The 57671-nt window shown below is 71.7% G+C and carries 42 protein-coding genes and 1 pseudogene (1 of these 43 running past the window's edge); 19 read left to right on the top strand and 24 right to left on the bottom strand.

What is annotated here, in order from left to right; all coding sequences use genetic code 11:
• A protein-coding gene (locus ACFVUY_RS03995) for an aminotransferase class IV (RefSeq protein ID WP_387727142.1) crosses the window boundary here: on the bottom strand, window positions 1-794 show its 5' portion. Its footprint begins 1 nt before the window's first position; 794 of the gene's 795 nt are visible here — the first part of the coding sequence; it begins with the start codon at window positions 792-794; its stop codon straddles the left edge of the window (only 2 of its three bases are visible, at window positions 1-2).
• Window positions 787-1833, bottom strand: a complete 1047-nt coding sequence (locus ACFVUY_RS03990; protein WP_387727140.1) for a GNAT family N-acetyltransferase — start codon at window positions 1831-1833, stop codon at window positions 787-789. Before ACFVUY_RS03990 ends, ACFVUY_RS03995 begins: the two co-directional genes overlap by 8 nt.
• 299 nt (window positions 1834-2132) lie before the next feature.
• Here ACFVUY_RS03990 and ACFVUY_RS03985 point away from each other — a divergent pair, with 299 nt between their 5' ends.
• On the top strand, window positions 2133-3389 hold the full coding sequence (locus tag ACFVUY_RS03985; protein WP_387727138.1) for a glycosyltransferase 87 family protein: 1257 nt from the start codon (window positions 2133-2135) through the stop codon (window positions 3387-3389).
• Window positions 3296-4333, top strand: a pseudogene (locus ACFVUY_RS03980) (glycosyltransferase family 4 protein); the annotation flags it as partial. The gene ACFVUY_RS03985 and the pseudogene ACFVUY_RS03980, both read left to right, overlap by 94 nt.
• Window positions 4334-4490: 157 nt before the next feature.
• On the opposite strand, the gene ACFVUY_RS03975 reads toward ACFVUY_RS03980, so the two are convergent.
• From ACFVUY_RS03975 to ACFVUY_RS03960, 4 genes are all read right to left on the bottom strand, one after another.
• Entirely contained in the window at window positions 4491-4853 is a 363-nt protein-coding gene (locus ACFVUY_RS03975) for a hypothetical protein (RefSeq protein WP_387689857.1), read from the bottom strand.
• 68 nt (window positions 4854-4921) lie between these two features.
• Window positions 4922-5578, bottom strand: coding sequence for a response regulator transcription factor (locus ACFVUY_RS03970; RefSeq protein WP_359897632.1), 657 nt, complete (start codon window positions 5576-5578; stop codon window positions 4922-4924).
• Window positions 5563-6831: a sensor histidine kinase gene (locus ACFVUY_RS03965; RefSeq protein WP_387727775.1), complete on the bottom strand. Its 1269-nt coding sequence runs from the start codon at window positions 6829-6831 to the stop codon at window positions 5563-5565. The genes ACFVUY_RS03970 and ACFVUY_RS03965 overlap by 16 nt, the downstream gene beginning before the upstream one ends.
• Before the next feature lie 82 nt (window positions 6832-6913).
• A complete protein-coding gene (locus ACFVUY_RS03960; protein WP_387727136.1) occupies window positions 6914-7849 on the bottom strand; it encodes a DMT family transporter in 936 nt (311 codons plus the stop codon).
• Window positions 7850-7980: 131 nt separating this feature from the next.
• Here ACFVUY_RS03960 and ACFVUY_RS03955 point away from each other — a divergent pair, with 131 nt between their 5' ends.
• On the top strand, window positions 7981-8865 hold the full coding sequence (locus ACFVUY_RS03955) for a LysR family transcriptional regulator (RefSeq protein ID WP_387689863.1): 885 nt from the start codon (window positions 7981-7983) through the stop codon (window positions 8863-8865).
• A gap of 18 nt (window positions 8866-8883) precedes the next feature.
• Here ACFVUY_RS03955 and ACFVUY_RS03950 read toward each other — a convergent pair whose 3' ends face one another.
• Window positions 8884-9084, bottom strand: a complete 201-nt coding sequence (locus ACFVUY_RS03950) for a hypothetical protein (protein ID WP_387727134.1) — start codon at window positions 9082-9084, stop codon at window positions 8884-8886.
• Between the two features lie 208 nt (window positions 9085-9292).
• Here ACFVUY_RS03950 and ACFVUY_RS03945 point away from each other — a divergent pair, with 208 nt between their 5' ends.
• The gene (locus tag ACFVUY_RS03945; protein ID WP_387727132.1) at window positions 9293-10606 is read left to right on the top strand and encodes a carbohydrate-binding protein; all 1314 of its coding nucleotides are present in this window, start codon (window positions 9293-9295) and stop codon (window positions 10604-10606) included.
• 168 nt (window positions 10607-10774) lie between these two features.
• On the opposite strand, the gene ACFVUY_RS03940 is transcribed toward ACFVUY_RS03945, so the two are convergent.
• The 5 genes from ACFVUY_RS03940 to ACFVUY_RS03920 all read right to left on the bottom strand — a co-directional run bounded on the left by ACFVUY_RS03940 (window position 10775) and on the right by ACFVUY_RS03920 (window position 19273).
• The gene (locus ACFVUY_RS03940; protein WP_387727130.1) at window positions 10775-13735 is read right to left on the bottom strand and encodes a hypothetical protein; all 2961 of its coding nucleotides are present in this window, start codon (window positions 13733-13735) and stop codon (window positions 10775-10777) included.
• Window positions 13735-15603 carry an HSP90 family protein gene (locus ACFVUY_RS03935; protein ID WP_387727128.1) on the bottom strand — a complete coding sequence of 623 codons (1869 nt, stop codon included), beginning with the start codon at window positions 15601-15603 and terminating at the stop codon, window positions 13735-13737. The genes ACFVUY_RS03940 and ACFVUY_RS03935 overlap by 1 nt, the downstream gene beginning before the upstream one ends.
• Before the next feature lie 107 nt (window positions 15604-15710).
• Entirely contained in the window at window positions 15711-16757 is a 1047-nt protein-coding gene (locus ACFVUY_RS03930; RefSeq protein ID WP_387689873.1) for a hypothetical protein, read from the bottom strand.
• Between the two features lie 128 nt (window positions 16758-16885).
• Window positions 16886-17419 (bottom strand): hypothetical protein, encoded by a 534-nt coding sequence (locus ACFVUY_RS03925; RefSeq protein WP_387727126.1) that lies wholly within the window; start codon window positions 17417-17419, stop codon window positions 16886-16888.
• Window positions 17420-17830: 411 nt separating this feature from the next.
• A complete protein-coding gene (locus ACFVUY_RS03920) occupies window positions 17831-19273 on the bottom strand; it encodes a glyceraldehyde-3-phosphate dehydrogenase (protein WP_387689892.1) in 1443 nt (480 codons plus the stop codon).
• A gap of 246 nt (window positions 19274-19519) precedes the next feature.
• On the opposite strand from ACFVUY_RS03920, the gene ACFVUY_RS03915 reads away from it, so the two are divergent.
• Window positions 19520-20371, top strand: coding sequence for a methionyl-tRNA formyltransferase (locus tag ACFVUY_RS03915; RefSeq protein WP_387727124.1), 852 nt, complete (start codon window positions 19520-19522; stop codon window positions 20369-20371).
• 1 nt (window position 20372) lies between these two features.
• Here the strand turns inward: ACFVUY_RS03915 and ACFVUY_RS03910 are convergent, their stop codons facing one another.
• The 3 genes from ACFVUY_RS03910 to ACFVUY_RS03900 are packed head-to-tail and all read right to left on the bottom strand — an operon-like array spanning window position 20373 to window position 23640.
• Window positions 20373-22781: an ATP-binding protein gene (locus ACFVUY_RS03910; RefSeq protein WP_387727122.1), complete on the bottom strand. Its 2409-nt coding sequence runs from the start codon at window positions 22779-22781 to the stop codon at window positions 20373-20375.
• 3 nt (window positions 22782-22784) lie between these two features.
• The gene (locus ACFVUY_RS03905; protein WP_387727120.1) at window positions 22785-23378 is read right to left on the bottom strand and encodes a DUF6879 family protein; all 594 of its coding nucleotides are present in this window, start codon (window positions 23376-23378) and stop codon (window positions 22785-22787) included.
• The gene (locus ACFVUY_RS03900) at window positions 23371-23640 is read right to left on the bottom strand and encodes a hypothetical protein (RefSeq protein WP_387727118.1); all 270 of its coding nucleotides are present in this window, start codon (window positions 23638-23640) and stop codon (window positions 23371-23373) included. The genes ACFVUY_RS03905 and ACFVUY_RS03900 overlap by 8 nt, the downstream gene beginning before the upstream one ends.
• A gap of 163 nt (window positions 23641-23803) precedes the next feature.
• On the opposite strand from ACFVUY_RS03900, the gene ACFVUY_RS03895 reads away from it, so the two are divergent.
• The gene (locus tag ACFVUY_RS03895) at window positions 23804-26353 is read left to right on the top strand and encodes a DUF262 domain-containing protein (RefSeq protein ID WP_387727116.1); all 2550 of its coding nucleotides are present in this window, start codon (window positions 23804-23806) and stop codon (window positions 26351-26353) included.
• Between the two features lie 62 nt (window positions 26354-26415).
• On the opposite strand, the gene ACFVUY_RS03890 is transcribed toward ACFVUY_RS03895, so the two are convergent.
• Window positions 26416-26739: a hypothetical protein gene (locus ACFVUY_RS03890; protein WP_387727114.1), complete on the bottom strand. Its 324-nt coding sequence runs from the start codon at window positions 26737-26739 to the stop codon at window positions 26416-26418.
• Window positions 26736-27098, bottom strand: coding sequence for an ATP-binding protein (locus ACFVUY_RS03885; protein ID WP_387727112.1), 363 nt, complete (start codon window positions 27096-27098; stop codon window positions 26736-26738). Before ACFVUY_RS03885 ends, ACFVUY_RS03890 begins: the two co-directional genes overlap by 4 nt.
• Window positions 27099-27415: 317 nt before the next feature.
• On the opposite strand from ACFVUY_RS03885, the gene ACFVUY_RS03880 reads away from it, so the two are divergent.
• Window positions 27416-28279, top strand: coding sequence for a helix-turn-helix domain-containing protein (locus ACFVUY_RS03880; protein WP_387727110.1), 864 nt, complete (start codon window positions 27416-27418; stop codon window positions 28277-28279).
• Window positions 28272-28466 carry a DUF397 domain-containing protein gene (locus ACFVUY_RS03875; protein WP_387727108.1) on the top strand — a complete coding sequence of 65 codons (195 nt, stop codon included), beginning with the start codon at window positions 28272-28274 and terminating at the stop codon, window positions 28464-28466. The genes ACFVUY_RS03880 and ACFVUY_RS03875 overlap by 8 nt, the downstream gene beginning before the upstream one ends.
• Window positions 28467-28509: 43 nt before the next feature.
• Here ACFVUY_RS03875 and ACFVUY_RS03870 read toward each other — a convergent pair whose 3' ends face one another.
• From ACFVUY_RS03870 to ACFVUY_RS03850, 5 genes are all read right to left on the bottom strand, one after another.
• A complete protein-coding gene (locus tag ACFVUY_RS03870; RefSeq protein ID WP_387727773.1) occupies window positions 28510-30048 on the bottom strand; it encodes a protein kinase in 1539 nt (512 codons plus the stop codon).
• Window positions 30049-30178: 130 nt separating this feature from the next.
• A complete protein-coding gene (locus ACFVUY_RS03865) occupies window positions 30179-33319 on the bottom strand; it encodes a type I restriction endonuclease subunit R (protein ID WP_387727106.1) in 3141 nt (1046 codons plus the stop codon).
• The gene (locus ACFVUY_RS03860; protein ID WP_387727104.1) at window positions 33316-34584 is read right to left on the bottom strand and encodes a hypothetical protein; all 1269 of its coding nucleotides are present in this window, start codon (window positions 34582-34584) and stop codon (window positions 33316-33318) included. Before ACFVUY_RS03860 ends, ACFVUY_RS03865 begins: the two co-directional genes overlap by 4 nt.
• A complete protein-coding gene (locus ACFVUY_RS03855) occupies window positions 34581-36527 on the bottom strand; it encodes an N-6 DNA methylase (RefSeq protein WP_387727102.1) in 1947 nt (648 codons plus the stop codon). The genes ACFVUY_RS03860 and ACFVUY_RS03855 overlap by 4 nt, the downstream gene beginning before the upstream one ends.
• 73 nt (window positions 36528-36600) lie before the next feature.
• A complete protein-coding gene (locus ACFVUY_RS03850) occupies window positions 36601-38322 on the bottom strand; it encodes an N-6 DNA methylase (RefSeq protein WP_387727100.1) in 1722 nt (573 codons plus the stop codon).
• A 385-nt stretch (window positions 38323-38707) separates the two neighbouring features.
• Between ACFVUY_RS03850 and ACFVUY_RS03845 the strand changes: the two genes are divergently transcribed.
• The 7 genes from ACFVUY_RS03845 to ACFVUY_RS03815 all read left to right on the top strand — a co-directional run bounded on the left by ACFVUY_RS03845 (window position 38708) and on the right by ACFVUY_RS03815 (window position 49232).
• Window positions 38708-40396: a DUF6119 family protein gene (locus ACFVUY_RS03845; protein WP_387727098.1), complete on the top strand. Its 1689-nt coding sequence runs from the start codon at window positions 38708-38710 to the stop codon at window positions 40394-40396.
• A 164-nt stretch (window positions 40397-40560) separates the two neighbouring features.
• Window positions 40561-42711, top strand: coding sequence for a UvrD-helicase domain-containing protein (locus ACFVUY_RS03840; protein ID WP_387727096.1), 2151 nt, complete (start codon window positions 40561-40563; stop codon window positions 42709-42711).
• 142 nt (window positions 42712-42853) lie between these two features.
• A complete protein-coding gene (locus ACFVUY_RS03835; RefSeq protein ID WP_387689896.1) occupies window positions 42854-43321 on the top strand; it encodes a GreA/GreB family elongation factor in 468 nt (155 codons plus the stop codon).
• Window positions 43322-43596: 275 nt separating this feature from the next.
• On the top strand, window positions 43597-44856 hold the full coding sequence (locus ACFVUY_RS03830) for an MFS transporter (RefSeq protein ID WP_387727094.1): 1260 nt from the start codon (window positions 43597-43599) through the stop codon (window positions 44854-44856).
• 26 nt (window positions 44857-44882) lie between these two features.
• The gene (fdhD, locus tag ACFVUY_RS03825) at window positions 44883-45758 is read left to right on the top strand and encodes a formate dehydrogenase accessory sulfurtransferase FdhD (RefSeq protein ID WP_387727092.1); all 876 of its coding nucleotides are present in this window, start codon (window positions 44883-44885) and stop codon (window positions 45756-45758) included.
• Window positions 45759-45761: 3 nt separating this feature from the next.
• Complete coding sequence (locus ACFVUY_RS03820) at window positions 45762-46679, top strand: LysR family transcriptional regulator (protein WP_387727090.1); 918 nt, start codon at window positions 45762-45764, stop codon at window positions 46677-46679.
• 222 nt (window positions 46680-46901) lie between these two features.
• A complete protein-coding gene (locus ACFVUY_RS03815; RefSeq protein ID WP_387727088.1) occupies window positions 46902-49232 on the top strand; it encodes an FdhF/YdeP family oxidoreductase in 2331 nt (776 codons plus the stop codon).
• Window positions 49233-49275: 43 nt separating this feature from the next.
• Here ACFVUY_RS03815 and ACFVUY_RS03810 read toward each other — a convergent pair whose 3' ends face one another.
• Complete coding sequence (locus tag ACFVUY_RS03810) at window positions 49276-50586, bottom strand: YhgE/Pip domain-containing protein (protein ID WP_387689904.1); 1311 nt, start codon at window positions 50584-50586, stop codon at window positions 49276-49278.
• Window positions 50587-51225: 639 nt separating this feature from the next.
• On the opposite strand from ACFVUY_RS03810, the gene ACFVUY_RS03805 reads away from it, so the two are divergent.
• From ACFVUY_RS03805 to ACFVUY_RS03790, 4 genes are all read left to right on the top strand, one after another.
• Window positions 51226-52875, top strand: a complete 1650-nt coding sequence (locus ACFVUY_RS03805; RefSeq protein ID WP_387727087.1) for an NRAMP family divalent metal transporter — start codon at window positions 51226-51228, stop codon at window positions 52873-52875.
• Between the two features lie 25 nt (window positions 52876-52900).
• Window positions 52901-53284 carry a winged helix-turn-helix domain-containing protein gene (locus ACFVUY_RS03800; RefSeq protein ID WP_359897612.1) on the top strand — a complete coding sequence of 128 codons (384 nt, stop codon included), beginning with the start codon at window positions 52901-52903 and terminating at the stop codon, window positions 53282-53284.
• 149 nt (window positions 53285-53433) lie between these two features.
• Window positions 53434-55215 carry an ABC transporter permease gene (locus ACFVUY_RS03795; RefSeq protein WP_387727085.1) on the top strand — a complete coding sequence of 594 codons (1782 nt, stop codon included), beginning with the start codon at window positions 53434-53436 and terminating at the stop codon, window positions 55213-55215.
• A 14-nt stretch (window positions 55216-55229) separates the two neighbouring features.
• Complete coding sequence (locus tag ACFVUY_RS03790) at window positions 55230-56597, top strand: nitrate/sulfonate/bicarbonate ABC transporter ATP-binding protein (protein ID WP_387727083.1); 1368 nt, start codon at window positions 55230-55232, stop codon at window positions 56595-56597.
• Between the two features lie 49 nt (window positions 56598-56646).
• Here ACFVUY_RS03790 and ACFVUY_RS03785 read toward each other — a convergent pair whose 3' ends face one another.
• On the bottom strand, window positions 56647-57057 hold the full coding sequence (locus ACFVUY_RS03785) for a metalloregulator ArsR/SmtB family transcription factor (RefSeq protein ID WP_359897608.1): 411 nt from the start codon (window positions 57055-57057) through the stop codon (window positions 56647-56649).
• Between the last annotated feature and the right edge of the window lie 614 nt (window positions 57058-57671).

Raw genomic sequence — 57671 nt, 5'->3', positions numbered from 1 at the left:
TATCCCCCCACCGGTTCGGCGGGAACCCCCAGGTAGACGGCGCGCAGCTCGGCGAGCACCGGGTGGGCGGGGTCGAAGGCGGTGCCGTCCACGGCCGCCAGCGGGCACACCCCGACACCCGCGTTCACCGCGAAGGCGGCGGTGAAGCGGTCCAGCCCGTCGGCGGCCAGCGGCTCGCGGGACTGCGGACCCCGGTACGCCCCGGACAGCAGGGCCTCGGTCACGCCCGGCAGGCTCGGCCCCTGCGGCCAGACCAGCTTCTCCTCGGCGAGGAAACCCACGTTCCAGGTCGCGCCCTCGACCACCAGGCCGTCCTCGTCGACCAGCAACACGTCGTCGAAGCCCGCCAGTTGGGCCAACCGGCGGTGGTGCACCAAGCCGAACAGGCCGACGTGCTTCACCTCCGGCAGCTCCCGCCGGTACGCAGCGGTGCGGACCCGCAGCGGGGCGGGCGCGGCCGCGGTGGCCGGGCGGGTGGTCACCAGCAGGGCGGGTGCGGCCGGGGCCGCGGGGCGCTCCAGGCCGAGTTCCGGGTCGTACACGGTGACCCGGACGGTCACCGGCGCGCCGTCGGCGGGCAGCACCGCGCCGATCCGCTCCCGCACCGCCGCCCGGTCCAGCTCGGCGCCGAACAGCACCCGGCAGTCCCGGACCAACCGGTCCAGGTGCAGTGCCAGACCGCGCACCCGGCCCTCCTCCGCCCGCAGGGTGGTGAAGTGCCCGTAGTTGAGCAGCCCCAGCGCGGCCAGCCGCGCCGGGTCGGCAGGGGCGCCGCCGATCTCGATCTCAGCCATCCCCCGAGTCTGCCAGCTGCGGGAATGCCGGCGGAGCCTGCTCCGGCAGCCCCGGCCGAGGCGGCCCCGACCGAGGCGGCTCGGAGCGCGACGGCCCGGACCGAAGCGGCTCGGAGCGCGGCAGCCCGGACTGCGGCGGCGACGCCGGGCGGTACGGGCTCACCATCGGCCGGCCCGCTTTCCGGGCCGCCCGCTCGAACTCCTCGATCCGGTACGCCAGCCCCTCCGGCTCCCCCGCGTCCGACCAGCGCCACGCCTCCGCCCACCACTGCGGGCCGCGCACCAGCGGGCGGCCGGCCAGCGCCAGGCACAGGGCCAGCGTGGAGCGGGCGTACTCGTGCACCCAGCCGTCGCAGCCCCGGTAGTCCGCCGTCTCGTCCAGCCGCAGCCAGCGGCCCTCCTGCCCGGCGGCCAGTATCGGCACCCAGCCGCGCAGCCGGTCGGCGACCAGCAGGAGCAGCCGGCCGTCCTCCTCCCGCACCCGGTGCACGGGGAGCTGGGGCATCCGGGCGAAGGACAGCGAATGCTTCCAGCCCACCACCCACAGCCCCCGGCGCAGGTAGTAGCGGACCGCCGGCTGCCAGGTCCAGTGCGCCTCCAGCCGGAACCCCGGCAGGCCCTCGGCGGTGGCCGCCGCGTACACCTCGTCCAGCGCGGCGGCGGCCAGGCCCCGGCCGCGCGCGGCCGGCGTCACGTAGAGGGAGGAGACGGCGAGCTGGCTCGGACCCTTGGTCCAGTTGTCCACCGCGACGGTACCCACCACCACGCCCGCGTCGTCCCGGATCCAGTAGCGCCGCCGGTACAGCTCCCCGCCCGGCCACTCCCGCCCGCTCTCCCCCAGCCGCTCCCGCCACCCGCGCTCCGCCGGCGGCGCGAGCCCGTCCGGGTCCACCAGCTCGCCCAGTTCGCCCTCCACCAGGGACGCCAAGTCCCAGAGGGCGAACCGCCGTTCCTCCCCCGGACCGGCCGCTCGCAGCCGCGGCCCCACCGCCAGCCGGTCCTGTGCCCGCTCCACCGCCGCATCCCACGACCTCACCACAGGGCGAGGATAGCGGTGGGCCGGGGACGATCAGTAATCCACCGGCCACCGAACGTCAGCGCAGGGAGCGGGCCCGTCCCCGCCGCACCCCGAGGCCCCTCCGCGGCCCTCCCCGGCCCTCGCCACCGTGGCCGCAGCCGTCGCCGTCCTGGCGGAGGTGGGGAAAACCCGACCACAGGACTCGACTTGGCCGTGATGACCCCGCCGAGCTGCGGCGATGCAATGAAGAGGTGACGAAACGGGCGTGGTGGTGGTGCGGCGGATGGCTGGTGGCGGCCGGGTGGGCGGGGGCGTTTCCGGTGCTGTCCGGGCTCGGGCCGCACCGGAGTTGGGGGACCTTCGCGGCCTGCGGGTACCTGTCGGCGGCGCTCGCCGTGGCGCTGGTGCGGCGGTACGGGCGTGAGGTGTCGGTGGCGGTCGCCGCCGTCGGGGCGGTGCTGGTGCCGCTGCTCGTGCTGGTGCCGGCCGGGCGGGGGCAGAGCGAGGTCGGGGTGATCGAGCGCTCCGGGTCGCTGCTGCTGCACACCGGCACGCCGTACCTGGCCGAGCCGGCGTCCGTCGCGCAGTACACCCCGTACCTTCCCGGCATGGCCCTGCTGGGCCTGCCCCGGGCGGTGCTGGACGACTCGCCGCTGGGCGGGTCACCGCTGGGCGACGCCCGGCTCTGGTGTGCGGCGGTGTTCCTGGTCTGCGTGCTGCGGACGGTGCCCGCCGGGCGCCGGCTCGGCGCCGCCGCGCTCACCGCCTCACCGGTGGTCGCGCTGCCGCTCTGCGTCAGCGGGGTCGACCTGCCGCTCATCGGCCTCTGCTGGCTCGCCCTGGTCCGCGCCGCCGAACGGCGGCCGGTGGCGGCCGGGTTGGCGCTGGCCGCGACCTGCTCGCTGAAGTGGACGGCCTGGCCCGCGCTCGCCGTGGTGACGGCCCTGCTGGCGGCCACGGCCGGACGGCGGGCGGCGGTGCGCGGGGCGGCCGTCGCGGTGGGCGTGGCGGCGGTGGCCGTGCTGCCGGTGGCGCTGCGCGCGCCCGGGCCGCTGGTGGAGCAGGTGTTCGCCTTCCCCACCGGGCGCGGCCGGCTGCCCACCCCGGCCGCCAGCCCGCTGCCCGGACGGCTGCTCGCCGATCTCGGCCCACCCGGCTGGTACGCCGCCGTCGGCCTGCTGCTGCTCGCCGGGCTCGCCGTCGGGGCGTCCTTGCTCCTCCGACCGCCCCGCACCGCACCCGCGGCGGCGCACCGGCTGGCCCTCGGGCTGACCGCGGCCTTCCTGCTGGCACCCGCCGGGCGGTTCGGCTACCTCGCGCTGCCGCTCGTCCTCGTTCTGCTCTCCCGCTCGTCCTCCGTTCCAGTCGCCGTTCCGGTCTCCGTTCCGCTCTCCGTTCCGAAAGGCCTGCCATGGGCACCACCCTCGTCGTCACCAATGACTTCCCACCGCGCCAGGGCGGCATCGAAACCTTCGTCCGGGCCATGGCCGACCGCGTCCCCGACCACGACGTCGTGGTCTACACCTCGGCCGAACCCGGCGCGGAGCGCCACGACGCCGCTCTCCCCTACCCGGTGATCCGCGACCGCGCCCGCACCCTGCTGCCGACCCCGCGGGCCACCCGCCGGGCCGCCGCGATAGCCCGCGCCCACGGCTGCGACCGGGTCTGGTTCGGCGCCGCCGCCCCGCTCGCCGCGATGACGCCCGGCCTGCGGCTGCTGGCGCCCGGCATCCGCCGCACGGTCGCCACCACGCACGGACACGAGATCTGGTGGGCCCGCACCCCGGGCGCCCGCGGCCTGCTGCGCCGGATCGGCCGCAGCACGGACGCGGTGACCTTCCTCGGGGCCTACACCCGCACCCGGATCGCTCCCGCGCTCGGACCGGACGCCCGGCTGGTGCGCCTGGTGCCGGGGGTCGACCCGTCGGTCTTCCGGCCGGCCGGCACCGCCGCGGTGCCGGCCGCCGCCCCGGTGGTCCTCTGCGTGGCGCGGCTGGTCCCGCGCAAGGGGCAGGACACGCTGATCCGCGCGCTGCCCGCGATCCGCCGGGCCGTGCCCGGGACCACGCTGGTGCTGGTCGGCCGGGGCCCGGACGAGGACCGGCTGCGGGGCCTGGCCGGCCGGCTGACCGAGCCGGGCAGCGTGGTGTTCACCGGCGGCCTGGACCACGCCGGGACGGCCGTCCACTACGCCGGCGCGGACGTCTTCGCGATGCCGTGCCGCACCCGGCGGCTGGGCCTGGAGGCCGAGGGCCTGGGGATCGTCTTCCTGGAGGCGGCCGCGGCCGGCCTCCCGGTGGTGGCCGGCCGCTCCGGCGGCGCCCCGGACACCGTCCTGGACGGCGTCACCGGCACGGTCGTCGACGGCCGCGATCCCGCCGAGGTGGCCGCCGCCCTGACCCGCCTCCTGCTGGCCCCGCCCGCCGAGCGGGCCCGGATGGGGGCGGCGGGGCGGCGCTGGGTCGAGGAGCACTGGACCTGGGAGGCCTCGGCGCGGCGGCTCACGGAGTTGCTGGACCCCGTTTCGCCGCTGCCGGGCCCGGGCGCCCCGGCCGCTCCGGCTGTTCAGGCCGTTCCGGCCGTTCCCCGTCCCCCGGCCGCCTCGGCCGCTCTGGTCCCTCCAGTCGCTCCGGCCGTTCCCGGGCCTCCGTCCGCCCAGGAGGCTCCGGCCGGACCGGTCACTCCGCCTGCCCCCGCAGGTGCCTGACCAGTCGGGCGATGGCGGGCGCCCCGCCGTTGGCGCGGACCGCCGTCACCCAGTTCCTCGCCTGGCCCGGCAGGTCGTCGCGGCTCGGGCAGGAGAAGCTGAACAGCCAGACGTGGGCGGACAGATCACGCTCCGGCATGGCCTGCCACTCCTCACCCCCGGCCGCCGTCAGCGTGTCCTGGCAGGCCGCCAGCGCCCGGTCGCCGTCCCCGGCCCACTCCTGCCGCAGCCACAGCAGGAAGTTGGTCTGCGCCGTCGTGGTGTCCTCCCTGGTCGCCTCGCCCTTGAGCAGCCGGTTGACGATTGCGCTCTGCGGTTCCCGTGTCCTCTCCATGACGCCATCGTTCCGGCCGCACAACCCCTGTGACAAGTGGGTGAATTGCCGTCCGGCGCGCGCTCCGGTCACTCGCCGCGCAGGTGCGCCAGCACCGCGAGCACCCGCCGGTTGCCCTCGGTCGGGTCCAGGTCCAGCTTCATGAAGATGTTCCCGCAGTGCTTCACCACCGAGGCCTCGGTGATGCTCAACCGGGCGGCCACGGCCTGGTTGTTGAGGCCCTCGGCCAGCAGCGCGAGCACCTCGCGCTCGCGCGGGGTGAGGCGGGCCAGCGGGCGGTCGCCCGACCGGCCGCGCAGCAGCACCCGGACCACGTCGGGGTCGATCACCGTCTCCCCGTCCGCGACCCGCCGCAGCGCGTCCAGGAAGTCCGCGACGTCACCGACCCGGTCCTTCAACAGGTAGCCCAGACCGGCCGGTTGAGCACCGGCGGCGGCCAGCAGCCGGGTCGCGTACGGGGTGGCCACGTACTGGGACAGGACCAGGACGGGCAGGCCGGGGTGGCGCTCGCGCAGGGCGAGGGCGGCGCGCAGGCCCTCGTCGGTGTGGTCGGGGGGCATCCGGACGTCGGTGACCACAATGTCCGGCCGTTCGGCGTCGACGGCCGCGGCCAGCGCCTCGGCGTCGCCGACGGCGGCGGTCACCCGGTGGCCGCCCAGGGCGAGGAGTTCGACCAGTCCGGCGCGCAGCAGCACCGCGTCCTCGGCGATCACGACCCGGAGCACGGGACCTCCAGCCGCAGCGTCGTCGGGCCGCCCGTCGGGCTCGTCACCATCAGCCGTCCTCTCAGCAGTGCCACCCGGTCGGCGAGTCCCGCCAGTCCGGCCCCGGCGGCCGGGTCCGCCCCGCCGCGGCCGTCGTCGGTCACCTGGACGACCAGCCGGCCGCCCGCGACCCGCCCGCGGACGGTGATCGCGGTGGCGCCGCTGTGCTTGGCGGCGTTGGTGAGCGCCTCGGTGACGGTGAAGTAGGCGGTGGTCTCCACGGCCGGGTGCAGCCGCTCCGGGAGCTCGATGTCGGCGGCCACCGGGATCGGGTGACGCAGCGCGACCTCGGCGACGGCGGCGGCGAGCCCGTGGTCGGTGAGCACCTGCGGGTGGATGCCGCGCACCAGTCCGCGCAGCTGCTCCAACGCCTGCCGGGCCTCGCCGCGCGCCCGGGTGACGAGGTCCGCCGCCCGGCCCTGCCGGTCGCGCAGCTCGTACTCGGCGAGCCCGAGGGTCATGCTGAGCGCGACCAGCTGCTGCTGCGCCCCGTCGTGCAGGTCGCGCTCGATCCGGCGCCGCTCGGCCTCGAAGGCATCGGCCAACCTGGCCCGGGAACGGGTGAGTTCGAGCACCTGGCGACCGAGGTCGTCCTCCCGGGGGGCGAGCAGGAAGCGGGCCAGCGCGACCTCGGCGGCGGTCAGCAGCGCCCCGGCGTACGCGCAGAGCAGCAGGCCGGCCAGTCCGGCGGCGGTGAACGGCAGGGCGGCGAGCGGCCCGGGGACGGCGTGCCCGGGGATCAGCATCACGGTCTCCGGCGCGAGCGCCCAGACCACCAGCGGGGAGAGCACGTACAGGCCGGAGAGCACCAGCAGCGCGGTGAAGCCGAGCGCGGCGGCGGCCAGCACCGTCGAGGCGAGTGCGGCATGGGCGAGTTCGCGCCAGGTGGCCCGCTCGCGCAGCCGGGTACGGATGCGGGCCCGGCGGCCCGCCCCGGGCAGGCTGCGGTGCGGGTCGGGCAGCGGGACCGGCTCCACCAGCCGCAGCCGCCACCGGGCCGCGGTGGCGGTCGGAATGCCGGCGAGCACCAGGGCGACCAGCAGCGGGATCCCGACGCCGATCGCCCCCAGGCCCAGGCCGAGCACCAGCAGCACCACGAGGACCACCAGCAGCACCGGCCCGAGCAGCGCACTGCCCAGCAGGTACGCCCAGCAGCGCGGCACCCAGCGGGTGAACGGGAAGCGCAGCGGGTGCGCCCGCAGCGCCTCGCCCACGGCCGTCGGCTGCGGATCCGCCTCGCGGCCCCCTTCGCCGCCTCCGCCCCCGCCTTCGCTGACCTCGCTCACCCGGTCCACCCTAACCGACCGGCTGACGGCCCTTCGGGTCCTCCGCCGGGGCCTCGCCCTCGGCCGCCACCGGGGCCGGGCGCGGCCGGGCCAGCGCGACGGCAGCGATCACCAGCGCGCCGCCGACCAGCGCGTTCCAGCCCACCGGCTCGTGCAGGAAGGCCGCGCCCAGCGCCGTCGACCAGAGCGGCATCACGTACGTGACGGCGGAGGCCACCGTCGCCCCCGCGCCGCGGACCAGGGCCAGGTTGAGCAGGTACGCCAGGCCGGTGCCGGCCACGCCGAGCACCAGCAGGGCGAGCGCCGGGCCCGCCCCGGGCCAGTGCGGAGCGCCTGCGGCGAGCGGCGCGACCAGCGCCAACTCGGCGGCGGCGCAGGCGATCTGGAGCGCGGAGAGGGTGGTCACCGACTCCGGGCGGCCGGACAGGAAGCGGCGCAGATAGGCGAAGCCGGCGCCGTAGCAGCAGGCAGCGGCCAGGCAGGCCAGCGCGCCGGCGGTCGCCCCGGTGCCGAGGCCGCGCCAGACCCCGAGCACGGTGAGCACGCCGAGGAAGCCGAGCCCGAGGCCGGCCAGTCGGCGGGCGCCCGGGCGGCGCTCCCCGGGGACGGCCAGCACCGCGAACAGCAGGGTGAACAGCGGGGTGGCCGCGTTCATCACTCCGGCGAGCACCGAGCTGACCCTGGTCTCGCCGAACGGGAAGAGGGTGAACGGCACCGCGTTGAGCAGCACCGCCACCACCGCCGAGTGGCCCCACAGCACCCGGTCGCGCGGGGCCCGCTCGCCGCGCACCACGAGGATCGCCCACAGCGCGGCCGCGCCCAGCAGGCAGCGCCACAGCGCCACCCAGAGCGGCGGCACCCCCGCGTCGACCGCGACCTTGATCAGGGCGAAGCTCGCGCCCCAGATCGCCGACAGGGCCACGAAGCCCGGCAGCCAGCGCCGCACCTCCACCACCTCCTTGTCCGTGTCCGTGTCCGTGACTGTGACTGTGGCCGTGCCATCAGCTGGACAGAGCGTGGCCCGGCACCGGACCATGAGTCCAACAAGTGGCAGCGCACCCATGATGAGGAAGTCTCATGACCTCGGACGTCAACCTGGCCCAGCTCAGGGCATTGGTCGCGGTGGCCGACACCGGCGGCTTCGGCGCGGCCGCCGACGAGCTGGGCATCAGCCAGTCCGCCGTCTCGCACGCCGTCGCCGCGCTGGAGCGCAACCTCGGCGCGCCCGTGCTGCGGCGCGGCAGCCCGTGCCGCCCCACCCCGCTCGGCGAGCAGATCCTCCCGCACGCCCGGACGGCCGTCGCCTCGGCCGCCGCCGTCCGCACGATCGCCACCCGGCACCGCGGCGGCCTGACCGGCACCGTACGGCTGGCGGCGCCCACCACCGTCTGCCAGGCACTGCTGCCCGGACTGCTGAAGGACTGGCGGGCGGCCCACCCGCAGCTGACCGTCCGGGTCTTCGAGGGCGAGGACGAGGAGCTGGCGGCCTGGCTGGAGGCGGGCACGGTCGACGCCGCCGTGCTGGTGGACGCCGGTCCGCTGCCGCCCGGGGCGGTCGCGCTCGGCGCCGACTCGATGCACGCACTGCTGCGCCGCGACCATCCGCTCGCCGACCAGCCGACCGTCCACGTGGCCGAGTTGGAGGACGACGACTTCCTGCTCTCGGAGGGCGGCTGCGAGCGCCACATCCGCGAGGCCTACCGGCGGGCCGGTACCCGCTTCACGCCCCGGCACCGCATCCGCGACCTGAACACCCTGATCGGCATGGTGCACGCGGGCGTCGGGGTCTCGGTGATGCCCGCACTGGCACTGACCATGCTCCCGGCCGACTGCGTGCTGGTCCCGATCCGGCCCGCCGTCCACCGGACGCTGTCGCTGACCGGGCCGACCGGCCGCCCGTGGGCCCCCGCGGTCAGCGGACTGCTGGCGGGGGTGGGCGCGGACACCGCCGTCGGGGCCTGAGCCCCCGGCGCCGGGCGCTCAGCTCCATCCGTCCGGCGGCAGCCAGGGCGGTCCGGGGGGCTGGTCCCACCGGGCGACGAACCGGGCGACGACGGCGCGCAGTTGACGGGCGTGCCGGGGCGACAGCGCGAGCATCACCGCCTCCAGCAGGTCCCGGTCGTCCCACGGGCAACCGCAGCAGAACCAGTACAGGTCGCGCTCCGCGCAGTCCTCCCACAACCGGCGCTCGGGACGGTGGACGTACGCCCGCCACCGGCGCAGTCGGGCTTGACCCTTTTGGGGTTGACCCCCCTTCCCCACAGGTCTATACCAATGAGGACCTTCGGCAACCACCCGCCGCCGACGGTCCGTTCGGCCGCCGCGCCACCCCCACACCCGGCGCGACCAGGCCGGCCTCCCCCACTGCCGTTTCCTGGAAAGGCTTCCGATGGAACGCGCTCTTCCCCCGCATTCCCACCGGCACACCGCACCTCGCCCCGCCCGTCGCCCCGCCCCCGGGCGCCGCGCCGCGCTCGCCGTGGCCGCCGCGCTCGGCCTGGTCGCCGGCGGCGTCGCCGCCCTGGCCGGCACCGGCTCCGCCTCCGCGGACACCGCCGGCACCACCGCCGCCGGAGGGCTCGGCAGCAACTGGTACGCCTCGGCGCCGTACCTGATGCCCGAGGACAACAGCCCGCCGGACGCCGCCGCCGTCATGGACGCCACCGGCCAGAGGGCCTTCCAGCTGGCGTTCATCCTGGCCCAGGGCAACAGCTGTTCGCCCGCCTGGGGCGGCACCTCCTCGATCGACACCGACACCACCATGCCGAGCGTCATCCAGACCGTGCGCGGCAAGGGCGGGGACGTCTCGGTGTCGGTCGGCGGGTACGGCGGCACCAAGCTGGGCCAGGTCTGCGGCACCCCCGAGGCGACCGCCGCCGGCTACCAGAAGGTGATCACCAAGTACGGCCTCAAGGCGATCGACTTCGACCTGGAGGAGCCGGAGTACGAGAACACCGCGGCCATCCACAACGAGATCGGCGCGGCCCGGATCCTCCAGCAGAACAACCCCGGCCTGTACGTCTCGATCACCACCGCGGGCACCAACGCGGGCACCGGCTGGTTCGGCACCCAGATGCTCAACGAGGCCAAGTCGCAGGGCTTCACGCCGGACAACTACTCGATCATGCCGTTCGACGGCGGCTTCAGCGGCGCCGCGGCGCAGACCGACGCGCTGGTGAAGTTCAACCAGATCCTGCAGAGCACCTTCGGCTGGAACGAGGCCACCGCGTACGCTCACGAGGGCGTGTCGATGATGAACGGCCGCACCGACGCCGCCGAGTACTTCCACCAGTCCGACTTCCAGACCGTGCTGGACTTCGCCACCGCGCACGGCCTGGCCCGGTACACCTACTGGTCGGTCAACCGGGACCGCCAGTGCGCGGGCAATGTCGACCCGGGGCTGTCCGGCTCCTGCTCCAGCGTGGCGCAGAACGACTGGGACTTCACCAAGTACACGGTGAAGTTCGCCGGGGCGACCCCACCCACCACGCCACCCACGACGCCGCCGACCACCCCGCCCACGACTCCTCCGACCACCCCCGGCAGTTGCACCGCCCCGGCGTGGAGCGCGAGCACCACGTACACCGGCGGCGCCAAGGTCTCGTACAACGGGCACAACTACCACGCCAAGTGGTGGACGCTGAACGAGGTGCCGAGCGCCGCCGGCCAGTGGGGCGTCTGGGCCGACGACGGGCCCTGCTGAGCGAACCACCCCGGTGCGGCGGGGAGGCCGCATCCCGCTGAGGCCCGTGCCCCGCCGTCACCGGAGGGGCACGGGCCTCAGCGGGATGCGGGGCCTCGGCGGGGCACCGCGCAGGTCACGGGCACCGCGCAAGTCACGGGCACACGCAAGTCACGGGCACAGCGCAGGTCACTCCCCGGCGAACCGCTCCCGCAGCTCCACCAGCACCTCCGCCGCCTCCGACAGCCCGGCCGCCTCGCAGCGCGCGATGCCGGCGGTCAGCCGGGCCACCGCTGCCTCGGTGCGACCGAGATCGCTGCCCTCGATCAGCGCGGCCAGCCGGACCGACTCCGCCCGCGGCGACTCGGCCAGCTCGCCGCCCGCCTCGTACTCCGGGACGGCCCGCTCGGCCTCGGCCAGCGCCTCCTCGTACCGCCCTGCGACGGCCAGCGAGCGCGCCCGCTCGTAGTGCGAACCACCGCGCAGGTACCAGGAGTTGTACTCCTCGCCGGCCTGTTCGGCCGCCTCTCCGACCGCGTCCGCCTCGGCCAGCAGGGCGAGCGCCGCCGCCAGCCCCTCGGCGCCCTGCTCCCGCATCGTCATCCGGGCCAGCTCCCGCAGGGTGGCCGCCAGCTGGTCCACCTGCGGGGCCTTGCCGTGCGCCTCGCGGGCGCGGGCCAGCGCCGCCTCGGCGACGTCCCGGCGCTCCGCCCGGGCGAGCGCCAGGGTGGCCTCGCAGGCGACCATGGTGTGGGTCTCCTGGTCCTCCCAGCCGGCCACCAGGTCGGCCAGCCGCAGGTACTCCTCGGCGGCGTCCCGGTGCTCCTCCAGCTCGGACAGCCCCCGGGCGAGGTCCAGCCGGGCCTGGGCGAGCATCCGCACGTCCAGCCGGGCCGCCGACGCGTCCAGCAGCACCGACTCCAGCACGGCCACCGCGTCCGCCGCCCGCCCGGTGTCGCGCAGCACGTCGGCCAGCTGCATGCGCACCCGGGCGGCCTCCTCGACCGCCTCGGCGCCCTTGCGGTCGTAGCGCGCGGCCGCCTCCGACAGCGCGCGGACGGCACCGCCGAGGTCCCCCGCCTGGAGGCAGCCGTGGCCGAGCATCATGTACGTCGGCGCGTACGGGTAGGAGTCGTCGCCCCAGCGCACGGCCTCGGCCAGCGCCCGGTGGAACACCTCGACCGCCTGGCCCGGCTCGCGGCCCTGCAGCAGCACCTGGCCCAGCAGGCCGAGCACCCTCGGGGTGTGCCAGGGCAGCTCGGCGGCGTCCAACTGGGCCAGCACTTCGCGCAGTTCGGCCTCCGACTCGGCCAGCAGGCCCTTCCGGGCGGCGGCGTCGGCGGTGTACTGCCGGGAGGTGGCAGCCCGCCGCTCGGAGCCGAGCTCCACGGCCGTGCGCCGGTAGGCCCCGACGACCGCCTCGAAGCGCTCGGCCACCTCGTCGGCGGGCTCGGGCAGCGTCTCGACCAGGTCGTGGTGGGCGGCGTAGGCGCGGGTCTGCAGCACGATCAGGTAGTCGTCGTCGGTCAGTTCGCCGCCGGCGCGCAGTTCCTCGGCCCGCGCCAGCGCCGCGTCGAGCGCCGCCCAGTCGGCCCGCCGGCCGCTGTGCCCGCTGTCCGCATCCGCGTCCGCGCTGCGACCCTCGCCGCCGTCGCTCTCGTCGTCCAGGTCCGCGATGAGGGTCCGGGCACGGCACATCAGCGCCGACCCGGCCAGTCCCGCCTGCTCGAACAGCTCGGCGGCGGCCAGCAGCCCGGCCTTGCCCTCGGCGTACGCGTCCCGCTGGAGCGCCTCGTGGGCGCGCTGCTCGGCGAGTTCGGCGCGCAGCCGCTCGGGGCCGCCCAGCCCGGCGCTCCGCGGGTGGACGAAGTCCGCGGCCCCGGCGCGCTCGGCGACCCGCTTCCACAGCCGGTCGGCGTCCGGGTGGCCGAGCACCTCCAGCTCGCGGGCCCGCAGCACCAGGGCGGTGAAGTCCTCCGGCTCCGGCTCGACCGTCCGGCGCGGCGCGGGCGCGACGGCCGGGGCGTCGGACAGCCCCGGCGCGGCCACGGCCCGCACACCCAGTGCCAGCGGCTCGGCGAGCAGCGGCTCGACGGCCAGCCGGGCGCGCCGCTCGGCGCCGACCGCGCCGGTGCCGTTGCGGGCGTCGAAGCGTGCGGCCAGCGCGTCGGCCTCGGTGCGAACGTGGGCCAGCAGGGAGTCCACCGTCCAGGTGGCGCCCGCCGGGCCGCTGACCGCGAGTTCGCCGTGGCCGGCCCGGGCGAGCAGGGCGACCAGCACCTCGACGCCGGTCAGGAAGCCCAGCCGGGCGGCGGGTTCGCCGGTGACCGCGAACAGGTCCCGGTTCTCGGCGAGCAGCTCCAGGCCGCGCGGCTCGTTGCCGGACAGCGCGCAGAACTCGATGTGCAGGCCGACGGCGTTCAGCATCGAGGCCTTGCCCCGGGCGTAGCGGTAGCCGGAGAGGTGGCCGGAGCGGGCCTCGTCCAACCGGCCCCGGCGCAGCTGCGCGAGCAGGGCGGTGGCCTGGCTGAGGTAGGGCTCCTGCTCGCAGCCGCTGCGGCCGTCCAGCACCGGGGCGATCACCTCCAGCGCCCGGGCGTCGTCCCCAGCGGCGATGAAGTGCCGGGCGCGGGCGCGGGTCTCGCAGGCGTGGCAGTCGCTCAGCTCGGAGCGCGGGCGGGCCGCCCACAGCTCGTAGGCGTCCTGCACGTCGATGCCGGTCTGCACGGCCAGGTGGTAGCGCTGGGCGTAGTACGGCTGGAGGTCGTGGCCGGCCGTGCGGTAGCGGTCGCGCAGCTCGGTGTGCCAGCGCCGGACCGCCGCGAGCGGGACGTCCGGGGTGTCCTTGAGCGCGTCGGCGACCCACTTGAAGCGCCAGAGCACCTGGCGCCGGGCCCATTCGCCGAAGCCGTCCGGGTCGGTGTCCCAGAGCTTGAGGATGCGGGCGAAGACGACCGGGCTCTTGCTGCGCTCGCCGTCGTACTCGTAGGCCTCCATCAGCTCCAGCAGGGCCATCGAGCGAATCCCGGTGTCCTCGAACTGCTCGGCGGCGTCGACGAGTTCCTCGGCCGTGACGGTCCTGGTCCGGCCGTACGGGCGGGCGTCGTTCTCGCGCAGCGCGGCCATCACCGCGTCGGGGGTGTCCAGCATCACGCCTCCTTGTCGCCTTCGGGGGTGCCCGCCGCCTCGTGGCCGAGCATGGCGTGGTCCAGCAGGCTGATGAACGAGCGGTTGAGCAGGGCGGACTCGCTGGCCTTGAGCGGGCGGCGGGTCATCAGCACGGCCTGCCCGTACAGCGCCTCGACGGCGGTGACGGCCAGCTCGCGGCTGGTGACGGTGGCGGCGCGGCGCACCAGCGGGTTGAGGTGGTTGAGCACCAGTTGGGCGCGGGGCACCTCGGCGCGCAGCGAGCCGAGGATGTCCGCCCACAGCCCGTCGGCCTCGTCGGCGAGCTGGGCCCTGGTGCGCTCGTGCCGGGCCTCCCGGTTGTCGAGCAGCAGGGCGGGCGCGTTGGTCGGGTGGAAACTGCGCAGCGCGACGTCGCAGTCGAACCGGCCGACGACCTCGCGGGCGATCGCCAGGAAGGCGTTGGCGGCCAGCTCGACGGCCGGGTCCACGGTGTCCAGGTGCGCGGTGACGGTGCCCGGGTCGAGGTCGGAGACCGAGACGCCGGGCCGGATCTCGGGCAGCCGGTGGACCAGGTCGTGGTCGTAGGTGTAGCCGCCGTTGACCACGCCGAGCCCGGCCGCGGCGGCGATCGGGGCGACCTGGCGGAACTCCTCGACCGTACGGGTCACCAGCACCGTCGGGTGGCTGCGGGCGAACTCGTCCAGGGTGACGTTGCCGTCGGTGGTCTCGAACGGCAGCCAGGGAAGCATCATCCGCAGCAACTCGTCGTCGTAGCGGGCGAGTTCCTTGACGGCCAGGTGGTGGACGGACAGGAAGCGGTGCAGCAGCGCCGGGTCGCTCGCGGACAGGCCGGTCAGCCAGTCGCGGATCCGGGCGCCGAGCGCGTCCCGGACGGCAGCCAGCGTCTCGTCGGCGTACAGGCCCTCGCGGGAGGCGGTCGGGCGCAGCCCGTCGGTGTCGACGACGCAGCGGACGAAGAAGGCCCAGTCCGGCAGCAGTTCGTCGGCCTGGTCGGAGAGCAGCATGCCCTTGAGGTGCACCCGGTGGCCGTTGCGGCGCGAGGGCGGGGCGGCGTCCGGCAGCACGTACGCGACGCCGCGCAGGCCGACCAGCGGCAGGTCCAGCTCGATGGTGTCGAGCGGGGTGAAGTCGAAGGCGGCGCGGCAGTACTCGGTGAGCGCGTCGCGCCTGGCCAGCGGGGAGGCGTGGCGCTCGGCCCACGGCGGGGTGCGGTTGACCCGGTGCTCGGTGCCGGCGGCGTCGATCACCGTGACGTCGTGGCGCAGCAGGCTGCCGAAGTCCCGGGCGAGGGTGAGGACCCGGCCGGGGCGGGTCCACTCGGCGGCGTCGGCGCGCGGGGCCAGCGTGACGGTGGTGCCCGGCTCGGGCTTGGCCGAGGCGGGCAGCGTGCGGATGGTGTAGCTGCCGTCGGAGCTGCCGCGCCACTCGATCACCGGGGCGTCCGGGGTGGCGGCGGAGCGGGTGACCACGGTGATCTCGTCGGCGACCACGAAGCAGGCGAGCAGGCCGATGCCGAACTGGCCGATGAAATCGCCGCGGGCCTTGGCCAGCCCGGCGCCGTCGAACCGGCCGTCGGCGTCGCGCTTGGAGCTGCGGCCGATGGTGGCGAGGAAGGTGTGGACGTCCTTCTCCGTCAGGCCGACGCCGGTGTCGGTGACGGACAGCTCGTCGTCGGCGCGGACGGTGATCCTGGCCGGCGCCTCCGGGTCGAGGGCGCGGCGGGCGGAGATCGCGTCCACCGCGTTCTGCAGCAGCTCGCGCAGGTAGACCCGCGGGCTGGAGTAGAGGTGGTGGGAGAGCAGGTCCACCAGACCGCGCAGGTCCACCTGGAAGGTGTGCGCACTCGTCGGGTTGTCGGTAGGGGACACCGGAGGCTCTTTCGATCGCGGGGTGGATGACGGTGGTGGGGTGCGGATGCGGGTGCGGGTCGGTACCGGCACCGGCACCGGTCGGCGCCGGGCGGCACCGGTACGCCTCAGCGCCAGTACGAGGTGCAGCGGTCGCGGTGGGCGCGGAAGGCCTTGACCGGATTGCCCGACAGGTAGTGCCAGGGCGATTCGGTCACGAAGCCGTCCAGCGCCTCGAACAGCAGGCGCGCGGTCTTCGGCTGGTCGGCGAGGGAGAAGGCCATCGCGAAGGTGTTGAAGGCGCCCTGCCAGCCGCGCGCCGGCACGAAGGCCGGGTGCAGGACGGACCGGAAGGCCGCCTCCTGCAGCCCGGCCACCACGGCCGGACTGGTCAGGTAGGCGCCGTCCTCGCCGTCCGGGAGGGCCAGCCAGTGCTCCAGGTGCGCGACCGCGACCAGCTCACCGAGGCGGCTGCCCTCCGGGGCGGCGAGCATCACGGAGCGGGCGAACTCGTGCATCTCCTCGTGCGAACCGCCCCACTTGGCGCTCAGCTGCTGCAGCCTGACCCAGTGCGAGGCGGAGTTCCCGGGCGCCCGGCGCACCGCGGCCTCGAAGCGGCTGGTGGCGACCTCCGGGCCGAGCGAGGCCCCGAGGGCGCTGGTCTGCAGGAACCGCCAGGGGGCGTGCCAGGACGGCTCGCGCTCGGCGACCTCCAGCAGTTGCTCCTCGGCGACCTCCAGCCGCTCGTGGAACACCTTCCACCGCTCCTCGGTGACGTCCTTGGCCCGGGCGCCCGTCCGGGCCTCCCAGCCCCAGTCGATGTGCCGGGCACCGGACAGCAACAGCAGCAGCGTGTCGTCCGGGGTGTCGGCCAGCGCGCGGGACGTCCACTGCTCGACCCGGGGCACGTCGGCTATCGCCCCGACCAGGAAGGTCAGGTCCTCGCCCTCGGCGGCGGCGAGCGCGGGGCGCAGCGCGGCCCAGTCCCCGTCGGCGGCCTGGCGGAGCGCCAGACGCACCGACTCGTCCCCGTACGCCGGGTCGAGCCGCGGCTCGGCAGCACCGGCCGGCGCGGCCGATCCGGCTCCCCGTCGGCCGAAGCCGAACCCGAACCCGCGCCGCTCGGCCCGGTCCTCCGCGCCCTCCCCGCCGGAGCGGCGTCGGAACAGCGGCATGTCTGGCCCCCTCGAACGTCATCAGTATCTTTCGCATGGCCGCACTATGGCCACGAGAAGGTACATATCACGGTCGACCGACATCCGTTTCCCCAGCCCAGCGCCCCGCCCGTGCGGGGAGAGGTCCCTCAGCCCACGCCCGGCCCGGCGTCCGGCGCCTTCCCGGCCTGGGCCTGCTCGATCCGCTTGACCAGCATCACCGCGAACTTCCGCGTCGCGGCCACGTCCACCGGACCGCCCTCGCTGGTCACGCTCGCCACCACGGTGCCCGAGCGCACCACGATGCCGACGCCCTCGCCCTCGGCCAGCGGCCCCTGGAAGGTCTGGCTCTCGCTGCCCAGCACCGGGGTGTCGATCTTCTTGAACGGCCCGGCGGCGTACGAGGCGTAGCTCTCCTTCAGCCGCTGCGCCGCCGCGTCCCGGCTGGGCAGGGTGTCCACCAGGAAGCGGACGACCACGTCCCCCGAGGAGAACCGGACCGACCCGCTGAGCGGCTTCCCGGCGCAGGAGGCGGCGGCGGCACCGGTGCAGGTGACCTTGTGGTCGGCCGTGTCGACCTTCCGCTTCTCCTCCTCCCAGCCGGCCATCGCCTTGCCGTCCGGCAGCACCTGCCCGACCACCTTGTCGTCCAGCAGCGCCACCTCCAGGTCCCCGCGCGGCACCTCCACCGCGGCCGGGGCCGGTGCGGAGGCGGGCGCCGAACCCGCCCCGGGTGTCCCGGCGTCCGACCCGCTCGGCGCGGGAGCGGGCGCAGCCGCGGACGCGGACGCCCCGGCCGTACCCGTCGACGCCGCCGCCGGGCCCGAAGCGGACGAACCCGCGGCCGCCGCCCCACCGACCCCCTTCGACCCCCCGGAGGAGCACCCGGCCAGCACGCCCGTCAGTACCCCCGCCGCCGCCACCGCGGCAAGCACTCGCCGACCACTCATCCCCGTCGCCCTCCCTAGACCTGTCAGTGATCCCTCAAGATAGCGACCGCCCTGCCCGCGAACGCCGACGGGGCGGCGACCTGTCGGTCACCGCCCCGTCGTGCTGCTCGTCGTACCGCTGTGTCGTCCTGCCCTACCGGTGGATCAGACCGCCGGAACCGGGAAGGTCGGGTACTCGACGCCCGAGATGTACTGGACGACCCGGATCACCTGGCACGAGTAGCCGAACTCGTTGTCGTACCACAGGTAGAGGATCGCGTTGTCGCCCTCGACCTTGGTCGCGCCGGCGTCCACGATCGACGCGTGGCGCGAGCCGATGAAGTCGCTGGAGACGGCGTCGGGCGAGTCGGTGAAGTCGATCTGGCGCTTCAGCGGCGAGGTCAGCGAGACGTTCCGCAGGTACTCCAGGACGTCCTCGCGGTTGGTCTCCCGCTTGAGCTGGAGGTTGAGGATCGCGATGGAGACGTCCGGCACCGGGACGCGGATCGAGCTGCCGGTGATCTTCGCCTCGAGGTCCGGGAGGGCCTTGGCGACGGCCGAGGCGGCACCGGTCTCGGTGATCACCATGTTCAGCGGCGCCGAGCGGCCGCGGCGGTCGGCCTTGTGGTAGTTGTCCAGCAGGTTCTGGTCGTTGGTGAACGAGTGGACGGTCTCCACGTGGCCGCGGACCACGCCGTACTCGTCCTCCATCGCCTTCAGCGGCGGGACGATGGCGTTGGTGGTGCAGGAGGCGCAGGACAGGATCTGCTCGTCCGGCTTGATCGTGTCGTGGTTCACGCCGTGCACGATGTTCGGGACGTCGCCCTTGCCCGGCGCGGTCAGCACGACCTTGGCGATACCGGGGCGCAGGTGCTTCGACAGGCCCTCGCGGTCGCGCCAGCGGCCGGTGTTGTCGATCAGGATCGCGTCCTTGATCCCGTACTCCGTGTAGTCGACCGTGGTCGGGTCGTCGGAGTAGATCACCGTGATCTCGTTGCCGTTGGCGATGATCTTGTTGTTCGCCTCGTCGACGGTGATCGTGCCCTGGAACTGGCCGTGGATGGAGTCACGGCGCAGCAGCGAGGCGCGCTTGACCAGGTCGTCGCCGCCGCTGTTGCGCACGACGATGGCCTTCAGCCGCAGGCCGTTGCCCGAGGCCTTCTCGACCAGCAGGCGGGCGACCAGCCGGCCGATGCGGCCGAACCCGTACAGCACGACGTCCTGCCCGGACCGGCGCTCCAGCTTGTTCTCGCCGGTGGCACCGACGACGGCCTGGGCGGTGAACTCCGCCACCGACAGGCCGCGGTCGTCCGCCTTGTACGTCGCGGCGAGCATGCCGAGGTCGATCTGCGAGGGGCCGAGGTCCAGGGCGGTCAGTGCCTCCAGGAACGGCATCGTCTCGGTGACCGAGAGCTCCTCGCCGGCTATCTGCCGGGCGAAGCGATGCGTCTTGAGGATGCTGACCACCGACTTGTTCACCAGGGAACGGCTGTGGAGCAGAACGGTGACGTCCCTCTCCCGGTGCAGCCGCCCGATGATCGGGATCATCGACTCCGCGATCTCCTCGCGGTTCTTCCAGTCCGTGAACACGTCGTCGTTGACAGTCACAAGTCCATCTTTCGAGCTGAGGGTGTTGCCCACATGGTAGCTTCGCCCGCCCGCGCCCCGACCGCCGGTCCCTCCCCCACCCTCCCCACCCGAGCCCCCGACCTGCACGTTCACCCCCGCCCCACCCCCGAAGGTGATCACCGCCACCCTCGGTCCGACGTTCCACAAACGCCCTCACGGCCTCCGTAACGTGCACCGGTAGACTCACCCCGGTCGATTTGGTTCACGGAGCCTCCAGGAGCCACGGTGCAGAACCGCTTGCGGATCGCCCTCATGTCCTACGGAGCGGAGGGGTTCGCGGAGCTCCACGCCCCGTGCGCAGCGGCTGGCCATGAACTCGTTGCCTACGTGTGTGCGGCATCGGCGGCGGAAGCGGTGGTCGGCGATGCCCTAGGGCAACTGCCACCGGGCGTCGATCTCCTGCTGCCACAGAACACCGACGGCCTGGCCCGAGCGCTGGCCGGCTACCGGCCGGACCTGGTGGTCTGCAGCGGGTTCCCGTGGAAGCTACCGGCCGAGGTGCTGCGCGTTCCGCGCCTCGGTGTGCTGAACGTCCACCCCTCCCTGCTGCCACGCCATCGCGGCCCGATGCCGATCCACTGGGCGGTCCGCCACGGCGACCCCGAGACCGGCGTGACGATCCACTGGATGGACGAGTCCTTCGACACCGGGCGGATCCTCGTCCAGCGCGGAGGGGTCGAGCTTCCGGACGACCTGGACGGCGACAGCGTGTTCGCGGAGATCCAGGCACTTTCCCGCGAACTGCTGGCGGAAGCACTGGATTTGGCGGCGGCCGGCCACGCGGGCACCGAGCAGGGCCGGGAAGGGGCGAGCTACGAGAGCGTGATGGGACCGCAGAACGCGGTCATCGACTGGTCGACGAGCCGCCGCGACGTCCACGACCTCGTCCGCTCCTTCCGGTTCGGACTGTTCCCCGTTCCCGGTCCGCTGGCCGTCGTCGACGGCCGGTGGGTGGCCGTCCTCAAGTCCCGTACCGAGCCGGGTGACGGTACGCGCATGGAGTGCGCGGACGGCCCGCTGTGGATCGTGGAGTCAGCCCCGGTCCCAGCGCGGGATGTCTGGCTTCCCGCGAGCTGACTCAGACGCCCTCATCCAGGTCATCCGTCAACCGGTCGCGCAGGCGCAGCGCACCCGGATCGGTGAAGTCGTCTAGCAGGTCCAGCGCCTCACGCCGGTGCTCCCGCACCGCATCCGCTACCTCGCCCATGGCCTCCGCCGCCTCGGCGAGGTGGCAGAGGGCCACCGCCCATTGCCACCGGTCGCCCAGCTCACGATGCACGGCAACGGCACGGCGGTGGAACTCGGCCGCCTCCTGGGCCCGGCCGAGTGCGAGGTAGGCCCGGCCCGCACCGTCCCATGCGAGCGCTTCGCGGCCGCGGTCCCCGAGGCTTCGCTGCAGGACGGCGGCACGCTGATAGGAGTCGAGGGCATCGGCGGAACGACCCGCAGCGCATTGGACGTTCCCGAGCTGCGTCAACCAGTGCCCCTCTGCGACGGCACTGTCGAGATCCACCGCGAGGTCGACCGCGCCCTGGGCGCTCTCCAGTGCCTCGCCGGTCCGATCGTCTTCGAGCTGGATCACGCTGAGGATGCACATGGCGTTGCCTTCGGCCCAACGGTCACCCACCCCTCGGAACGACTCCAAGCCTGCACGAACCAAGCGCTCCGCTTCGGCGAGCCTGCCGAGTTCCGCCTGGACCTGGGCGAGGTTGACCGTCATCCGCGGCTCCCAATAGGCGTCGCCCAGACCCTGGAACAGCGCCCGAGCCCTCTCGAACGCATCCTGTGCGCCGGGCAGTCGGTGTTGCCGCAGTCGCAGCAGGCCGAGTCCGTTGAGGGTCAGCGCCTCCCCGGCGGGATCTTCGAGTTCACTGCGGATGGCCAGTGCCGCCTCGTATTGCTCGCCGGCCTGATCGAACCGGCTGGACTGGGTGAAGGCCATGCCCAGGCTTTCGTGTAGCTCCGCCTGCGCGCGCCGGTCATCGCAGCGCCGTGCGGCCTCCAGGCCCAGACGCGAGGTGGCGAACCAGTCCTGGAAGGTGTTGCGCTGCATGTGGAAGGCACGGAGGACGACGGCGAGCTGCCAGACATGTTCGTCCAGGCCGAGGGCGGCCGCGGTTCGCGTTGCCGCCGTGAGGTTCTCGCGTTCCGTCTCGAACCACCGCATCGCGGCAGCCACGTCGCCGAAGGCAGCGGGCTCCACCTGGGGGTCGAGCGGGGACAGCGACACGCGGGGCTCATGCGGAGCAACTCGTACCTGGGCTGCGTCAGCCGCGTGCAGGTACCAGTCCAGCACCCGCCGGACCGCCCGCTCGCTCTCCTCCGACTCCTGCTCGTGGCGTGCCTGGTCGATGGCGTAGGCACGCAGCAGGTCGTGGAACCGGTACCGGTCAGGGGCGGTCTGCTCGACCATGTGGCTCGCGACGAGCCCGTCGAGCAGGCGGCCGGTCTGCCGGATGCTGCCGGCAACCAACGCCGCGGCAGCCGCAGTACTGAACTCACCGGTGGGATGGAGGCCGAGCATGCGGAAGAGCCGTGCGGCATCGGCGGGCAGTGCCCGGTACGACCAGGCGAAGACCGAACGAACCGCCTCCGACTCCTCTTCGTCCTCGCTGGACAGCGCGTCCCACAGGCTCGACTCGTCGCGCAGGTCCTGGATCAGATCGTTCAGCAGCATCCGCGGCCGGCCGGCCGCGCGCTCGGCCGCGATGCGCAGAGCCAGTGGGAGGCGGGCGCAGAGCCGCGCCAACTGCGCGAGCTCGTCCGGGTCGTCGCCACTTCGATATTCTGCTGTGACCGCGCGCAGAAGCTCGACGGCATCATGCTCTGCCAACACCTCCAGGGTCAGGTGCCGGGCTCCCTCCCGCACGCCGAGGCCCGAGAGGCGGTGCCGACTCGTCACCACCACCAGGCATCCCGGAACACCGGGTAGCAGTGGGCGGACCTGTGCCGCCCGCGAGGCGTTGTCGAGCACGATCAGCATCCGGCGACCGGCCACCAGGGACCGGTAGGTCGAGGCCATGGCTTCCGGGTCGGTCGGGATCGCTGCCGCCGGCACGCCGAGCGCGCGCAGGAAGCGTTCCAGCACCTGCGCGGGCGCCACGGGCTCCTGTGGGTCGTAGCCACGCAGGTTCGCGTACAGCTGCCCGTCCGGGAACTGCGCGCGGACGGCGTGCGCCCAGTGCAGGGCCAACGAGGTCTTGCCGACCCCGGCGGTGCCGGTGAGCACGAGTACCTGGGCCACGGGTTGCTGTTCGACCAGCAGGCGGTCCATGGCTTCCTGCTCCGCGGTCCGGTTGACGAACCCTCGTACGTCCGTGGGCAGTTGCCAGGGAACAGGTTCGCCATGGCGGGCCTCGGACGACTGCGCGGCGTGGAAGTGGACCGGTCCCCGGATGTCCCGGGCCTGCACGACGTTACCGGCGGACGACCCCGAAAGCGAAGACCTGGTGCTGGTGGGGAACGCCTCGGGTACCTCCTGCTCCACTCCTCAGAACTCCACCGGCTGCCGGGCCATGAAGGTCGCGATGTCCTCACCCTGGTCGTACAGGGTGGCGATGAACTCCGCGACCCGCTCCCGAGCCGAGTGGTCGATGCAACGTGTTGCGCCGTCGGCGAGGCCGACAGCGTCGTACGAGATGTCGTAAACGGTGTCGGGCCCAAGGGTGATGAGCTCGGGGAGCGGCCCGTCGAGCTCGTACGGAGCGATCAGCTCGGGGCCGACCACACGGATCAGCTCCCCGCACTCGGCGCGCACCCGCAGAAGTTGCAGCTCCCACTCCAGATAGGGCGTCAGCGGGCGCTCGACAACGCGCACGCGCAGCAGCCGGCAGGCGTGGTCGGCCGCCAGACGGGAAAGTCTGAGCAGGTCATCACGCCTGGCCTCGATCAGCTCCCACGCCTTGACCCGGTCTCCACCAAGGTAGGCACGCCAACTGGCATCCTCAGGTTCCTGGAAGTCCTGCCGTCGCTCCAGCTTCCATGAGTCATGGCCGTCGACCGCGAAGTCCCTCCGGCGAAAGTCGGCCTTGTACTCGGCGAGGGACAGCCGGTCACCTGGAACGTCCCCGAGAAGGTCACGCATCCGGCAGGTCTTCCTTCGCGGAGAGGAACGTGATCCGAGGGATGACCACGAGGCGCTCGCCCTCGCCGACCACCACGTCCTGCGGGAGGCCGGCCCGGTAGGCAGCGGTCAGGTCCCGTCCGATGACCGCGATGTCGCCGTTGTCGAGTTCCCAGACGTCGGGGCAGCCGTCCCGGCCGCCCGTAGTGCCCAGTTCGGCCGGCGACCTGCCGAGGCGCCGGATCAACCCGGCATCAGGGTCCGCATCCCAGGGCTGACTCATCCTGCCTCCGTAAGGCCGCGTGAGCTGTCGGCTACACACCGTACAAACCGGCCCGACTCCGAGTCAATGACGGCCCTCGCCACCCCTACCATCACACCGCGCCCGTACGCTGTCCGCCAGTGCCGGAGGCGCAGCTCCGTGCACGACCGAACGAAGGGGAGTCATGCGGGCGCAGGAGATCACGTTCCTCAACCTGGTGCAGGGCGAGAAACAGTTCCAGGTGCCGCTCTACCAGCGGACGTACAGCTGGGAGCGTGCGCAGCTTCAGCAGCTCTGGGACGACGTGTCCGAGCTGGTGGAGCAACATCTCGACGGTGCCTCTCCGACTGCACACTTCCTCGGCTCGGTCGTCCTCGCGCCCGGCCACATCCAGGCCGGCGGGGTGCAGCGCTGGCTGGTGGTCGACGGTCAGCAGCGGCTCACCACGCTGATGCTCGCCTTCACCGCTCTGCGTGACCACCACAAGAGCTCCGGGGCGGCGACGGCTGCCGACCGGGTGCACCGGCAGTTCCTGGTCAACGAGTTCCACGAGGGGCTCGACCACTACCGCCTGCTGCCGACCCAGGCCGACCGGGACGCGTACACGGCGTGTGTTGGTTCCTCCCCCAAGGCCGGTGACGCGGGCAACATCGGCACGGCGTACCGGTTCTTCCTCGGCGTCCTCGCCCAGGGCACGGAGGAGAACGGCGGCACATGGGTCACCGCCGTCGAGACCGTCCTGAAGAGCCTGCTCTCGATCGTCGAGATCACCGCCCAGGCCGGCGACAACGTCTACCGGATCTTCGAGTCGATCAACAACACCGGCGTCGGCCTCAGCCAGAGCGACCTGCTGCGCAACTACGTCTTCAGCCTGCTGCCGAAGCGCGGCGAGCGGGTCTACCACGAACTGTGGCTGCCGATGCAGCAGGAGCTCGGGCCGAAGAACCTCGAACTCCTGGTCTGGCTCGACCTGCTGGTGCGCGGGCACAGCAAGGCCAAGCAGAGCGAGATCTACCGGGAGCAGCAGAAGCGGCTGGACGGCCTCAAGAACGACGAGGAGGCGTTGCAGCAGGAGATCCAGCTGCTCGCCGAACGCGGCAGACGGCTGCACCGCATCCTGAAGCCCGAGCTCGAGAGTTCGGCCGCGCTGCGCGGCGCGCTGGAGCGTCTGGGGGCGTGGGGCGGCCAGACGCACTATCCGCTCGCGCTTCACCTCCTCGACCTCGTCGACGACGGACAGGCCACGGCGGAGGAAGCAGCCGAGGCGCTGGGCTACGTCGAGTCGTACCTGGTCCGTCGGATGATCTGCCAGGTCCCGACGAACAACCTGAACCGCATCTTCATGGAGGCCCCCAGGGAACTGGAGACGGACCGTTCCCCCGCCGAGGCCGTGCATCGGCTGCTCTCCGGCCGGCGCCGCAAGTGGCCCTCGGACGAGGACCTGCGGGAGGCGATCCGCACCAGGCCGTTCTACTGGAGCGGGCGTTCCAACCAGCGCTTCCACGTGCTGCGGCGACTGGAGGAGAGCCACGCGGCGAGCGAGCCGGTGGACTTCGAGAAGGCTTCGCTCACGATCGAGCACGTGCTGCCACAGCGTCCACCGCAGGCGTGGTTCGACCTTCTCTCGGAGGAGACGGAGGACGGGCAGAGCCCGAAAGAGCTGCACGACCTGCTGGTGCACACCCTCGGCAACCTGACGCTGTCGGGCGACAACTCCAAGCTCTCCAATCACCCGTTCGACCGGAAGCAGCAGCTCCTCGACTCCAGTGCGCTGCGGATGAACCAGCAGATCGCCGCCGCCGAGCGCTGGGGCAAGGCGGAGATCCTGGCCCGCGCCGACCGACTCGCCGAACGGGCGATCGGCCTGTGGCCGGCTCCCATCGGGGCGGTGAAGACCATCGGCGACGAGTGGTCGGGGTGGGCGGACCTGCGTGCGGCGCTCGTCGCGATGCCCAGCGGCACCTGGACGTCGTACGGCGATGTCGCCGAGCTGATCGGCACACACGCGATCGGCGTCGGCAACCACCTGGCCACCAAGCCCGGTGTGATCGGGGCGTACCGGGTCCTGAACTCCGATGGGCGGGTCTCCCCCGGCTTCCGCTGGCTCGACAGCGAGCGGACCGAGACCCCTCGGGATCTCCTGGAACAAGAAGGCGTCCCGTTCGACGGGCTCGGCCGCGCCCATGGCTCCTGCCGGTTGACCGCCGCCGAACTGGCGACCCTGCTGGGCCGCGACATCCCGGCGGACCGGCTGCACGACGCACTGCCCGACGCTGAGAACGCTGCGGCGAGGGAGCGCTTCCTCACTCAACTGACCGAGAACCAGAGCAGCGGGGCGTCTGCTTCGGTCATGGCAGCCCTGTACTTCTGGGAGCAGCAGGGAGGCTACTTCGACTACGGCCGCGCCGAGGAGACCAGCTGCTACCCGATGCTCGACACCGGCACCCCCTCCCAGCCGCACCTGCTGTGGCCGCTCGCGATCTACCCCGTGACGGGGACCGCGGAGGTGGTCTTCCAGTACCTGAAGGACCGTAGCCCGTTCGACGACGCCGAGGTGCGCCGGGAGCTGCTGCGCCGGTTCAACGAGATCGACGGGATCGAACTGGCGGAGGCAAAGCTGGAACTGCGTCCGTCCTTCCCGCTCCAGGTGTTCTTCGAGCACCCGAAGGAGATCTGCGCGGTGCTGGAGTGGTTCATCCACACCGCCGCACTGGAGCTGGCGCAGCGCGCCTGAGTCGGATCGCCGCGTCGCCGAGCCGAGTTGGGGGACTTGGCTCGGCCGCGAGCGGCGCGGCGTCAGGCGGGTATGCCGCCGGCCGGGCCTCGGCGCTCGGGCTCGGAGCGGTCTGCCACGAGCGTGGCAGTGCCCGTCTTCGTCCCCGCCCGCTCCCCTGCGAGGTCGCGGAGGAGATGGAGGAGGTTGAGCAGAGTGCTCACGGGCGCGTTGCCGAAGTCGACCAGGAGGCGCCCGTCGAGGATGGTCTCGCCGGGAGAGGCGGAGCCCCAGAGGAGTCCGTGCGGGAGGCCGAGCCGGTGCAGTTCACCGAGGAGGGCGGTGATCTGGGGCCTGGTGCAGTCGCGCATCCGGGGTTCGTCGGGGGCGATGGGTCCGAGGGTCACGAGACCGAGTCCAGCTCGTACCAGACGGTCTTGCCGCGCTTCTGCGGGTCGACGCCCCAACGGTGGGTGAGGCCGGCGACGAGCTGGAGGCCCCGGCCGGTCTCGACGAAGTCGCCGGGGGTCCGCTGCTCAGGGAGGGCGTCGCTCTCGTCCGAGACGGTGACGCGAAGCGTGCGGCCGAGCAGGGCGTAGAAGACGACGGGAGAGGCGGTGCCGCCGTGCCGCCAGGCGTTGACCAGGAGCTCCATGAGGGCCAGTTCGGCGTTGAAGATGGTCTCGGGGTCCCAGCCGTAGCGGATCAGGGTGTCCCGGAGGGACTGGCGGGAGAGGGCGAGGGAGGGGGTGTTACGGGTACACACGGGAACCTCCGTGAGGGGGTGGTGTGGAGGGGGGAGAGACGGAAACGGCGGATACGTCGCCGTGAGCCAGGCCAGGGCGGGGCTGGTTGATGCCACGTGTGGCTGCTCTGCGGTGCGCGGGCAGAAGGCGCCTACTGCCAAGAACACAGGCGTTACTGACGATCCGTCGATCAACCTGAGTCGACGGTATCGCGGTTCCATGAGAAATTTTCCATGGATCTGGAATGTTCCCTCTAACGTGGCATTGGGGGCCCCGAGATGGACCGCCATTCCGGCAGCGCGGCACACTGGGGTCACCCACAGTCCTGGAAGGAACCATGGCTCGCACGAACCCAACACTCCGCCAGCGTCGGCTTGGTGCAGAGCTGCGAAGAATGCGGGAGCAGGCCGGCTTCGGCGGCAGCCAGCTCGGTCGCGCTGTCGGGATGAACCCGGCCCAGGTGACGCAGATGGAGTCGGGAAAGATCGGCATCAGCGTGGAGCGGCTTCACACAATCGCCGCGACGTGCATGTGCGTCAATCAGCCGCTGATCGACGCACTCGCCGAGATCATCACGGACCGAGGCAAGAGCACCTGGTGGGAGGAGTACCGGGACACCCTGGCAACGGACTTCCTTGAGGTGGCCGAGCTTGAGGGCGGCGCACGGCGGCTGACCACGTACTCGACGTCTCTCATCCCGGGCCTGCTCCAGACCGGCGCCTACGCATCAGCCCTGTTCGCCCAGACCTACCCTCCGCTGCCGCACCACGAGATCGACCTCAGGACGGCCTTCCGCATGCAGCGACAGCGAGTGGTTCGCTCGGGAGCAGCGCCCTACACGGCATTCGTTCATCAGGCGGCCCTGCACATGCAGTTCGGCGGACCTGAGGTGCTCACCAGCCAGCTCAAGGCCCTCGACATAGACTCGGAACACCCGAGCATCTCCATTCGAGTGGTGCCGTTCAGTGCTGGAGTCGTCCCGAGCCCCAGCGAGAACTTCACCTACGCGGAGGGGCCGATCCCGGAACTGGACACCGCACAGATGGACTATGGCCACGGCATCCATCTCTTCGATGCGCCAGCCCACCTTGCGAGGTTCCGCGCCCTGATCTCGCAGATGGACTCCACGGCCCTCTCCGAGAAGGATTCCCGAGAGTTGATCAAGTCCGCCAAGGAAGAGATGGAACACAAGCATGGCTAGCTCCGAATGGCAGAAGTCCAGCTACTCCGGCGCAACGGACAACTGCGTCGAAGTCCGCACCACCGACGGGCTGCTGGAACTCCGAGAGTCCGACGACGCCGGCATAGTCGTCCGCACCACACCCGCCAAGTTCGCGAAGTTCCTCCAAGCCGCCAAGGCCGGCGAGTTCGACCAGCTCGCCAACTGACTCAGCGGTGCCTCGCTCCACAGAGCGAGGCACCGCTTACACGTCAATTGCCCTCGGAGTGGTAGGACTCCAGTCGAAGAATCTGCCTGTCGAGATTGCGGACCTGGGTCGAGTCCGCCCCCACGGCGTCGGCCAACAGCGGGCGGACGGCCTTGAGCTCGGACAGAGCCTCGTCGGGATAGCCGGAGGCGGCCAGCATCTGCGCGATGACGAAGCGGGATTCACGCATCTGCTCCGCGGTCTCGCCGTCGTACGAGGCATCGGCGTTCTGCACGTAGAACCTCAGGTGCGGCAGCGCCTTGTCCGGCTTGCCGATCTCGGCGAACGCGTGGCCCGCGTGATAGGAGCAGTCGAGGACGTAGGAATCGTTCGGCGGGAAGTGCTTGCGGTACTCGCGTCCGACAGCTTCGAACAACGGCGCGGCTCGGGAGTACTCGAAGTCGTAGAACAGCGCGGCGGCCAGCAGGTGACGCAGGCGCAGCGACAAATAGGCGTCGTGGCCGGCGCGGGCCACCCCGTCCTCAAGGAGCCTGATCGCCTCGGAGGGGCGGTCGTTGTCCAGCAGCACCCGGATGTTGGCCTCCAGTTGGCCGGCTTCGGCGTCGGTGATTCCGCCTCTCTCAGGGGCCGGCACGCGAGGCTCGGCGGCGGCTAGCAGCGGGCGCCGGAACGGGCGCGTCGGGTCACGGCTTTCGCCATCCCCTGTCAGCGCGTCCGAAGCCGAGAGCAGGGGCAGCAGAGCCTCGTAGACCGCCTCGGCGGACGGCCGGGCCCGAGGGTCCTTCGCCAGCATCGACGACACGAGCTCCTCCACAGCCGAGGGGATCTCGCCTCGCCGTGTCCGTACCGAAGGCGGGACCGATTGCAGGTGGTGGGCACGCAGCGGCGTGCTGCTCGTTCCGTGGAACGGCACGTCTCCGGTCAGCATCTCGCACAGCAGGCAACCGAGCGAGTAGATGTCGGATGCGGACGTGACCGCTTGCCCCAGGGACTGTTCCGGCGACATGTAAGCCGGCGTGCCCACCGTGCGGTCGACCTGCGTCAGGCGGGGCAGCGCGCCGGCACCACGCAGGATCGCGATGCCGAAGTCGAGCACCTTCACCAGGCCACCGTCGACGAGCATCACATTGGCCGGCTTGATGTCGCGGTGGACGATATCAACCCGGTGCACATCGGCCAACACGGCCGCGATCTGCGCCGCGATCGACACCGCCCACTCCACGCTCGGCGCCGCAGTGGTGTACTCGGCGTCGTCCAGCAGCGCTTCCATTGTCGAACCGCGCAGCAACTGCATGACCAGCCACAGCTGCGTGCTGCCGTCCGGGCTAGTCTCGACACCGGTGTCGTAGACAGCCGGCGTCCCGGGGTGTTCCAGCTGGGCAGTGGTACGGATTTCGCGCAGGAACCGCTTGCGGTCGCGTTCCAGCGCGTCGAGGATCTCCACTGCCTCCGGACTGTCCGGTTTCGCCGGGACCGGCCCCGATGACGGCCGCAGCATCTTGATCGCGACAGGCCGGTCCAGGCGCTCGTCGTAGCCGTAGAAGACCTCGCTCATGCCGCCGCGGCCGAGCGTCCCATCCACTCTGTAGCGTCCAGCCAGCAACTGCACCCCTGCGGGCCGCCCCGTTCCGTCCTCCACGCCCCACCCCTACCCCTACCCAGAGATCAAACCGCTTGCCCTATCCCACCACGGCACTGACCAGCCGGAGCTGTCATTCCCCGATCGCGTGTCCACCGGTCTCGCGGCGCATCTCCTCGCGCAGCCGCGCCAGCGCCTCGTCCCGGGCCGGTTCGGTGATGATCCGGTAGGCGCGCTTTCGCGCGGCTTCCTTGATCGCCTTCTGGAACTCGTTGTTGTCGAAGTACAGCTTCATGAACTCGGTGTTGCGCTCGGCGTTCTCCGCGACGATGCCGTCGAGCCGGTCGTCAGCAACCTGCCCGAACCGCGACTCGTCGTTCATCAGCGCGATCTTCTGCATCGCCGTGTCCTCGACCAGGCCGACGACCTGCTGGTAGACGAGGATCTGATCGGAAGTCCCCAGGTCCAGTCCGAAGCGGTCGTTGAGATCCTCGATCACCTCTGACAGTGGTTTGATCTCCGGCTCCCGGTAGCCACCGCCGTCAGCCGCATGGCCACGCACGTCGCGATCTCCGACCGCCGACAGCGACACGTTGTGCCGTCCGGTGAACTCCAACCGGAAATGGCTCAGATCCGCATCCCCTATGTCGACCGACGTGGACGGCCTACCGGGCAGCCGGATCAGCAGGATTCTGCCGTACTGGTAGAGCCGCTCCAGGTCGCGGTCTCCCCAGTCGACGATCTGCGCGATCAGGCTGTAGGCCCGCACATAATCCTGCAGTTTGCCTCGGAAGCCCTCCCGTTCATCGTCGGTCTCGAGCCCCTCGAAGCGCTCAATCGCCGGCTTCAGGTATTCGTGCAGTTCGGCATGGAGCTTGCGCTCAGCTGAATCAGGCATTCGCCCCGGCCCTGCCGCGGCCAGGACCCGGATGAAGGATTCCATCTCGGAGGCGACCAGCAGCTCGTAGTCCATCACCTCACGCTGCTTGGTGTAGAGCAGGTTCGGGTCGGTCGGCTCGGTGATCGTGGTCTCGAACCAGGGCTCGAACGCGGCCTGGATGTCAGCGGCCTCGTTGACGAAGTCGAGGATGTGAACGTCGTCCTGCGTCTTCATCGGATGGATCCGGTTGAGCCGCGACAGCGTCTGCACGGCAGCGACGCCGGTGAGCGGCTTGTCGACGTACATCGCGCACAGCAATGGCTGATCGAACCCGGTCTGGTACTTTTCCGCGACGACCAACAACCGGTACTCGTCCTGGTTACGGGCGACTGCCTGCGGATCGTCCGCCTTGGTGTAGGCGAACCGGTCCGGCAGCTGGCCCTCGGGGAAGCCGTTGAGCTGCGCCTCCGTAAACTCCAGCCCGGCCTCATCCTTCAACTGCCCGGAGAACGCGACGAGCGTCCCGCAGTCGGTGAACCCGCGGAGCGTGACGTAGGAGCGGATCGCCTGGTACAGGTCGAGCGCGTGCTGCCGACTGGTCGTGACGACCATTGCCCTGGCCCGTCCGCCGAGCCGCCCGACGATGTTCTCCCGGAAGTCGTCGACGATCAGTTTGGCCTTCTGCTCAAGCGACTTCGGGTGCTGCTCGGCATAGCGGACCAGCTTCGCCTTCGCCTTGGCCTCATCGACCTCCGGGTTGGAGATGCGCGACTCGGCCTGGTCAACCGCATTGTTGCGCAGTCGCCACTTGGTGTCGTAGGTCATGTAGTTGGCCAGCACGTCGAGGATGTAGCCCTCGTCGACCGCCTGCCGCATAGAATAGACGTGGAAGGGCACGTACATGCCCGGCTGATTGGTGCGCGGGTTGAGCCGGTCCGGGTCGAACGTGCCGAACAGCTTCAGCGTCGCCGACTTCGGGGTCGCGGTGAAAGCGAAGTACGAGAGGTTCGGCTGCTTGCCGCGCACCCGGGTCAGGTACTCCGCGTCGTCCTCGTCCTCCTCACGCGGTGTCGCATTGGAGCCGAGTACCTGCTTCAGCTGGATCGCCGACTCGCCGCCCTGCGAGGAGTGCGCCTCGTCGATGATGACCGCGTAGCGCTTGCCGGCCAGCCCCATGTCGGCGATCTTCTTCAGCACGAACGGGTACATCTGCAGGGTGCTGATGACGATCTTCGCGGTCGAGTCGTCGAGGGCACCGGCCAGCTGCGACGAGTCCTCGTCGATCTTCTTGACGACACCGGGCGTGTGGTCGAACTGGAATATCGTCCGCTGGAGCTGACGATCCAGGACGGTCCGGTCCGTGATCACGACGATCTTGTGGAAGACCGGCTGATTGTCGGCGTCGAACAGACTGGAGAGGCGGTGCGCCAGCCAGGCGAGGGTGTTCGACTTGCCCGAGCCGGCCGAGTGCTCGATGAGGTAGTTGTGCCCAGCGCCGTTCGCCCGGGCATGGTCCACCAGCTTCTGCACCGCGTCCCACTGGTGGTACCGCGGGAAGATGCGCGGGGAGGTGTGCGGGTTCTCCCTGACGCCCTTCTTGTCGGGGGCCTTGACGTGGACAAAGCGGTGCAGGATCTCCAGCCAGTTGTCGCGCTGCCAGATCTGCTCCCACAGGTAGGCGACGTCATAGGGGGTAGCCGGGGGGTTCCCGGCTCCGCCGGACTTGCCCGGGCCGTTGGAGCCGACATTGAATGGCAGGAACTCCGTGTCCGCGCCGCGCAGCCGCGTGGAAATGAACGCCTGATCAGGATCGACTGCGAAGTGGACGAGTGTCCGCTTGGCGAAGAACAGCTCGTTCGGGTCGCGGTCATCCCGGTACTGCGCGATGGCGCGGTCAACGTTCTGCCCGGTGTTGGGATTCTTCAACTCGACGGTGGCAACCGGCAGTCCGTTGAGGAACAGCGCCATGTCTAGCGACAGGCGCGGGTTGCGCACGCTGTAGTGCACCTGCCGGGCGACGGTCAGCCGGTTCTCGTCGTACTCGGCGAGGGCGTCAACGGCCAGGGTGTGGCCGGGGCGGAAGTACGCGAGGTCGATCTGCACGCCCCTGTCGCGCACGCCCTGACGCAGCACGTCGAGCACGCCGCGAGCGTCGACCTCGGCGGCGACACGCTGCGCGAACTGCCGCTTGGCGGCAGTCTCGTCACCGCTGTAGAAGCCAACAAGGCGATTCCAGTTCGGCTCCTGCGTCGCACCGATGAATTGGAACATCACGGTAGGATCGAGGCCGAGCTCAGCGTTGAACTTACACTCTGCGGCTTTCCAACCGCGTGCGATCAATTCATCCTCGACTCGCTCCTCGAAACGCTGCTCGCGGTGTGCTCCGGGGGTCATACGGCAGCACCTCCTGACAGCGACAGCCCTTGCCCAGCGGTGACGTCGATCTGCCCCATGACAGCTGCCACGATCAAGGCATGGCGACGCTCAGTTAGAAGAGCGATTTGACGCATGACTGCTTCCCGAACAAATTCGCTATCGCGGGTCATCTCGTTGATCCGGAGAGCCACTCTTTGCTGGGTCGCCAAGGTCAGGGCAGGAAGTCGCAGATCTCCAATCTCACCGAGTCCAAGTCCAGCCTTAGCGCCGCCGTAGCTGTTGCTGGCGAGTTGGCGTTTCGCTGCAGGAGATTTGATTGCATAGGCCAGCCAGTCAGAATCGCATAGCGACTTAATAGGCCGCACAAGCGCAATGTGCTGACTCACATTTCCATCGGCTGTGCAGTTATCGATTACACCCACTGATCCGATGTCCGCCGTGATGCTCACAAGAACATCGCCGGCCCTCGTTCGGGTGCGCTCACGCTCAGCCCCACAGGGGGCTGCAACGCGAGCTAGATCCGACAACTCCAGTCGCACCCCGCGGCGCGGAATATTCATGATTCGAAGAAATGGCGTACCTTCATCAGAGATCAGGTCTCCCCACCCTCGAGGCCCACTCGTGATTCGGCTTGATAGATGCTTGAGTCGGATCTCCTCCGACCCCTTCGCAGTGTATGCCTCATCGAGCAGCGACGACTCCCGGCCATCAAGAAGTGCCATCTGAGAACGCCGGAAATGAAGGATCTGATCGATCTGAGCGGTCTCGCCGTCAAGAAATTCTGCGATGCGGCGCTGCTCATCGATGGGCGGAATTTTGCAATGCTGAGACAGAAACGCCTCAGCATCCAGATTCTGAATCCCTGTTGTCTGCTTGACAAACTGGCGCGTAAACCCAGACCAGTAGAGCCCATTCATGAGATAGCACACGAAGCGAGAATCTACGGAACTGGAGACTTGCATGCGAGCATTAAAGTTTGAGCATACTGCACGGGTCTGCAGATCAAATAGTGCAACACTGCCGACAGGCTGATCTGCACTACCTCCGGACTTCTCAAGTACCAGATCCCCTCGCACCAGCTCATGATCCCGGAGGCCACTGGGCGCGACACTCCTGCGCGGCATCTTCGAATCGCTGATCCGGTTCTTGACTCGGTCAAAATCGGTTCCACGAGCACAAAACACATCTGTCTCATCGTCGGGGTCATCGCCCCAGATGCCGTTGCGCACCGAGGTGAATAGGTTCTTGAGACGGGTCTCATGCCATTCTGTCACCGCACTCATCCCGTCACCTCGCCCAGGAGATTCTGAATCTGCGTCTCAAGCTCACGCAGTTCCGCATCGATGTCCGCCAGCGGCCGCGGAGGCGTGTACACGTAGAAGTGTCGGGTGAAGGGAATCTCGTAGCCGACCTTCGTCTTGTCGTGGTCGATCCAAGCGTCGGGAACGTGCCGGGTGACCTCGCGGGCGAAGTAGGCCTCGATGTCCTCGTCAAGCGGGACGTTCTCGTAGTCACGCAGTTCCGGGTCCGGCAGAACAGTCCCGTCCTTGGCTTTCTGCACTTCCCCCTCGGGGTCGGACACGGCGACCGCGCCCCACAGGCCCTTCAGTAGCGCCGCTGTCCCTGGCCAGCTCGCCCCCGCCTCGGCGGCAGCTGCGTGCAGGGCGTTGGCCGCCTCCTTCTTCGTCCACCACACCGAGCCGACCACTCCGCGCAGTGCCGCCACCAGCGCCTCGCGCCCGTCCCACTTCGCCAGCGGCTTCGCTTCCTCCAGCGCCGCCAAGGTGTCCTCGGTGATCTCGAAGCGCAGCTTGAGCGGGCGCTCGACCGTGATCCGGTGGTAGCCGAAGTCGCGGGTGCCGAAGATCTTCACCTTGGCGTGGTCGGGGTGTCCGGCGTCGGCCGCAATCTTGAGAGCGTCGACGTACATCTTGGTGATGGCATCGATCTGCCCATCGCTGATCTGCTTGCGCTTGTCGCCGAACGACTTGCGCATCTTCTCCCACTGGTCGCGCGCGTCGAGCAGGATCACTCTCCCGCGCAACGCCTTGGCCTTGCGGTTGGACAGGACCCAGAAGTACGTGGAGATGCCGGTGTTGTAGAACAGCTGGTCAGGCAGCGCGACGATCCCCTCGAGCAGGTCGTTCTCCAGGATCCACTGACGGATCTTCGACTCGCCGGACTCGGCCGCCCCAGTGAACAGCGGGGAGCCGTTGAAGACGATGCCCAGCCGGGCGCCCTTCCCCTCGACCGGTTCCATCTTGGAGATCATGTGTTGGAGGAACAGGAACGAGCCGTCGTTGATGCGCGGCGTGCCGGCGCCGAAGCGGCCGGCGTGGCCGAGTTGGGCCTCGGCCAGGATTTCGTCCTTGACCTTCTTCCACTCCACGCCGAACGGCGGGTTCGCCAGCATGTAGTCGAACTTCTGGTCCGGGTGGCCGTCATCGCTGAAGGAGTTGCCGAAGTGGATGCGCCCGCGCTGGTTGCGCATGAGCATGTCCGACTGGCAGACCGCCCAGGATTCGGCGTTGAGCTCCTGGCCGAACAGGTAGACCTCGGCGTTGGGGTTGATCGACTTGATGTGGTCCTCGGCCGCGGTGAGCATGCCCCCGGTACCACAGGCCGGGTCGAGGATGTTGATGACCTGGCCCTCGCCGGCGATGGTCTCGGCGTCCGGGGCAATCAGGAGGTTGACCATCAGCTTGATGACTTCGCGCGGGGTGAAATGCTCACCGGCGGTCTCGTTGGAGTCTTCGGCGAACTTGCGGATCAGGTGCTCGAAGACGTAGCCCATGTCGTGGTTGGTCAGCTTGTCGAGGTCACGCATGCCTGCGAACCTGCTGACAACCGAGTAGAGAAGCTTCGTCCCCGCCAGCTTGGTGATCTCGTTGTCGAGGTCGAAGCGGGACAGGATCTGCCGGACGTTCGGGGAGAAGCCGTTGATGTAGTCGCGCAGGTTCTTCGCGGTGCTCGAAGCATCCGAGGCGATCGTGGCGAAGTCCTGCTTGGAGGTGTTGTAGAACGGCAGTTTCGCCGCGATCTGCAGCAGGCGTTCCTTGTTCTGGATGTCGAGCGCTGCGTCACGTGCCCGCACCGCGTCACGTGTCGGGGCCATCACCGCGTCGAGGCGGCGCAGCAGTGTGAACGGCAGGATCACCTGGCCGTACTCGTGGCGCTTGTAGTCGCCGCGCAGCAGGTCGGCGACCGACCAGATGTCGTTCGCCATCTTGGAATGGGTGGGGCCTGAGGTCACAGTTCGCTCGTCTCGTCTTCGGTTGCGTCGGCGTGGTCAGTGTTCTTCACCGTGGAGGATCCGGTGCCAGAACACCGGTGGTCAGGCCGTGGACGGTCTGGTCGATGACGTTCGCGCTCACCGTCGCCAGCGCGGCCAGTGTCTCTCCCAACTCCCGTAGCCGGCGGAAGGAGTCGCCGTAACGGCGCTGTTCGGCCAGGGGCATGCGTGGAATGCGGCAACGGCGCAGGTCCTCTCGACTGAGCGCGCCGAGGGTGTTGGCCACGGGCAGTGCGTTGGCATCGGCTCGCAGGAAGGTCGCGACGAAGTACGCGTCCAAGCGGGTTGCGTCGATCTCGACGACCTGGGCGACTCCTGCGTCGTCGTCAGCGGTACCGCTCGCGACGACCGGGGGCCGACCCAGGGTCCGCACGAGCACGTCGCCAGGGAGCGGAGTGGCGTCGCGGGAGCGAATCGTCAGAGCACCCGCGCGTTCCAACTCGCCGAGGGTGACGTAGGAGTGACGGGTCGGCACCGTCGGCATGGCGAAACGCGGCAGGGCTTTGCCGATCTGGGTGTAGAGGGCCTGCAGGCGGTCGGTGACGCGCGCGAGATCGTCGGCGCCGGCCTCGATGCGCGGGGCGACGTAGCGGGAGGGCAGCAGATTGGCGTCGCCGTCGAGCAGTTCCAGGCGTGGGACGGCGCGGGAGATCGTCGGATCGGCTTCGTCGAACAACCGCTGCCAGGTGGCGAACTCGTACGGCACATCGGCCGCGCCCCCCAGGCCGGTCAGCTCGACCATGCGCACGGGCGCATGGTCGGCTCCGCCGTACGGGCGTTGCAGAACCCAGAGGTACACGTCGGTATCGGCAGTCGAACCCATCCCCTTCGGCAGCGCGATCACGTCACGCAGCACACCGGAGCGCAGCAGCGCCGCGCGGATGTGCTGCCCAGACGGCTGGATGCAGGTGCGCGGAGTCACCGCGACGACGGCCACGCCGCGCGGGCGCAGGTGCGCATAGCAGTGCTGCACCCAGGCCAGCTCGCCGTCTCGCGGGGCCGGGATGCCGAATTCCCAACGCGGATCGGTGGTCAACTCCTCCGACGGCCACTGCGGCACATCGAAGGGGGGTTCACAGACAACGGCCGCAGCCGCGCCGAGGTAGCTGCCCAGTTGGTCGTCCAGCAGCGAGTCGCCGGTGTGGATCTCGTACGGCGCGTCGTGGGCGCTGGAGCGCAGACTGAACGCTGCAACCTTCGCCGCCCCCTCCGAGATCTCCTGTCCGACGAGCCTGAGGTGCCCGCCGAATCGGTCAGCTGCGGCCAGCAGCAGCGTCGCGTTACCGCAGGCCGGATCGAGCACCACGGGAACGCTGGAGTTGCCGGCGCTCACCGGCCCGTGAGCCGTCGAGCGAGGCAGCAGCGACACCATCACCTTGGCCAGCCACTGACTCGACGTCAGGTCGGCGAGCCCTCGCTCCGATGTCGGAGCCGGAGCCCGTCGACCCGCCCCTCCGAGGGGGAGGTCGGATGGAGGCCGCTCCTCGTCCCTCAGCCCCTGGGCCCCGGTCGCGGTTCGGCCCGCCGTCGCCAGTTGATCGCCCTTGCCCGTAGCGGTGAGCCACGCCTCGACTTCCGCGCGGGAGAACCTCGGACTCGCCTCGCTACCGCCGACCGGCTTCGGGAACTCCGGGTAGCGGCGGCGCCAGTTCGACACCGCCGCACGGCCGACGCCGGCCAGCCGCGCGATCGCGGCAGCCGTCATCGTGTCCTGCTCATCGGGGCTCATGGTCGCAACCCTACAGGGAGGAGGGGGTGATTCCAAGCCTCTGTGAACATCGTTGATACTGTTCACAAGATGACGTTCACACCGCGAAGTGGCTTGCCATTCATTCGATCAAGTGCCTAGGCTCTTGCCAGCACCCCAAGGGAAGGCCGGGAAGGCCCTCCTGTCCACTCGGAAGCAGGGCCACACCTGTGCCTCCGAGCTGTGAACACCTGCCGCTCACACTCTTGAGAGCACCATCTGCCAGCGAGGCGGAGTCTCACCGCCCCGCCGCTGTCGCGGCTGCTTCACCCCACTAACCCACGCCTCCGGCAGTGCTCTGCCGTTTCGACCCCGGAGGCCCCTGCCCACGCGGCCCTTCATCAGAGAGCGGTTCCCGATGACCCGGTTGACCAGCAAGACTCGCCTCGCCACCCTCTACCGCCTCCAGGGCGTCGGCGACGACCTCGGCCGCGCACTCGACCTCTTCGACCCGCACTACCTCGACGAGCACCAGGCCACGCTGGACATGTGCAGGCTCGGCGACGTCGACGCAGCCTTCCTGCAGGCCGACTTCGCTCTTGAGCGCGCCACATGGTGCAGCGCCGCCCAGGAGACGACGGGCATCGCGGTCCAGCACGCGGAGCACCGTTCCGGCGGCGTCCTGCTCTTCGGCCTCGACGACGAGGTGTACGCGATGGGCTACGGCCAGGGTCACCTGCTGATCCCTGACGAGGCCAAGGACCCGCGCTTCGGCATCGCCTTCGTGGCACGGCGCATCGCCGAGGGCCGCGTTCAGCAGCTGGTCCGCCGTCGCCCTGGGGCGGGCAGGATCGACAGTACGCATGTCGCCGATGGCACATCTCTGTGGATGGTCGGCCTCGCGGCAGGAGCCGAGATCGTGCGCCGTCTCGGCGGGGAGGCGCCGCAGGTCGCCTTCACCTCTGCCGGGCGCGACTCCCGGGCCGTGCACCTGGAGGGCGGCAAGGGACTGCGGACCCGCTTCGGCCTGGCTGGAGCCGACCTCATCGCGGATGTCCGGGAGATCGCCCGCGTCCTGCGCGAGGAGCCGCTCACGCCGGGGCTGGAGGCAGTCGACTACCTGCTGCCAGTCAGCGACCCCCTTCTCCTGCTGGAGCTGGAAGCGGACCTCGACCATCGGCTCGGCTCGGGCGACGCCAGCGGCATCGTCGTCGTCCCGCCAGCTGAACGGCTCCGCGTCTGGACGCAGGCGCGCTCCTTCACCCTGCGCATCGGCAGTATCCCGCTGTTCGTGGACGAGGTGACGGTCGCCGACGTCGTGCGCCGCGCGGCACTCCAGAAGGACACGAGGCGCGTCCACGAGCTCAAGCGTGGCCAGGTGCTGCTCTTCGCGGACCCGAAGCACCGCGAGCGCACGGCCAGCCTGAGCGTCTACAAGTGCCTGGAGGTCGTCGCGTCGCTGGGCTCGCGCCGCTTCTTCCTCACCGAGGGCCACTGGTACGAACTCGACGCCGCCCACCTGGCCGCCCAGCGGACCAGGATCGCGGGGCTCTTCAGTCCCGCGCCGTCTCTGGACATCCCCGCCTGGGACCGTACGCACCACAAGGACGAAGCCGACTACAACAACTGGCTGCCGAGCCAGCGTAAGGGCTTCATCAACCTCGACCGCAAGCTGGTGAAGAACACCATGGTCAGTCACGGAAGCATCGAGGTCTGCGACCACCTCGCACCGGACAACACGTTCGTCCTGGTCAAGCGCGCTGCGGGCTCCCGGGAGCTCAGCCACCTCTTCGCACAGGCGGTCGTCGCTGCCAAGACGCTCCACGCCTCCGCCGACGCGCGGGCAGCCTTCGCCGAGCTCGTCGCCAAGCACGGGCGCGTCATCCCGGACGACTTCGTTCCGAAGAGGATGGTCCTGGCGGTCCTGCACGAGCGTGACCTCGTGCTCAGCCCCGACACCATGCTGCCGTTCTCGCTGACCGCGCTGGCCGAGACCGCCGACTTCCTGGCCGGCTACGGCATCGAACTCGAAGTCATCGGCATCTCCCCGGCCGACAGCGCACGGAGCATCTGGAAGCCCGGGGCACTCGGCGCTCTCGGATCAAGTCCTTCCTGATCACCCTACGAGGTTGTAGAACGGGTCACCAGTGCCGCGGAGCGCACGGCAGCCGTCCGTCGGGCGGCCGCCGGGCGGCCCGCCGCGAGTGATCACCGGGGCCAGTACAGTGAGGCGCACTGCCCGGCCGCGCGGACGGGCCGGGGCGCGCGAGGGGGGCCGGGGTGGCGACGCTGGGTATGCACCGGGACTTTCTGCTGGAGTTCGCGGCACTGGAGAAATCCGTGCAGCGCAGGGTCTTCGACGTGTTCGAGAAGTTCACCGGGGCGACGCACACCGGTGCGCATCTGGAGAAGCTCACCCACCAGCGGGACCCCCGGATCCGGACCATCCGGATCACCGACTTCTGGCGCGGGGTGGTCCTCAAGGCCGACCGGGGCGACGGGTACATGCTGCTGAAGGTGCTCCCCCACGACAAGGCGAACGACTGGGCGTACAAGCACCGGGCTTCGGTGAACGCCGCCACCCAGGGCGTCGAGATCCGCAACGACGTCGCCCTGGAGCGCGCCACCGAGTCGCTGAGGGCCCTGGCCCCCGACGAACCCCGGAGGCTCTTCGCCGACCGCTCCGACAAGGTCCTGCGCAGCCTGGGCATCGAGGAGGAGATCCTGCCGATCATCCGGCTGCTTCCGGACGAGGCCCATCTGGAGGCGCTCCACCGGGTCCTGCCGGAGCAGCAGTTCGACGTTCTGATCGGCCTCGCGAGCGGGATGGAGCCGGCCGACATCGACCGTGAGATCGTCCAGGCGTACGCGCGGGCGGCGGCTCCGGTGAACGCCGCGCAGTCCGGGGACGGGCTGGTCTCGGCGATGGCCCACGCGCGCGGCCGGGTCGCCCTGGTGTCCGGCCCCGAGGAACTGCGGGAGATCCTGGAGCGCCCGTTCGACGTGTGGCGGATCTTCCTGCACCCGGCCCAGTACCGGATCGCCTACCGGGAGTCGTACAACGGGCCCGCCCGAGTGACCGGCGGCCCCGGGACCGGGAAGACGGTGGTGGCCCTGCACCGGGCTTATCACCTGGCGCGCCGGCTGCCGCCGGACGCACCTGACGGATCGATTCTGCTGACCACCTTCACCAAGGACCTCGCCGGCGAGCTCGAACGCTGCCTCACGCTGCTCATCACGGACGAGCGGATCAGGGCGAAGGTCCGGGTGGTCACCGTCGACGCGCTGGCGAACGAGGTGCTCCGCCGCTCGCGGGGCGGCGCCCCACTGAAGATCGTCTTCAACCAGCGCGCGGTCCTCGCCCGCTGGGGCCGGATCGTCCGCCGGCTCGGGATCGACCTCACCGACGTCTTCCTGGACCAGGAGTGGCGGCAGGTCGTCCTGGCCCAGGCGATCGAGGGCCCGGAACAGTACCTGAAGGCACAGCGGTCCGGCCGCGGTACCGCCCTCGGTCCGCTGCAGAAGGCCCAGGTGTGGCGCGCGGTGGCCGCGTTCGAGGACGAGCTGCGACAGGCCGGGGAGTTGACGTTCCTGCAGGTCTGCGCGCAGGCCGCGCGGGCGCTCGACGAACAGGACGACCGCCCGTTCCGGCACGTGGTGATCGACGAGGCGCAGGACCTGCACCCCGCGCAGTGGAGGTTCCTCCGCGCGATCGTCGCGTCCGGACCGGACGACCTGTTCCTCGCCGGCGACCCGCACCAGCGGATCTACGGGAACAAGGTCTCGCTGCGCTCGCTCGGGATCCAGGTCGTCGGGCGGTCCTCCCGACTGCGGGTCAACTACCGGACCACGCACGAGATCATCAGCTGGTCCGCGTCCCTGCTCACCGGCGAGCGGCCCGACGACATGGACGGCGGCGAGGACTCCCTCGTCGGCTACCACTCGACCCTGCACGGCGCGCACCCCGAGGTGCACGGCCACGTCGACAAGGCCGACGAGATCCAGGACCTCGTCGCCCGGATCGCGGAGTGGACCGCGTCCGGCGTCGCCCCGGAGGACATCGGCGTCGCCGCCCGGACCGCCCAGCTCGGCCGCGAGATCGCCCAGGCCCTGGAACAGGCCGGGACGCCCGCCTACGTGCTCGGCAACGCGCCGTCCCCCGGTGTGCGGGTCGGGACCATGCACCGGATGAAGGGCCTGGAGTTCCGCTGCGTCGCCGTGGTGGGCGTGAGCGACGGCCTGGTGCCCATGCGCAGCGCGATCACCCCGGTGGACACCGACCCGCTGCAGCACCAGGAGGACCTCAGCGGCGAGTTGAGCCTGCTCTTCGTGGCGTGCACGCGCGCACGCGAGGCCCTCAGCGTGTCCTGGCACGGCACACCGAGCGTCTTCCTCGAACCGGTCGTCCCGGCGCAGCTGCTCGCACGGTGACACCCGGCCCGCCGGGCGGCGCGTCCTCGACGAATCGCTCCGGGCGGCCGATCGGCCCGGAAGTTGCCCGGGGCCCGGAGGGGTGGGGTAATGGGAGGCGGCCGGTGTTCGAGCGTGTGACGAGCAGCCCCGGGAGCGTGGGATGAGCGGTGGGCCGGAACCGATCAGTGCCGAGGGCCTGCGTGCGGTGCAGGAGGACCTGGCGCAGTTGCGGGAGGAGCGGGGGAAGGTGGCCGCGACGCTGCGCGGGCTGCAGCCGGTGGGGGACCGGGCGGATGCGGCGGACGAGTTGCAGCGGGCGTCGGAAGTGACCCGGCTGGACCGGCGGATCGCCGAGCTGGAGGCGCGGCTGCGGGAGGCCGAGGTGGCCGGGGAGCCGTCCGCGCGGGTGGTGGGGGTGGGATCGACGGTCACCGTGCGGTTCGACGACGGCACGGAGGAGACGGTCGAGATCTCCGAGCTGGCGGAGGAGCGGGACCTCACCCTGGTGACCTTCGACAGTCCGCTCGGGAAGGCGCTGCTGGGGCGGCATGCCGGGGAGACGGTGAACTACGAGACGCCGGCCGGCGCGGCCAGCGCGGTGGTGCTGTCGGTGGGCGGCACGCAATAGCCGGCACGCAAGAGCCGGGGCGGAACAGTCGGGGCGGAACAGTCGGCATGCAATAGCCGGAGCGAATAATCGAAACGGAATTCCCGATCGCGCTTTCGGGATGTCCGGCAGATTTTCTGGGCACCCGGCAAGGTGGGATATCCGTCGAATCTCCGATAGGCGTCGCCTATCGGCTCACAGGATTCACTTCTTTGACGCCCCGCGGCGGCGGCCCGCACACTGGACTGCGGAAATCCAGGAATGGCCGAAAAGCCGGAAACGGGGCAGGAAAGCGCATGGGCAGCACTGAGGAAATGCCCGTGCCCGGCACCGCCCGCTGGCTCCCGGCGGCCGCCGCCGTCGCCGTCGCCGCCTGGGGCGCCAACCAGTTCACCGCGCTGGCCACCGTGTACCGGGCGCGCACCGACTGGTCGGCGCTCTCGCTGGCCGCGATGTTCTCGGTCTACCTGCTCGGCCTGCTGCCCGGTCTGCTGCTGGGCGGGCCCGCCGCGGACCGGTACGGCCGGCGGCGGACGGTGCGCGGCGCGCTGGGCCTGTCCGCCGCCGCCAGCGTGGTGCTGGCGCTGCCGGACGAGCCCTCGGTGTACGCCGCCCGGCTGGCCACCGGCTTCGCGGCCGGGCTGGTCTTCCTGGCCGGGACGGCCTGGCTGCGCGAGCTCTCCGGGCCCGCCGTCCCGCCCGAGCGGAGCGCCCGCCGGGCGATGTACGCCACCGGTACGGGCTTCGCGGCGGGCGCGCTGGCCTCCGGGGTGATCGCCGAGTGGCTGCCCGGCCCGACGGTGCTGCCCGCCCTCGCCCATGCGCTGGGCTGCCTGCTGGTGCTGCGGGCCACCCGCGGACTGCCGGAGACCGCCCGGAGCCACGGCAACGGCAACGTCGGAAGCAACAGCAAGTACGGCAGCGGACCGGCGGCCGTCCACCACCCCCGGTTCCGCTACGTGGTCCTGCCCGCCAGCCCGGCCGTGCTCGGCGCCGCCACGGTGGCGTACGTGGTGCTGCCGCCGCTGGTCGCCGACCGGGTGCCCGGCTACGCGCCGCTGTTCAGCGGCCTGGTCGCGGCGCTGACCCTGGCCACGGGCGTGGTCGCCCAGCCCTTCGCCGCCCGGCTGGACGACGCGGACAGTGCCCGGGCCACCCTCACCGCGATGGCCACGGTGATCGCCGGGCTGCTGCTCGGCGCCCTCGCCGCCGCCCTCGACTCGGTGGGCCTGGTGGTGGCCGCCGCCCTCGTCCTCGGCACCGGGTACGGGCTGACGCTCGGCGCGGGGCTGCACGAGGTGGAGCGGCTGACCCCGCGCGCCTCCGGGCCGACCTCCGCCTCCCTCTACCAGAGCATCACCTCCAGCGGCTTCCTCACCCCGCTGCTGCTCGCCGGCACCGCCGGCCACGCCTCCTACCCGGCGCTGCTGGCGGGCATGGCGGCCGTCGGCCTGCTCTGCCTGGCGGTCACCGCCGCGCACAGCCGCCGCCACCTGCCCGACCCGCCCGACCCGTACGCCATCGCCAGGAGGGAGGATTCATCCGTACAGACCTGACGGAGACCATCGAGGAGCCGACGACCATGGGCCGAGTGACCGTCCCCCGCAGAGTGCTGCGCCTGCGCCAGGGCGCGCCCTCGTACCGTCCCGACACCCTGGCCGCCGAGGAGCCGATGGAGATCCGGGTCGGCGGGCGCGCGCTGACGGTGACCATGCGCACCCCGGGCAGCGACTTCGACCTGGCGGCCGGGTTCCTGGTCAGCGAGGGCGTGGTGCACGCCGCCGAGCAGGTGGCCGGCATCCGCTACTGCGCCGGTGCCACCGCCGACGGGGGCAACACCTACAACGTGGTGGACGTCCTGCTCGCCCCCGGTGTGCCGGCGCCCGACGCCTCGCTGGAGCGCAACTTCTACACCACCTCCTCCTGCGGCCTGTGCGGCAAGGCGAGCCTGGACGCGGTGCGCACCACCGCGCCGTGGAGCGTCGCCGGGGACGGGCTGCGCGTGACCCCCGCGCTGCTCTCCGCGCTGCCCGACCGGCTGCGCGCCGCCCAGAAGGTCTTCGACAGCACCGGCGGCCTGCACGCGGCCGGGCTGTTCGACGCCGACGGGCGGCTGCTCTGCCTGCGCGAGGACGTGGGCCGGCACAACGCGGTGGACAAGGTGGTCGGCCACGCGCTGCGCGAGGGCCTGCTGCCGGCCCGCGGTACGGTGCTGATGGTCAGCGGGCGGGCCTCCTTCGAGCTGGTGCAGAAGGCGGTGATGGCGGGCATCCCGGTGCTCGCGGCGGTCTCCGCGCCGTCCTCGCTGGCCGTGGACCTCGCGGAGGAGAGCGGGCTGACCCTGGTCGGCTTCCTGCGCGGCGACTCGATGAACGTCTACACCCGCACCGACCGCGTCGACACCACCGCTCCGGCCACCACGGCCGACGCCGCCCCCGCCACCACCGGAGTCGAGTAGGCGATGCTGTTCCGCCAGCTCGAGTACCTCGTCGCACTCGCCCGGGAGCGCCACTTCGCCCGCGCCGCCCAGGCCTGCCACGTCTCCCAGCCCGCCCTCTCCGAGGCGCTGCGCAAGCTGGAGGACGAGCTGAAGGTGCTGCTGGTGCGGCGCGGCCGCGCCTACGAGGGCCTGACCCCCGAGGGCGAGCGGATCGTGCTGTGGGCGCAGCGCATCCTGGCCGACCGGGACGCCCTCCGAGACGAGGTGGACGCGCTGCGCACCGGCCTGAGCGGACGGCTGCGGATCGGCTCGGTGCCGACCGCCTCGGGCGCCGTGTCGCTGCTCACCGGGCCGTTCTGCACCGCCCACCCGCTGGCGGCCGTGGAGCTGTCCACCGACCTTCGGTCCGATGAACTCCTGCGCCAGGTACGGAACTTCGAGATCGACGCGGGTGTCACCTACCTGCCCGGACCGGGCGAGGACGATCTGCGCGCACTCCCGCTGTACGAGGAGCGGTACGTCCTGCTGACCGGTCTGACCGACGAGCCGGCCCAGCACCCGCGGGCGACCTGGGAGCAGGCCTCCCGGCTGCCGCTGTGCCTGCTGCACCCGGGCATGCAGGGCCGCCGGGTGCTGGACGAGGTGTTCGCGGGGCTCGGGCTGGCGCCGACGCCCCGGGTCGAGACGGACTCGGTGGCCTCGCTCTTCGCCCACGTCCGCACCGGGCACTGGGCGAGCGTCGTGCCGTACGCGTGGCTGCACGTGTTCGGCGTGCCGCGCGGGATGCGGGCGGTCCCGCTGACGGAACCGGCGCACAGCGCGCCGATCGGACTGGTGATCGCCGCCCGGGAGCCCGGCTCGGTGATGGCCCGCGCACTGCTGGAGGTCGCCCGGCGCACCGAGGTGGCCACCGTGCTCGGCAGCCTGCCGGCGGCGTGATCGCCCGGGCCCGAGGCCGGGGACCGGAGGCATGACCGCCCGAGCCGGGACCGGGGCATGACCGTCCGGGTCGGGACCGGGGCATGACCGCCCGAGCCACGACCGCCCGACGCGCGGGGTCCGCCCGAACCACGACCGCCCGACGCGCGGGGTCCGGCCTCCGGACGTAGCGTCGACTGCAACGCCGGGTGTCCGACCCCCGTGCGACGGAAGGCGAGGCCCGTGACCACCTCCGACGACGCCGTCACCACTCCCCCGCAGGAGCCCCCGGGGCAGGAGGAGGTCGGCCCCTCCCCCGCCGGCCCGCCCCACGCCCAGCCGTACCACCACCCGGCCGCCGGCTGGGGCGCCGCCAAGAGCGTCACCCGCTTCCTGGTGCGCGAGGGCGCGTACCTGGACGGGCCGCGGGCGGTGATGCGGATGAACCACGAGAAAAGCGGCTTCGACTGCCCCGGCTGCGCCTGGCCCGACGACACCAAGGGCCTGCACCTGGACATCTGCGAGAACGGCATCAAGCACGTCACCTGGGAGATGACCCGCAAGCAGGTCGGCCGGGAGTTCTTCGCCGCCCACACGGTGACCGAGCTGTCCGGGTGGAGCGATTTCGCGCTGGAGGACCAGGGCCGGCTCACCGAGCCGATGGTCTACGACCCGAACAGCGACCGCTACGTCCCGATCGGCTGGAAGGACGCGTTCGCCCTGGTCGGCCGCACCCTGCGCGGGCTGGACGACCCCAACCGGGCCGCGTTCTACACCTCCGGCCGGCTCGGCAACGAGGCGACCTTCCTCTACCAGCTGATGGCCCGCGAGCTGGGCACCAACAACCTGCCCGACTGCTCCAACATGTGCCACGAGGCCAGCGGCCGGGCCCTGCAGGCCTCGCTCGGCACCGGGAAGGGGACGGTCGACCTCAAGGACTGGGAGGTCACCGACGCCCTGTTCATCCTGGGCGTCAACGCGGCCTCCAACGCGCCCCGGATGCTCACCTCGCTGGCCGAGGCGTACAAGCGGGGCGCGCAGATCGTGCACGTCAATCCGCTGGTCGAGGCGGCGGCGACCCGGACGATCATCCCGCACGACTTCACCGACATGGCACTGAACCGGGCCACCCGCACCAGCACCCTGAACCTCCAGCCGCGGATCGGCGGCGACATGGCGCTGCTGCGCGGCATGGCGAAGGCGATCCTGGAGCAGTCCGCGTCCGACGACCGGGCGCTGGACCGGCTGTTCATCGACCGCCACACCAGCGGGTTCGAGGCGTACCGCGAGGTCTGCCTGGCCACGCCCTGGGAGGAGATCGAGCGACAGAGCGGGCTGGACCGGGCCGAGATCCTCAAGGCGGCGCGGGTCTACCGGGAGGCCGACCGCTCGATCTTCAGCTGGTGCCTGGGTGTCACCCAGCACGAGCACGGGGTGGACACCGTCCGGGAGATCGTCAACCTCCTGCTGCTGCGCGGCAATCTGGGCCGGGAGGGGGCCGGCCCCTCCCCGGTGCGCGGGCACAGCAACGTCCAGGGCAACCGCACCTGCGGCATCGACCACCGGCCCGCCGGCGCGTTCCTGGACCGGCTCGCCGAGGTGTGCGGGATCGAGCCGCCGCGCGAGCACGGGCTGGACACCGTCGGCACGATCGAGGCGATGCGGCGCGGCGACATCACGGTGTTCGTCGGCATGGGCGGCAACTTCGCGCTCGCCGCGCCGGACACCCCGTACACCTACCAGGCCCTGGAGTCCTGCGAGTTGACCGTCCAGGTGAGCACCAAGCTGAACCGCAGCCACCTGGTGCACGGGCGGGCCGCGCTGATCCTGCCGTGCCTGGGCCGGACCGAGAAGGACCACCAGCGGGCCGGGGTGCAGTCCACCTCGGTCGAGGACTCGATGAGCATGGTGCACCTGTCGGTCGGCATGAAGCGCCCGGCCTCGCCGCACCTGCTCTCCGAGCCCGCGATCGTCGCCGGGATGGCCCGCGCGGCGCTGCCGGACAGTTCCACCCCCTGGGAGTGGTACATCGAGGACTACGACCGCATCCGCGACACCATGGCCCAGGTCCTCGACGGCTTCGAGGACTTCAACCGCCGGGTGCGGCTGCCGCTGGGCTTCCGGATCAAGCAGCCGGCCCGCGAGCTGGTCTTCGACACCCGCTCCGGCAAGGCCGAGTTCTCCGCCGCCCCGCTGCCCGACGTCGTCCCCGAACCGGGCATCCTGGCGCTGGGCACGATGCGCTCGCACGACCAGTGGAACACCACCATCTACTCGGACAACGACCGCTACCGGGGCGTGCGGAACCTGCGCACCCTGGTGTTCATGAACCGGGACGACATGCGCGAGCGCGGCCTGGAGGAGTTCGACCGGGTGGACGTCACCAGCACCGCCCGGGACGGGTCCACCCGCTCGGTGCACGGCTACCTGGCCGTCCCGTACGACATCCCGCGCGGCTGCGCGGCCGGGTACATGCCGGAGCTGAACGTGCTGTGCGCGATCGGCGACTACAGCACCCAGAGCGACCAGCCGATCATGAAGCACCTCAAGGTGGCCGTCACCAAGGCGTCCTGACCGGCCAGGACACCCGACCGCCCCGGCCGCCCGGCCCCGGTGGTCAGGCGTCCTGGCCGGAGGGCTGGGGCGTCCAGCGGTGCAGGCCCTTGCGGTCGTAGTAGCGGGTCATCCCGAAGCCGAACAGCAGGGCCAGCGCCGCGCCGATTCCGATCATGACCCAGCCGCGGGCGAGCCCGGCGTCGGCCCTGGCGTCGAAGAAGAGGATCGCCCGGATGCCGTCGCTGAGCTGGCGCATCGGCTCGAAGAGGCTCAGGAAGCGGTAGAAGCCGGGGACCGCCTGGAGCGGGATGGTGGCACCGGAGGAGGGCAGCGCCAGCGCGATGAAGACGAACATCGACACCAGCTGCCCGATCCCGCCGAACGCGGCGTTGATCGCCTGCACCCCGAGGCCCACGGCGAGGCTGGCGCAGTAGGCGAAGATCCACAGCTGTGCCAGGTGCGGGGCGTCCATGCCCAGGACGCCGACCGAGCAGAGCACCACGAGCGAGGTGGTGAGCAGCATGATCCCGGCCGTCATGACCATCTTGAGCAGCAGGGTCTGGGTGCGGTTGATCGGGACGGTCGGGCGGCGGGTGTGCCAGGGGCCGATCTCGCTGTCGCTGTAGCCGAGCGCGCCGTCGACGCCGCTGTGGACGATGTTGCCGCCGATGAAGCCGGTCAGCACGGCCAGCAGGGTGAAGTAGAAGGCGCTCAGGCCGAGCCCGCTGTGGCCGCCGATCGGGTGGCCGACCCGGGTGGTGACGGCGATCGGGTCGGCGAGCAGCAGCCGGGCGGTGGCTCCGGTGTCCGGACCCGGGGCACCGGAGGCCGGTACGGCGGCCAGCAGCTGCCCGCCGAGCGCCGACGAGGCCTGGTGGGCGGCGTTCTGGGCGATCTGCGCGGCGATCGAGGAGCCGAGGCTGCCCATGCCGGGGTTGGTCAGCACGGTGATGGTCGGCCGCTCGGTGGCGCCGCCGGTGACCAGCGCGGTGACGGCCGCGCTGAAGTCCTTCGGCACGACCAGCGCGCCGTAGACCTTGCCGGCGGCGAGCTGTTCGCTCAGTCCGGCCGCGTCCACCTGCCGCCACTGGACGGTGCTGTCGGGAGTGCCGGCCACCACGGCCGCGGCCAGCCGGGCGCCGAGGGGCTCCGCCTGCCCGGGCGGCGGCGGGCCCTGGTCCTCGTTCACCAGGGCGATCGGCAAATGGTGCAGGTGCCCGCTCGGGTTGAGGATGCCGCCCATGTAGAGCAGGGAGAGGAGGACGGCCAGCAGGCAGCACAGGACGCCCGGGAAGAGCCACAGTTTCGGGTTCCGTGCGAGCGTCAGCGCCCGCGCCTGCCGGGGAGGCCCCTGGGAGTCTGCGGTCGCCATGCCACCCCTCGGGTTCGGGCACGACCTGGTGCCGGTGCCGGTACGGCGGGAAGTCGTTCCGTGGCGGCCCGGCGGCCAAACCCCCGTCACCCGGCCGGCCGCCGCCCGCCCCGGGGCGCGGACTGGCAGCCGCGGACAGCGGCGGGCGCGGGCGGGAAGCGGCGGGCAGCGACGGCAGGCACCGGCGTACGCCGACAGAAAGGTAAAGATTTTACCAAGTGCGCAAGTATCGCTCCCGGGCGGGACTAAGCTCTGACGAGTTGGGGTGAACCGGCGGTCGCGTCGCGCGGGCCGGTGAGCTCCTTGCCGCGTCGATGACACGCACCACGGGGTGCGCCGGCCGGGAGGAGGCGAGAGACATGGATTGCAGTAGTCCGGGCCACAGTTGCCCCTGCCCCCGCCTGCCCTCGCACACCTCCGGCATGCGGTAACACCTTTCCCCGCAGCACGTCCTGACGATCCGTCACCATTCTTCGGCAGTCATCAGCGACGACGGCACGCCATGTCCGCACGCGGCTCCGCCGTGCCCGCACGCCACCGTACGGGCCGCGCAGCCGCGCGCCGATGCGCCGTGCCCGCCCGCGGGGAGAGCCGCCGCCTGCCTCCGAACCGCCCCTCCGGGGCCCAGGGAGGAAACCCATGACCACCCACGCCACGCTCGACTCCGCTCCGCCCGAGCCGCGTTCGGCCGTCCTCGACGACGCGCACGTCGGCGACATCAAGGGCGCGCTCGGCACCATCCGGCTCGACGACACCACGCCCAGGCACGGCCTGTCGGCGAGACTGAAGACCCTGCTCGCGATCGTCGGGCCCGGCCTGATCGTGATGGTCGGCGACAACGACGCCGGCGCCTTCTCCACCTACGGCCAGGCCGGTCAGAACTACGGCACCCAACTGCTGTGGACGCTGCTGATGCTGGTCCCGGTGCTGTACGTCAACCAGGAGATGGTGCTGCGGCTGGGCGCCGTCACCGGCGTCGGCCACGCCCGGCTGATCCTGGAGCGCTTCGGGAAGTTCTGGGGCGCGTTCAGCGTGATCGACCTGTTCCTGCTGAACGCGCTGACGCTGGTCACCGAGTTCATCGGGGTCACGCTCGCGGCCGGGTACCTGGGCCTGCCGAAGGCGGCCTCGGTGGTGCTCGCCGCCGGGATCATCATCGCCTCGGCCTTCACCGGCTCGTTCCAGCGCTTCGAGCGGGTCGCCGTGACACTGTGCCTGGGCTCGCTGCTGCTGGTGCCGATCTACTTCATGGTCCACCCGAAGACCTCGCGGATGGCGCACGACTTCGTGGTGCCCGCCATGCCCGGCGGCTCGGGCGGACTGGCGGCCGTGATGCTGGTGATCATCTCCATCGTCGGCACCACCGTGGCGCCCTGGCAGCTGTTCTTCCAGCAGTCGTACGTCATCGACAAGCGGATCACCCCGCGCTTCATGGCGTACGAGAAGGCCGACCTCTGGATCGGCATCGTGATCGTGATCGTCGGCGCCGCCGCCATGATGGGCCTCACCGCCGCCGCCTTCGCGGACACCGACGGCTTCGGGCACTTCTCCGACGCGGCCGCCGTCGCCCGGGGCATCGAGGACAAGGCCGGGCACCTGGCCGGCGTACTGTTCGCCATCGCCCTGCTGGACGCCTCGATCATCGGCGCCTTCGCGGTGTCCCTGTCCACCGCCTACGCGATCGGCGACGTCTTCGGCATCAAGCACTCGCTGCACCGCGGGGTGAAGGGCGCCAAGGGCTTCTACGGGATCTACGCGGGCCTGGTGGCCGCGGCGGCGGCGATCACGCTGCTCTCCACCGACTACACCCAGGGCCTGATGACCCAGTTCGTCCAGGTGCTGGCCGGGGTGCTGCTGCCCTCCGCGACCGTCTTCCTGCTGCTGCTCTGCAACGACCGCGCGGTGCTGGGCCCCTGGACGAACGGGCCGCGGACCAACGCCTTCACCTCGCTGGTGGTCGGCGTCCTGGTGATGCTCTCCCTGATCCTCACCGCCGCCGTGGTCTGGCCCGACATCGGCTCCGGGGCGATCCTCCGGATCATGGCCGGCTGCGGCGTGGCGGGCGTGCTCGTCGCCGGGTACTCCTTCACCTTCGGGCGCCGCGGCACCAAGGAGGACCCCGTCGACCGCACCGGCCGGGAGAACTGGCGGATGCCCCCGCTGGAGACCCTCGACAAGCCGGTGCTGTCCACCGCCCGCAAGGTCGGCATGGGCGCGCTGCGCGCCTATCTGCTGATCGCGACGGCCATGGTCGTCGTCAAGATCGTCCAGACCGCGCTGAACCACTGAGCCGACCACGAAGGAGCCCCGCGCCATGGTCCCGCACCGCCCCAGGCTCGACGCCGTCTTCTCGCACCACCCCGCCCCGGGCCGGCGCCCGGCCCCGCGACCCGCGCCCGCGCCCGGCCTGGTGGTGGACACCGACCAGCGCACCGTCACCGTCGAGGGCCGGCACGTCACCATGCCGTACCTGGAGTTCGAACTGCTCGCGCACCTGGTCGGCAACCCGCTGCGGGTGCACTCCCGGCGCCAGCTGATGGAGAACGTCTGGGGCCGCCCGGACACCGGCGACTCCCGCACCGTCGCCACCCACATCGCCCGGATCCGGCGCAAGCTCGGCCCCGGGCACCGGGAGGCGATCGCCACCGTCCGGCAGATCGGCTACAAGTACGACCCCCGGCTGGCCCGGACCGCCTGACCCCGGCCCGGGACGGCGCTCCCCCGGGACGGGACACGGCGCCCCGCCCGGGGCCGGGCGCACCCGGTGGCCCCGTGCGGGGCGGGGCGGGTTTGCGTACGGACGTCCCGAGGGAGCAGACTGCCCGGGTTTGCCCCGGAGGTACCGCCATGACCCTGACGAAGCCCGCCCCGGGCCGGTCCCGGAGCCCGCTGCCGGGCCTGTCCCGGGGCTCACTGCCCACCCGGACCGCGCACCGGCTCGGCGGGCGGGTCTGGACGGACCTGGTCGTCGCGGCCGCCGTCCTGGTCCTGCTCTACCTCGTGCTGCGGCTCGGCCAGGGCGGCGCCGTCCGCTTCTCCGCCACCCAGGACGCGGCCGTCGACACCGACCCGGCCCGGCTGCCGTACGACGCGGCGCGCTCGCTGCTGCGGATGTTCGCCGCGCTCGCCCTCTCGATCGTCTTCACCTTCTGCTACGCCTACGCCGCCGCCCGCAGCCGCCGGCTGGAACGGGTGCTGATCCCGGCGCTGGACATCCTCCAGTCGGTGCCGGTGCTCGCCTTCCTGAGCCTCGCGGTCTCCGGTTTCCTCGCCCTCTTCCCCGGCTCGGTGCTCGGCCTCGAATGCGCCGCCGTGTTCGCCATCTTCACCTCCCAGGCGTGGAACATGACCTTCGCCTTCTACCAGGCGCTGGTCTCACTGCCCCGCGAACTCGACGAGCTGTCCCGATCCTTCGGGTTCAGCCGGTGGACGCGGTTCTGGAAGGTCGAGCTGCCCTCGGGCATGATCGGCCTGGTCTGGAACGGCATGCTCGGCTTCGGCGGCGGCTGGTTCTTCCTGGTCGCCTCCGAGGCGATCACCGTGGACGGCCGGCGGTACGCGCTGCCCGGGGTCGGCTCGTACGCGGGCGCGGCCATCGCCGCCGGGGACCTCGGCCGGGTCGGCTGGGCCATCGCCACCATGGTGGTCCTGGTGGTCGGCGTGAACTTCCTGTTCTGGCGGCCGCTCACCGCCTGGGCCGAACGCTTCAAGAACGAGCAGTCCGAGGCCACCGAGGTGCAGCGCTCGGTCGTGCTGGACCTGCTGCGCCGCTCCCGGCTGCCCGCCGCGCTCGGCCGCGCGCTGCGCCCCGCCGGACGGGCCCTGAACCGGGCCGGGCGGGTGTTCGGCACCGCCGACCGCCCGCCGGCCGTCCACCCCGGCCGGCGGCGGGCCGGGGACGTGGCCTTCGCCCTCGTCGCGGGCGGCATCGTGCTGTGGGGCCTCGTCGACCTCGGCCGCTACCTGGCCGACCGCACCGGCCTCGGCGTCTTCGGCGAGCCGCTGCTGCTCGGGCTCGCCACCCTCGCCCGGGTGGTGGTGCTGGTCGCGGTGGCCACCGCGGTCTGGGTGCCGATCGGCGTGAAGATCGGCTTCTCGCCCCGGCTGACCAGGATCGCCCAGCCCGTCGTCCAGGTGCTGGCCGGCTTCCCCGCCAACTTCCTCTTCCCCCTGGTGGTCTGGCTGCTGCTGCGCACCGGGGTGTCGATCGACCTCGGCGGCATCCTGCTGATGGCCCTCGGCTCCCAGTGGTACATCCTGTTCAACGCCATCGCCGGTGCCATGGCCGTCCCCGCCGACCTGCGCGAGGCCATGGACGACCTCGGCGTACGCGGGTGGCAGCGCTGGCGGCGGCTGATCCTCCCCGGCGTCTTCCCGGCGTACGTCACCGGCGGCATCACCGCCTCCGGCGGCGCCTGGAACGCCTCCATCGTCGCCGAGGTGGTCACCTTCGGCTCCACCACGCTGACCGCGACCGGCCTCGGCGCGTACATCGCCCGGGCCGCCGAGCGCGGCGACCACCCGCACCTGCTCGCCGGGGTCGCGGTGATGAGCCTGTACGTCGTCGCCCTCAACCGTCTGCTCTGGCGCCGGCTGTACCGGCTGGCCGAGCGCCGCTACTCGCTGTAGTCCGGAGTCCGCCGATGCGCTTCCCGTTCCGCAACCGTGCCGCCGAGCCCGCACCCGCACCCGCCCCCCACGAGGACAGGGACGGGGAGGCGCTGCTGGAGACCACCGGTCTGACCAAGTCCTACGCCGGGGCCGCCGGCGAACTGCCGGTGCTCTCCGGCATCGACCTCACCGTCCGGGCCGGCGAGGTCGTCGCCGTGCTCGGACGCTCGGGCTCCGGCAAGTCCACCCTGCTGCGCTGCCTGGCCGGCCTGGTCCCGCCCAGCTCCGGCACCGTCCGCTACCGCGGCACCCCGCTCACCGGCGCCAACCCCGGCACCGCGCTGGTCTTCCAGACCTTCGCGCTGCTGCCCTGGCTGACCGTGCGGCAGAACGTCGAACTCGGCCTGGAGGCCCGCGGTGTCCCGCCCCGGGAACGCGCCCGCGCCGCCGACCAGGCCATCGACCTGATCGGCCTGACCGGCTTCGCCTCCGCCTACCCCAAGGAGCTCTCCGGCGGCATGCGCCAGCGGGTCGGCTTCGCCCGGGCACTGGTCGTCGAACCGGACGTACTGATGATGGACGAGCCGTTCTCCGCCCTCGACGTGCTCACCGCCGAGAACCTGCGCGGCGAGCTGATGGAGCTGTGGGAGTCCGGCCAGTTCCCCACCCGGGCCGTCGTCCTGGTCACCCACAACATCGAGGAGGCGGTGCTGATGGCCGACCGCATCGTGGTCCTCGGCGCCCGCCCGTACGGGACGATCCGGGAGACCGTGGAGGTCGCCCTGGAACGGCCGCGCGACCGCGACTCGGCCGCCTTCGACGAGCTGGTGGACCGGGTGTACCGGATCATGACCGGCCGGCCCAAGGACACCCGCCCGGCCGGCCGCACCGAACCCGACCCCGAACGGCGCACCGTCGCCGCCACCCCGCTGCCCACCGCCGGCGTGGACGGCCTCTCCGGTCTCGCCGAGACGATCGCCCACCGGGGCGGGAGCTGCGACCTGGCCGGCCTCGCCGACGAACTCGGCCTGGACATCGACGACCTGCTCCCCCAGGTCGACGCCCTCGACCTGCTGGGCTTCGCCGAGGTCCACGGCGACGACCTGCTGCTCACCGGGACGGGGGCCGCCTACACCGGGGCCGACGCCCAGGAGGCCCGCGCCGTCTTCGCCGCCGCCGCCCTGGAGGTCCCGCTGATCAAGCTGATCGCCAACAGCCTCGGCGGCCGGCCCGGCGCCACCGTCCGCACCGGCTTCCTGCGCGACCTGCTCGGCCGCCACTACACCGACGAACAGACCGACCGGCAGCTGGAGACCGCCACCGACTGGGGCCGCTACGCGGGGCTCTTCGCGTACGACGCCGACCGGCAGGAGTACCGGCTGGCGGCGCCGGGCCGCTGACCGGCCCGGCCGCACGCCGACGCCCCCGGGCGAGGCGGCCGGGGAGGGCTCAGCCGGTCGCCGGGCGGCGGCGCACCGCGCGGGCCGCGCGAGCGAAGGGCTGCGGCGCGGTGGCACCGGCCGGGGCGGCGCCGTCGTCGTCGCCGTCGCGGCGGGCGGGCAGGTCGTGGGCGATCAGCGCGGCCTCGGTGAGCAGCCCGCGCACCTCGGTGGCCCGGTAGAAGATCCGCGTCCCCTCCCGGCGCGCCACCACCAGCCCGGCCGCGCGCAGCTTCGCCAGATGCTGCGAGGTCGCCGACACGTGCGCCCCCAGCAGTTCGGCCAGCTCGCTCACCGGCAGCTCCCGGTGGCTCAGCGCCCACAGCAGCCGGTACCGCGACGGGTCCGCCACCGCCTTCAGCACCGCCACCGCCCGCTCCGCCGCCTCGGCGTCCCAGGCCTCTTCCCGCGCACCACCCATACAGGGATCGTACCGACGCCCGCCGGCCCGCCGACCCGTCCCTCGACGATGGCACCGGACGGGCCGGGGGCGTGTCCGATGGGCCCTGTCGGATCAGGGAGCGGCGTCGGGACGCGGCGTCGGGACGCGGCGTCGGGACGCGGGCATCGCGAGGTGGAGGTGGGGCGCCTCCAGGCCGCCGGGCCGGGAGCGCGCCGCGCACCCGGCGAAGGTCCGCAGGACACGCCCCGGCTCCGCCGCCGACGCCCCGAAGGGCCTCGCGGCGTTCCGGGAGGCCGTTCCAGGCGGGTGTGGAACCGCAGGTCAAAGGGGGTGGAACCGTTCCAGCGTCCCGGCTCGGCGGGGAGGTCTGGCGGGCCGGCCGGGCGACGGACCAGAGTGCTGCCCAGCGGTCGGCGCCGACGGCCCGCCGCCTTCCTCGCCTCCTTCATCCGCAACCTCACGGGGGAACCTCCATGTCCGCTCGCCGTGCCCTGTTCGTCCCGGCCGCCCTCGCCCTGGGCGCCGCCCTCACCCTGACCGCCTGCGGGCCGGACGGCGGCGACGCGGGCCGGCCCGCGAAGCCCGCCGGGACCATCGCGGCCGGCACCGCCCCCGGTGCCGCGGCACCCGCC

Source organism: Kitasatospora sp. NPDC058063 (assembly GCF_042885395.1).
Classification (GTDB): Bacteria; Actinomycetota; Actinomycetes; order Streptomycetales; family Streptomycetaceae; genus Kitasatospora; species Kitasatospora lactacystinica.
Note: the sequence above shows the minus strand (reverse complement) of the source record. Positions and strands in the feature narration are given on the sequence as shown.

What these genes read in the sequence shown, in the direction of transcription:
- ACFVUY_RS03975 (WP_387689857.1), bottom strand. Translation starts at nt 4,853, where the DNA reads ATGGAGAGGACACGGGAACCGCAGAGCGCAATCGTCAACCGGCTGCTC.
- ACFVUY_RS03955 (WP_387689863.1), top strand. Translation starts at nt 7,981, where the DNA reads ATGACCTCGGACGTCAACCTGGCCCAGCTCAGGGCATTGGTCGCGGTG.
- ACFVUY_RS03945 (WP_387727132.1), top strand. Translation starts at nt 9,293, where the DNA reads ATGGAACGCGCTCTTCCCCCGCATTCCCACCGGCACACCGCACCTCGC.
- ACFVUY_RS03940 (WP_387727130.1), bottom strand. Translation starts at nt 13,735, where the DNA reads ATGCTGGACACCCCCGACGCGGTGATGGCCGCGCTGCGCGAGAACGAC.
- ACFVUY_RS03930 (WP_387689873.1), bottom strand. Translation starts at nt 16,757, where the DNA reads ATGCCGCTGTTCCGACGCCGCTCCGGCGGGGAGGGCGCGGAGGACCGG.
- ACFVUY_RS03905 (WP_387727120.1), bottom strand. Translation starts at nt 23,378, where the DNA reads ATGCGTGACCTTCTCGGGGACGTTCCAGGTGACCGGCTGTCCCTCGCC.
- ACFVUY_RS03900 (WP_387727118.1), bottom strand. Translation starts at nt 23,640, where the DNA reads ATGAGTCAGCCCTGGGATGCGGACCCTGATGCCGGGTTGATCCGGCGC.
- ACFVUY_RS03895 (WP_387727116.1), top strand. Translation starts at nt 23,804, where the DNA reads ATGCGGGCGCAGGAGATCACGTTCCTCAACCTGGTGCAGGGCGAGAAA.
- ACFVUY_RS03880 (WP_387727110.1), top strand. Translation starts at nt 27,416, where the DNA reads ATGGCTCGCACGAACCCAACACTCCGCCAGCGTCGGCTTGGTGCAGAG.
- ACFVUY_RS03875 (WP_387727108.1), top strand. Translation starts at nt 28,272, where the DNA reads ATGGCTAGCTCCGAATGGCAGAAGTCCAGCTACTCCGGCGCAACGGAC.
- ACFVUY_RS03865 (WP_387727106.1), bottom strand. Translation starts at nt 33,319, where the DNA reads ATGACCCCCGGAGCACACCGCGAGCAGCGTTTCGAGGAGCGAGTCGAG.
- ACFVUY_RS03860 (WP_387727104.1), bottom strand. Translation starts at nt 34,584, where the DNA reads ATGAGTGCGGTGACAGAATGGCATGAGACCCGTCTCAAGAACCTATTC.
- ACFVUY_RS03855 (WP_387727102.1), bottom strand. Translation starts at nt 36,527, where the DNA reads ATGGCGAACGACATCTGGTCGGTCGCCGACCTGCTGCGCGGCGACTAC.
- ACFVUY_RS03850 (WP_387727100.1), bottom strand. Translation starts at nt 38,322, where the DNA reads ATGAGCCCCGATGAGCAGGACACGATGACGGCTGCCGCGATCGCGCGG.
- ACFVUY_RS03835 (WP_387689896.1), top strand. Translation starts at nt 42,854, where the DNA reads ATGAGCGGTGGGCCGGAACCGATCAGTGCCGAGGGCCTGCGTGCGGTG.
- ACFVUY_RS03830 (WP_387727094.1), top strand. Translation starts at nt 43,597, where the DNA reads ATGGGCAGCACTGAGGAAATGCCCGTGCCCGGCACCGCCCGCTGGCTC.
- fdhD (WP_387727092.1), top strand. Translation starts at nt 44,883, where the DNA reads ATGGGCCGAGTGACCGTCCCCCGCAGAGTGCTGCGCCTGCGCCAGGGC.
- ACFVUY_RS03820 (WP_387727090.1), top strand. Translation starts at nt 45,762, where the DNA reads ATGCTGTTCCGCCAGCTCGAGTACCTCGTCGCACTCGCCCGGGAGCGC.
- ACFVUY_RS03810 (WP_387689904.1), bottom strand. Translation starts at nt 50,586, where the DNA reads ATGGCGACCGCAGACTCCCAGGGGCCTCCCCGGCAGGCGCGGGCGCTG.
- ACFVUY_RS03805 (WP_387727087.1), top strand. Translation starts at nt 51,226, where the DNA reads ATGACCACCCACGCCACGCTCGACTCCGCTCCGCCCGAGCCGCGTTCG.
- ACFVUY_RS03800 (WP_359897612.1), top strand. Translation starts at nt 52,901, where the DNA reads ATGGTCCCGCACCGCCCCAGGCTCGACGCCGTCTTCTCGCACCACCCC.
- ACFVUY_RS03795 (WP_387727085.1), top strand. Translation starts at nt 53,434, where the DNA reads ATGACCCTGACGAAGCCCGCCCCGGGCCGGTCCCGGAGCCCGCTGCCG.
- ACFVUY_RS03790 (WP_387727083.1), top strand. Translation starts at nt 55,230, where the DNA reads ATGCGCTTCCCGTTCCGCAACCGTGCCGCCGAGCCCGCACCCGCACCC.
- ACFVUY_RS03785 (WP_359897608.1), bottom strand. Translation starts at nt 57,057, where the DNA reads ATGGGTGGTGCGCGGGAAGAGGCCTGGGACGCCGAGGCGGCGGAGCGG.